38 protein-coding genes and 1 tRNA gene (1 of these 39 running past the window's edge) are annotated in these 57,671 nt (G+C 63.9%); 19 read left to right on the forward strand and 20 right to left on the reverse strand.

Annotated elements, in window-relative coordinates; genetic code table 11:
* From E2583_RS01150 to dnaE, 3 genes are all read right to left on the reverse strand, one after another.
* A partial coding sequence (locus E2583_RS01150) for an AAA family ATPase (protein ID WP_291592403.1) occupies positions 1-1,624 on the reverse strand: 1,624 nt, incomplete at its 3' end.
* Positions 1,625-1,686: 62 nt separating this feature from the next.
* Positions 1,687-2,052 carry an ATP-dependent Clp protease adapter ClpS gene (clpS, locus tag E2583_RS01155; RefSeq protein ID WP_029158698.1) on the reverse strand — a complete coding sequence of 122 codons (366 nt, stop codon included), beginning with the start codon at positions 2,050-2,052 and terminating at the stop codon, positions 1,687-1,689.
* 200 nt (positions 2,053-2,252) lie between these two features.
* A complete protein-coding gene (dnaE, locus tag E2583_RS01160; protein WP_291592409.1) occupies positions 2,253-5,786 on the reverse strand; it encodes a DNA polymerase III subunit alpha in 3,534 nt (1,177 codons plus the stop codon).
* A gap of 237 nt (positions 5,787-6,023) precedes the next feature.
* Between dnaE and E2583_RS01165 the strand changes: the two genes are divergently transcribed.
* Positions 6,024-6,815 carry an outer membrane protein assembly factor BamD gene (locus E2583_RS01165; protein ID WP_291592411.1) on the forward strand — a complete coding sequence of 264 codons (792 nt, stop codon included), beginning with the start codon at positions 6,024-6,026 and terminating at the stop codon, positions 6,813-6,815.
* Positions 6,816-6,870: 55 nt separating this feature from the next.
* Here the strand turns inward: E2583_RS01165 and E2583_RS01170 are convergent, their stop codons facing one another.
* Positions 6,871-8,955, reverse strand: a complete 2,085-nt coding sequence (locus tag E2583_RS01170) for an ATP-dependent DNA helicase (protein ID WP_291592412.1) — start codon at positions 8,953-8,955, stop codon at positions 6,871-6,873.
* Positions 8,956-9,091: 136 nt separating this feature from the next.
* On the opposite strand from E2583_RS01170, the gene E2583_RS01175 reads away from it, so the two are divergent.
* Positions 9,092-9,865 (forward strand): protein phosphatase 2C domain-containing protein, encoded by a 774-nt coding sequence (locus E2583_RS01175; RefSeq protein ID WP_291592414.1) that lies wholly within the window; start codon positions 9,092-9,094, stop codon positions 9,863-9,865.
* 48 nt (positions 9,866-9,913) lie between these two features.
* Here the strand turns inward: E2583_RS01175 and E2583_RS01180 are convergent, their stop codons facing one another.
* From E2583_RS01180 to E2583_RS01200, 5 genes are all read right to left on the reverse strand, one after another.
* The gene (locus E2583_RS01180) at positions 9,914-10,675 is read right to left on the reverse strand and encodes a hypothetical protein (RefSeq protein ID WP_291592416.1); all 762 of its coding nucleotides are present in this window, start codon (positions 10,673-10,675) and stop codon (positions 9,914-9,916) included.
* A gap of 67 nt (positions 10,676-10,742) precedes the next feature.
* The gene (gene zapE / locus E2583_RS01185; RefSeq protein WP_291592609.1) at positions 10,743-11,840 is read right to left on the reverse strand and encodes a cell division protein ZapE; all 1,098 of its coding nucleotides are present in this window, start codon (positions 11,838-11,840) and stop codon (positions 10,743-10,745) included.
* A gap of 152 nt (positions 11,841-11,992) precedes the next feature.
* Positions 11,993-13,420, reverse strand: coding sequence for a dihydrolipoyl dehydrogenase (lpdA, locus tag E2583_RS01190; RefSeq protein ID WP_291592417.1), 1,428 nt, complete (start codon positions 13,418-13,420; stop codon positions 11,993-11,995).
* Positions 13,421-13,501: 81 nt separating this feature from the next.
* The gene (odhB, locus tag E2583_RS01195) at positions 13,502-14,743 is read right to left on the reverse strand and encodes a 2-oxoglutarate dehydrogenase complex dihydrolipoyllysine-residue succinyltransferase (RefSeq protein ID WP_291592419.1); all 1,242 of its coding nucleotides are present in this window, start codon (positions 14,741-14,743) and stop codon (positions 13,502-13,504) included.
* Positions 14,744-14,806: 63 nt separating this feature from the next.
* Positions 14,807-17,686 carry a 2-oxoglutarate dehydrogenase E1 component gene (locus E2583_RS01200; RefSeq protein ID WP_291592421.1) on the reverse strand — a complete coding sequence of 960 codons (2,880 nt, stop codon included), beginning with the start codon at positions 17,684-17,686 and terminating at the stop codon, positions 14,807-14,809.
* 220 nt (positions 17,687-17,906) lie between these two features.
* Here E2583_RS01200 and E2583_RS01205 point away from each other — a divergent pair, with 220 nt between their 5' ends.
* From E2583_RS01205 to E2583_RS01240, 8 genes are all read left to right on the forward strand, one after another.
* Positions 17,907-19,082, forward strand: coding sequence for an AI-2E family transporter (locus tag E2583_RS01205; RefSeq protein WP_291592423.1), 1,176 nt, complete (start codon positions 17,907-17,909; stop codon positions 19,080-19,082).
* A 233-nt stretch (positions 19,083-19,315) separates the two neighbouring features.
* Positions 19,316-22,381: a formate dehydrogenase-N subunit alpha gene (gene fdnG / locus E2583_RS01210; RefSeq protein ID WP_291592425.1), complete on the forward strand. Its 3,066-nt coding sequence runs from the start codon at positions 19,316-19,318 to the stop codon at positions 22,379-22,381.
* A gap of 12 nt (positions 22,382-22,393) precedes the next feature.
* Complete coding sequence (fdxH, locus tag E2583_RS01215; RefSeq protein ID WP_003055535.1) at positions 22,394-23,323, forward strand: formate dehydrogenase subunit beta; 930 nt, start codon at positions 22,394-22,396, stop codon at positions 23,321-23,323.
* Positions 23,320-23,946 (forward strand): formate dehydrogenase subunit gamma, encoded by a 627-nt coding sequence (locus tag E2583_RS01220; RefSeq protein WP_043002964.1) that lies wholly within the window; start codon positions 23,320-23,322, stop codon positions 23,944-23,946. The genes fdxH and E2583_RS01220 overlap by 4 nt, the downstream gene beginning before the upstream one ends.
* Before the next feature lie 101 nt (positions 23,947-24,047).
* Positions 24,048-25,016: a formate dehydrogenase accessory protein FdhE gene (gene fdhE / locus E2583_RS01225; protein WP_291592431.1), complete on the forward strand. Its 969-nt coding sequence runs from the start codon at positions 24,048-24,050 to the stop codon at positions 25,014-25,016.
* A gap of 88 nt (positions 25,017-25,104) precedes the next feature.
* Positions 25,105-26,544 (forward strand): L-seryl-tRNA(Sec) selenium transferase, encoded by a 1,440-nt coding sequence (gene selA, locus E2583_RS01230; protein ID WP_291592433.1) that lies wholly within the window; start codon positions 25,105-25,107, stop codon positions 26,542-26,544.
* 95 nt (positions 26,545-26,639) lie between these two features.
* The gene (gene selB, locus E2583_RS01235; RefSeq protein WP_291592435.1) at positions 26,640-28,565 is read left to right on the forward strand and encodes a selenocysteine-specific translation elongation factor; all 1,926 of its coding nucleotides are present in this window, start codon (positions 26,640-26,642) and stop codon (positions 28,563-28,565) included.
* A 182-nt stretch (positions 28,566-28,747) separates the two neighbouring features.
* Positions 28,748-28,843 (forward strand) — tRNA-Sec (locus E2583_RS01240).
* Between the two features lie 17 nt (positions 28,844-28,860).
* On the opposite strand, the gene E2583_RS01245 is transcribed toward E2583_RS01240, so the two are convergent.
* The gene (locus E2583_RS01245) at positions 28,861-30,549 is read right to left on the reverse strand and encodes a long-chain fatty acid--CoA ligase (protein ID WP_291592437.1); all 1,689 of its coding nucleotides are present in this window, start codon (positions 30,547-30,549) and stop codon (positions 28,861-28,863) included.
* A gap of 172 nt (positions 30,550-30,721) precedes the next feature.
* Here E2583_RS01245 and E2583_RS01250 point away from each other — a divergent pair, with 172 nt between their 5' ends.
* Positions 30,722-31,234 carry a pyridoxamine 5'-phosphate oxidase gene (locus E2583_RS01250; protein WP_291592439.1) on the forward strand — a complete coding sequence of 171 codons (513 nt, stop codon included), beginning with the start codon at positions 30,722-30,724 and terminating at the stop codon, positions 31,232-31,234.
* 30 nt (positions 31,235-31,264) lie between these two features.
* On the opposite strand, the gene E2583_RS01255 is transcribed toward E2583_RS01250, so the two are convergent.
* The 3 genes from E2583_RS01255 to E2583_RS01265 form a co-directional block, all read right to left on the reverse strand.
* Complete coding sequence (locus E2583_RS01255; protein WP_291592440.1) at positions 31,265-31,744, reverse strand: hypothetical protein; 480 nt, start codon at positions 31,742-31,744, stop codon at positions 31,265-31,267.
* 20 nt (positions 31,745-31,764) lie between these two features.
* Positions 31,765-33,222, reverse strand: a complete 1,458-nt coding sequence (locus tag E2583_RS01260) for an MBL fold metallo-hydrolase (RefSeq protein ID WP_291592442.1) — start codon at positions 33,220-33,222, stop codon at positions 31,765-31,767.
* A gap of 262 nt (positions 33,223-33,484) precedes the next feature.
* The gene (locus E2583_RS01265) at positions 33,485-34,348 is read right to left on the reverse strand and encodes a MurR/RpiR family transcriptional regulator (RefSeq protein WP_291592444.1); all 864 of its coding nucleotides are present in this window, start codon (positions 34,346-34,348) and stop codon (positions 33,485-33,487) included.
* Positions 34,349-34,545: 197 nt separating this feature from the next.
* On the opposite strand from E2583_RS01265, the gene E2583_RS01270 reads away from it, so the two are divergent.
* The 3 genes from E2583_RS01270 to E2583_RS01280 all read left to right on the forward strand — a co-directional run bounded on the left by E2583_RS01270 (position 34,546) and on the right by E2583_RS01280 (position 37,548).
* Entirely contained in the window at positions 34,546-35,886 is a 1,341-nt protein-coding gene (locus E2583_RS01270) for an aspartate aminotransferase family protein (protein WP_291592446.1), read from the forward strand.
* 71 nt (positions 35,887-35,957) lie between these two features.
* Positions 35,958-36,824 (forward strand): amino acid ABC transporter substrate-binding protein, encoded by an 867-nt coding sequence (locus E2583_RS01275; RefSeq protein WP_291592610.1) that lies wholly within the window; start codon positions 35,958-35,960, stop codon positions 36,822-36,824.
* 28 nt (positions 36,825-36,852) lie between these two features.
* Positions 36,853-37,548, forward strand: coding sequence for an aspartate/glutamate racemase family protein (locus E2583_RS01280; protein ID WP_291592448.1), 696 nt, complete (start codon positions 36,853-36,855; stop codon positions 37,546-37,548).
* Between the two features lie 158 nt (positions 37,549-37,706).
* Here E2583_RS01280 and E2583_RS01285 read toward each other — a convergent pair whose 3' ends face one another.
* The 4 genes from E2583_RS01285 to E2583_RS01300 form a co-directional block, all read right to left on the reverse strand.
* Positions 37,707-39,170, reverse strand: coding sequence for an efflux transporter outer membrane subunit (locus E2583_RS01285; protein WP_291592449.1), 1,464 nt, complete (start codon positions 39,168-39,170; stop codon positions 37,707-37,709).
* A gap of 13 nt (positions 39,171-39,183) precedes the next feature.
* Positions 39,184-42,414, reverse strand: a complete 3,231-nt coding sequence (locus tag E2583_RS01290) for an efflux RND transporter permease subunit (RefSeq protein ID WP_291592450.1) — start codon at positions 42,412-42,414, stop codon at positions 39,184-39,186.
* Between the two features lie 22 nt (positions 42,415-42,436).
* Positions 42,437-43,669 (reverse strand): efflux RND transporter periplasmic adaptor subunit, encoded by a 1,233-nt coding sequence (locus tag E2583_RS01295; protein ID WP_291592451.1) that lies wholly within the window; start codon positions 43,667-43,669, stop codon positions 42,437-42,439.
* Between the two features lie 180 nt (positions 43,670-43,849).
* Positions 43,850-44,674 carry an alpha/beta hydrolase gene (locus E2583_RS01300; protein WP_291592453.1) on the reverse strand — a complete coding sequence of 275 codons (825 nt, stop codon included), beginning with the start codon at positions 44,672-44,674 and terminating at the stop codon, positions 43,850-43,852.
* A gap of 176 nt (positions 44,675-44,850) precedes the next feature.
* Between E2583_RS01300 and E2583_RS01305 the strand changes: the two genes are divergently transcribed.
* A complete protein-coding gene (locus tag E2583_RS01305; RefSeq protein WP_291592455.1) occupies positions 44,851-45,777 on the forward strand; it encodes a LysR family transcriptional regulator in 927 nt (308 codons plus the stop codon).
* 63 nt (positions 45,778-45,840) lie between these two features.
* Here E2583_RS01305 and hrpA read toward each other — a convergent pair whose 3' ends face one another.
* Complete coding sequence (gene hrpA / locus E2583_RS01310; protein WP_291592457.1) at positions 45,841-49,887, reverse strand: ATP-dependent RNA helicase HrpA; 4,047 nt, start codon at positions 49,885-49,887, stop codon at positions 45,841-45,843.
* 174 nt (positions 49,888-50,061) lie between these two features.
* Between hrpA and E2583_RS01315 the strand changes: the two genes are divergently transcribed.
* The 4 genes from E2583_RS01315 (at position 50,062) to E2583_RS01330 (ending at position 54,868) form a co-directional block, all read left to right on the forward strand.
* Positions 50,062-51,240, forward strand: a complete 1,179-nt coding sequence (locus tag E2583_RS01315; RefSeq protein WP_291592458.1) for a metallophosphoesterase — start codon at positions 50,062-50,064, stop codon at positions 51,238-51,240.
* A 468-nt stretch (positions 51,241-51,708) separates the two neighbouring features.
* Positions 51,709-52,551, forward strand: coding sequence for a zinc-ribbon domain-containing protein (locus E2583_RS01320; protein WP_291592459.1), 843 nt, complete (start codon positions 51,709-51,711; stop codon positions 52,549-52,551).
* A gap of 5 nt (positions 52,552-52,556) precedes the next feature.
* A complete protein-coding gene (locus E2583_RS01325) occupies positions 52,557-53,216 on the forward strand; it encodes a hypothetical protein (protein ID WP_291592460.1) in 660 nt (219 codons plus the stop codon).
* 65 nt (positions 53,217-53,281) lie between these two features.
* Positions 53,282-54,868: a zinc ribbon domain-containing protein gene (locus E2583_RS01330; protein WP_291592461.1), complete on the forward strand. Its 1,587-nt coding sequence runs from the start codon at positions 53,282-53,284 to the stop codon at positions 54,866-54,868.
* A 101-nt stretch (positions 54,869-54,969) separates the two neighbouring features.
* On the opposite strand, the gene E2583_RS01335 is transcribed toward E2583_RS01330, so the two are convergent.
* Together E2583_RS01335 and E2583_RS01340 are read right to left on the reverse strand one after the other, a co-directional pair.
* Positions 54,970-56,751, reverse strand: a complete 1,782-nt coding sequence (locus E2583_RS01335) for an enterochelin esterase domain-containing protein (protein ID WP_291592463.1) — start codon at positions 56,749-56,751, stop codon at positions 54,970-54,972.
* Between the two features lie 88 nt (positions 56,752-56,839).
* Positions 56,840-57,671, reverse strand: partial view of a TonB-dependent siderophore receptor gene (locus tag E2583_RS01340; RefSeq protein WP_291592465.1) — the 3' end only. It continues 1,400 nt past the right edge of the window; only the last 832 of its 2,232 coding nucleotides appear in the window; its start codon lies off the right edge, out of view — the gene reads right to left on this strand; it ends in the stop codon at positions 56,840-56,842.

Raw genomic sequence — 57,671 nt, forward strand, 5'->3', positions numbered from 1 at the left:
CGCCAATCAGTCGGCTGACGGCATGACGCTCCATGTACTCGGACATGTCGAAGCGGATCAGGTCCACGCCCAGGATATAGGCCAGCTGCTTGGCCGCCTCCGTCTTGCCGACGCCCGTGGGGCCGGAAAACAGGAAGGAGCCGATCGGCTTGTCCGGCTTGCCAAGGCCCGAACGCGCCATCTTCACGGCCGAGGCCAGCACTTCCAGCGCCTTGTCCTGGCCGAAGACCACGCTCTTGAGGTCGCGCTCCAGCGTCTGCAGCTTGCTGCGGTCGTCGTTGCTGACATTGGCCGGCGGAATGCGCGCGATCTTGGCCACGATGGCTTCGATTTCTGCCTTGCCGATGCTCTGCTTGCGCAGACCTTCGGGCGCGATGCGCTGGGCAGCTCCTGCCTCGTCGATGACGTCGATGGCCTTGTCGGGCAGATGACGGTCGTTGATGTACTTGGCCGACAGCTCAGCCGCAGCCTGCAGGGCGTCCTGCTCGTAGGTGATGCTGTGGTGCTCCTCGAAGCGCGATTTCAGGCCCTTGAGGATGTCCACGGTTTCGGCCACGGTCGGCTCGACCACGTCCACCTTCTGGAAACGGCGCGACAGGGCCGCGTCTTTTTCGAAGATGCCACGGTATTCCGTGAACGTGGTCGCACCGATGCAGCGCAGCTGGCCGCTGGACAGTGCGGGCTTGAGCAGATTGGACGCATCCAGCGTACCGCCCGAGGCCGCACCGGCGCCGATCAGCGTGTGGATTTCATCGATGAACAGGATGGCGTGCGGCTTGTCCTTGAGCGACTTGAGCACGCCCTTGAGGCGCTGCTCGAAATCGCCGCGGTACTTGGTGCCGGCCAGCAGCGCGCCCATGTCCAGCGAATAGACCACGCCTTCCTTGAGCACCTCGGGCACCGTGCCTTCGGTGATCCGCCAGGCCAGACCCTCGGCAATGGCGGTCTTGCCCACGCCAGCCTCTCCGACCAGCAGCGGATTGTTCTTGCGGCGGCGGCACAGGATCTGGATGGTGCGCTCCACCTCGTACTCTCGCCCGATCAGCGGATCGATCTTGCCGTCCTTGGCCGCCTGGTTCAGGTTCAGCGTGAACTGTTCCAGCGGCGAGGCTTTTTCATTGCGCTCGCCTGCGGCACCTTCTTCGCTTTCCGAGGGAGATTCGGCCTTGGCAGGCTCGGGCGGCTCGCCCTTCTTGATGCCATGGGCGATGTAATTGACCACGTCCAGGCGCGTGACGCCCTGCTGGTGCAGGTAGTACACGGCGTGCGAGTCCTTTTCGCCAAAGATGGCCACGAGCACATTCGCGCCCGTCACCTCTTTCTTGCCATTGCCTGTGGACTGCACATGCATGATGGCGCGCTGAATCACACGCTGGAATCCCAGCGTGGGCTGCGTATCCACCTCTTCGGTGCCGTCCACCTGCGGTGTGTTGTCCTTGATGAAGTTGGACAACGATGAACGCAGGTCGTCGATATTGGCCGCGCATGCGCGCAGCACTTCAGCTGCACTGGGGTTGTCCAGCAGGGCGAGCAGCAAATGTTCCACGGTGATGAACTCGTGACGCTGCTGACGGGCCTCGACAAACGCCATGTGCAAGCTGACTTCCAGTTCTTGAGCGATCATGTGCGACTCCTTTCGGCTTGCTTGGTTGACTCTCTGCTAACTAATCTGAGGGCGGTCGGCGCTTATTCAACAGGCTCGAATGTGGCCTGCAGCGGATGACCCGCTTTCTGGGCCGCCTGCAGCACCTGCTCGACCTTGGTCGCCGCCACGTCCTGGCTGTAGACGCCGCAGACACCGCGGCCGTCCAGGTGAATCTTGAGCATGATCTGCGTGGCCGATTCACGATCCTTGCCGAACAGCTCCTGCAGCACGGCAATCACGAACTCCATGGGCGTGAAGTCGTCGTTGAGCATCACGACCTGGTACATGCGTGGCGGCTGCAGCCGCTGGCGGCGGCGTTCAAGCACCAAGGAATCACCATCGTCAGGCGTTCTGATCGCTGGCGAGACCGGGGGAATTGATGGGGGTTGGGTAGCCATGAAATCCATTCTAGCGAGCCGTTGCAATGTTTTTGCGCTGGCATATGCATAGCATTGTTAGGGATTTCAAGGTCACTGAAAGCAAATTTGAGCAAACCAAGGGAAAGCCATGGGAAACCCTTGACCAGCCAGCGCCCGGCGCTATCAAAAAATCATGGGCTGCCAAGCGGCATGCATCCTCAGGGAATGCCTGCGTCAGCCCAGGACCTTTATTCATAGACCACCTTGACCTGACCCGTGCCGGCCGAACCATACCAGGCTGCCAGCGCGGCGTCCGAAGGATAAAAACGACTGCCCTCTCCCAGCGCCAGCTCGCAGCTGGCCGAGCCGCGCTCATCGCGGCAGATCAGGTCCAGGCGCACTTTCACGCCGCGGCTGATCGTGCCGTTCTCGGTTTCCTCGACCTTGGCCGGGAACTGGCGCAGCAAGGCCGGTACATCGGGCATCTTCTCTCCCACGCTGACCTGCAGGTAGCGCGCAAAACGGCAGCGTGCATCGGCCAGACTCCACATCTGCTGGACCTTCATGCGCAGCCCTCCGCTGAAGCGGTCGGGCTGGAGCCGCCCCGAGACCACGACAAACTCGTCCTCCTTGAGCACGTCGGCGCACGCTGCCATGGTTTTTTCATCGACCGAGGCCTCGATCACTGCCGATTTGTCATCCAGAGTGAAGATGCTGAGCCTGCCGCGCTGGCCGTTGATGGTGCGCAACCCGCCAATGATCCCGGCCATGGTCTGCGGCTCGCGGCTGTCGCGCATCTCGCTGATCGGAGTGCGCACGAAACGGCGCACTTCGGATTCGACCTCGTCGAACAGATGGCCTGTGAGATAGAAGCCGATGGCCGTCTTCTCCAGCGTGAGCTTTTCCTTGACACCCCAGGGCAGCACATCGGCCATGGGCGGCTCCGCCGTGCTCGAGCCCAGCGCATCATCGCCCATCATGTCGAACAGACCGCCCTGGTCGGCATTGGCGATGGATGTGGCCGCAAAGCCGAAGGCGGTATCCAGCGTCGCCATCAGCGACGCGCGGTTCAGATCGATGGAGTCAAAGGCCCCCCCCTTGATCAGCGCCTCCACCGTGCGCTTGTTGATGCGGCTGCGGTCCACGCGCAGGCAGAAGTCGAACAGACTCCTGAACGGCCCTTTTTCGTGGCCGTTGGGGCCCGTGCCCTCACCGTTGCGCGCGGCCACGATGGCCTCGATCGCGGCCTGACCTGTTCCCTTGATGGCACCGAGACCATAACGGATGACCTTGTCCGTCACCGGCTCGAAGCGGTACACGCCACGGTTCACATCGGGCATCTCGAAGGTGATGCCCATCTTGAGTGCGTCCTCGTACAACACCTTGAGCTTGTCGGTGTTGTCCATTTCCACGGTCATATTGCCGCAGTAGAACTCGGCCGTGTAATGCACCTTGAGCCAGCCGGTGTGATAGGCCAGCAGGGAGTAGGCTGCCGCGTGCGACTTGTTGAAGCCGTAGCCCGCGAACTTCTCCATCAGGTCGAAGACCTCGTCGGCCTTTTCCTCGGTCAGTCCATTCTTGGCCGCGCCCTCTCGGAAGATGGCCCGGTGCTTGACCATTTCCTCGACCTTTTTCTTGCCCATGGCACGGCGCAGCAAGTCAGCGCCGCCCAGCGAGTAGCCGCCCAGCACCTGGGCCGTCTGCATCACCTGCTCCTGGTACACCATGATGCCGTAGGTCTCGGCCAGCACCGGCTCGACCAGCGGATGCGGGTACTCCACGACTTCCTGTCCGTGCTTGCGGGCAATGAAGGTGGGAATCAGGTCCATGGGACCGGGTCGATAGAGGGCATTCAGCGCAATCAGGTCTTCCAGGCGTGAGGGCTTGGCCTCCTTGAGCATCTGCTGCATGCCGCGCGATTCAAACTGGAATACGGCTTCTGTCTTGCCGTCGGAGAACAGCTTGTACGTCGGGTAGTCGTCCAGCGGAATGTTCTCGAACTGGAAGTTCTCCTGGCCCTTGTGGCGTTTCATGATGAATTCGCGCGCAATCTCCAGAATCGTCAGCGTGGCCAGGCCCAAGAAGTCGAACTTCACCAGGCCGACGGCTTCCACGTCGTCCTTGTCGTACATGGCCACGGCCGAGGTGCTGCCGGGCTGCTGGTACAGCGGGCAGAAATCGGCCAGCTTGCCCGGCGCGATCACCACGCCACCGGCGTGCATGCCGATGTTGCGGGTCATGCCTTCCAGGCTCTGCGCCATCTCTATCAGGGTCTTGACGTCCTCCTCGCGCTCGATGCGCTCGGCCAGTATCGGCTCCTCCTTGATGGCGTAGGTGTATTTGTCGCCTTCCTTGGGGGGATTGGGCGGGTACTTCAGCGTGACATGCAGGCCGGGCTTGTTCGGGATCAGCTTGGAGATGCCGTCGCAGAAGGTGTAGCTCATGTCCAGCACGCGACCCACATCGCGGATGGCCGCACGCGCGGCCATGGTGCCGAAAGTGGCGATCTGGCTGACGGCATCGCGACCGTAGCGGTCCTTGACATAGTCGATCACGCGGTCCCGGTTCTGCTGGCAGAAGTCCACGTCGAAGTCGGGCATGGACACGCGTTCGGGGTTCAGGAAACGCTCGAACAGCAGGTTGTATTCGAGCGGGTCGAGATCGGTCACCTTGAGCACATAGGCCACCAGCGATCCGGCGCCCGAGCCACGACCCGGCCCCACGGGGCAGCCGTTGGCCTTGGCCCATTTGATAAAGTCCGACACGATGAGGAAATAGCCCGGAAAGCCCATCTTCATGATGGTGCCCAGCTCGAACTCCAGCCGCTCGACATAGCGCGCACGCTGTGCGTCACGCTTGGCGGCATCGGGATAGAGGTGCACCAGGCGCTCCTCAAGACCCTGGAACGACTCGTGGCGGAAGAACTCGTCCATGGTCATGCCGGCGGGCACGGGGAAATTGGGCAGTTGCGGGTTCCCCAGCTCCAGCGTCAGGCTGCAGCGGCGTGCAATTTCCACCGTGTTCTCGATTGCGCTCGGGATGTCGGCGAAGAGCTGCTCCATCTCGGCAGCCGTCTTGAAATACTGGTCGCGGGTGAACTTGCGCACGCGCTTGGCATTGCCCAATATCTCACCCTCGGCGATGCAGACCCGGGCCTCATGTGCCTCGTAGTCCTCGGGCTTGGCATACTGGATCGGGTGCGTCGCGACCACGGGCAGATTCAGCCGGCTGGCCAGTTTCACGGCCGCCAGCACATGTGACTCGTCATCCGCACGCCCCGCTCGCTGCAGCTCGATATAGAAGCGGTGCGGGAACAGTGTGGCCAGTCGCTGCGCAATCTCGGCCGCCCCTTTTTCATCACCGCGGGTCAGGGCAATGCCCACGGGGCCGGCCTGAGCGCCGGAAAGCACGATCAGTCCCTCGCCCAGCTCCTGCAGCCATTCCCATTTGTGCTGCGCCTGGTCGCGCACCACATTGCGCGTCCAGCCGCGTGCCAGCAGCTCGGCAATATTGTGGTAGCCCTGGCGGCTCTGCACCAGAACGATGACCCGCGAGGGCGGCGCATCGCCCAGCCCTTCGAGCACGATCTCGGCGCCCAGCAGGGGCTTGACGCCCTTGCCACGACCTTCGCGGTAGAACTTGATACCGCCGAACAGATTGTTGAAGTCGGTAATGGCCATCGCCACCTGCCCGTCTTCGGCAGCAGCCTTGATCATGGCATTGACGCGGGTGGTTCCGTCAACGACGGAAAATTCGGTGTGCAGGCGCAGATGGACAAACATGGCCGCTATTGTAGAAAGAGCGCTTCGTCCCTGCGGGCTCAATGCCACTCGATTCGCTGCCGCTGCGTAAAGACGCAGTCATCTCGCCGACGCGGTGCAGCGCCCCATTACAATGCGTCGATCCTTTTTCAGGAAGGTCCGGACCAGGTGGTGTATGGTGCAGGTTTTGCGCCTTGCCGCCAGAAGCGACGGGCCAGCCTCCCATCACCGCTAATGATTGTCAGAAAACTGTCCACCATGCCGCGTATTTCCCTGACTCTAGTCCCTGCCGTGTTAATCGCCGCCACGCTGGCGGGATGCTCCAGCACCAAGGACGATCCGACGGCCAAGTGGACACCCGAGCGCATCTACACCGAGGCACGCGACGAATCCTCCTCGGGCGCCTATGACAAGGCCGTGCCGCTGTTTGAAAAGCTGGAAGGCCGTGCCGCCGGTACGCCCCTGGCACAGCAAGCCCAGCTGGAAAAAGCCTACGCCCAGTACAAGGCCGGCGAAAAAGTGCAGGCACTGGCCACGCTGGATCGATTTACCAAGCTTCATCCGGCCAGCCCTGCGATGGATTACGCCCTCTACCTCAAAGGCCTGGTCAACTTCAACGACAACCTGGGCATGTTCGGCTGGCTGACCCGCCAGGACCTGTCCGAGCGCGATCAGAAGGCTGCCAAGGATTCCTTCGAGTCCTTTCGCGAACTGGTGACGCGTTTTCCCGAATCCAAGTACTCAGACGATGCACGCCAGCGCATGCAGTACATCGTGAACTCGCTGGCCCAGTACGAAGTCCATGTCGCCCGTTACTACTTCAGCCGCGGCGCCTATGTCGCAGCCATCGCCCGTGCGCAGACTGCCATCAAGGACTACCAGAACGTTCCCTCGGTGCGCGAAGCGATGGTCATCCTCATCAAGTCCTACGACGCGCTGGGCATGACACAGCTGCGCGACGATGCGCAGCGCGTGCTGGAGCAAAGCTACGGCGCAAATGCCGAGCAAAGCATCGAAAAGAAGAGCGACCCGTGGTGGAAGCTCTGGTAATCAGGCTCCTTTGCACCCTGCAGCAAAAAGGATGTGCCCGAGCGCATCCTTTTTTTCATGCCTGCGTTCGCGGACCCGCGCCGTGCTCCGGCTCGCTTTCACAGCGGTCACCCCGACCCTTCAGTTGCTCCAGCGCCGACAAGAACTCCGGCTGGCCGGTCAGCACACGCATCGGCGGCAGCGCCGACATCAAGGCGGCGCCATAGCCCATGGTGACCAGACGGCTGTCACAAATGACCAGTACACCGCGATCGGTTTCACTGCGAATCAGGCGCCCAGCCCCCTGCTTGAGGGCCAGGGCCGCCTCGGGCAGCATGTAGTCGTGGAAGGCCGTCCGCCCCACGCTCTCCAGCCGCCGGGAACGGGCCTCGACCAGCGGGTCGTCAGGAGGCGGAAACGGCAACTTGTCGATCACGACCAGTTGCAGCACATCGCCGGGAAGGTCCACACCTTCCCAGAACGTGGCGGATGCCACCAGAATCGCCCCGCGCCCGGCCGCAGCTCCGGCCGCCGTGAAGCGCTGGATCAGGGCCAGCTTGGGTGATTCACCCTGAACCAGTACGTCCAGGTCGGCAAACAGTCCCAGATTCGAGCGCAGCGATGCGCTGATCGCATGCAAAGCCTTGATCGTGGTGGTCAGCACCAGGGTACGCCCCCCCAGGCGCTGCGCGGCATCCAGCGCCAGCTGGGCGACCTGCTGGCTGTGCTGCGGGCTGCCCGCTGCGGCAAAGGGCTGCGGAACATAGATACCGGCCTGCCGCTGGTAATCGAAGGGGCTCTCCACCTGCAACACCTGTGCGCCTCGCAGTCCGCAGGACTCGACAAACCAGCTCAGCCCGTCGTCATTGCCCAATGTGGCCGAGGTAAAAATCCAGGCCTTCCTACCGGCCGGATCGAGCCCGTCGCGCTGCCTCGTCCCGGAATCGTCCAGGGAGCGCTGCAGCAACCGCTGCTGCATGATGCGGGCAATCGACAGCGGCGACTCCAGCATGCGCAGAGACTGCGCGCCGACCTCCAGCCAGCGCACGCACTCGTCATCGGCGGCGGCGGCGAAGCGCGCCAGCCTCGCCAGCAACTCTGCGCCGCGCTCGTACAGGCGCTGCAAATCGGCAGCAGCGCCCTCCAGGACGGAGAGCGGCACCAGCAAAGCGCGCAGGCTCTGCCCCAGCCGCAGCAAGGCCGCCCGCCATTTCACTGCATCCAGCCCCTGCGGGGTCACTGCCTGCCAGGCCAGACGTCCGCCAACCGGGGGCTTGCCGGCCTGAAGTCGCAGCTCGCGCATGGCTTGCTCCAGTGTGGCGCAGAGCACCAGCCAGTCGGCCATGCCACGTGCATGCTCCTGGGTCAGCCGCAGGGCATCACGGGCGTAAATCACCACTTGCTGGCTTGAGAGGGCTTCGCCGGCAAACTGCACGCCGATGTCGTTGAGCTGATGGGCTTCGTCAATCACCACCACGCCGGTGTTGGGCAAAAGGTGGGCCATGCCGCTGTCGCGAACATCGAGGTCGGCAAACAGCAGATGGTGGTTGACCACCACCACATCGGCTTGCAGCGCCAGCTGACGAGCCTGATTGACATGGCAGCCCTGCCAGTGCGGACAGTCCGACCCCATGCAGTTGTCCCTGGTGGAGGTCACCAGCGGCAGGGCGGCGGAGCGCTCGTCCAGCGCCGTCAGCTCGGCCAGGTCACCGGAGCGCGTGACTCTGGCCCAGCGCTCCACCTCTGCCACAGCCCGCAGCACCTGCGGATCCTGAGGAGCCGTACGCCCCTGGCGCACGCGCTCCAGCCGCTCCAGGCACAGATAGGAGGAGCGGCCCTTGAGCCTGGCCATCCGCAGCGGCAGGCCCAGACCCTGGACCAGGCGCGGCAGATCACGGGCAAAGAGCTGGTCCTGCAGCGCCTTGGTGGCGGTGGAGACCAGCACCCTCTGGCCGCTGAGCAAGGCAGGCACCAGATAGGCATAGGTCTTGCCCACGCCCGTGCCTGCCTCCACCACCAGCACCTCGCCCCCCTCGATAGCCCGGGCGACCGCCAGTGCCATGCGGGTCTGACCCGGGCGCGGCCTGAACGCAGGCTCCGCCAAAGCGAGCCCGCCCTGCGGCGCAAACACCTGCGCAACTGCCTCCTGCAACTGAGTCAAAACCGTGTCACCTTCTCACAAGCCAGGTCCGTGCGACCTCACATAAGATCGCAGAAATTCGCCGGAGCCAGGCCCCGGGCCGATAAAATGTAACGCAACGTTAAATCTCGCTCTGCGAACGCATTCGCACTCACTCATGTCATCCAGCTACCGCATTCAGGCGGCCACCGGCATTCACCGCGGCGACCGGGAATATCAGCAGGACCAGGTCCTGCTCATGGCACATCCCTATGCCAAGGGCTGCATTCTCGGCGTGGTGGCGGACGGCATGGGCGGGCGCAGCGGGGGACGCAAGGCTTCCGACCAGGTCATGCTGACCGCCCGCCAGCTTTTCGAAGGTTTCGAACCCGCCAAGGAAGACTGCTCGCGCCTGCTGCGCACCATTGTGCAGGATGCCCACACCGTGATTCGCCTGACGGCCATCGCTGCGGAGCAGGAGCCCCACAGCACCATCGCGGTCTTTGTGGTGCTGCCCGACAATCGCTGCCATTTCATGCACTCCGGCGATTCGCGGCTCTACCATTTTCGCGGTGCCAGTCTCATGCACCGCTCGCTCGATCACTCCTATGTGCAGGCTCTGGTCGATCGCGGAGAACTCACCGAGATCCAGGCCCAGCACCACCCCCAGTCCAACATCTTGCTGGGCTGCCTCGGAGCCGAGCCGCCGCCGCCAGTGGCCCACCATGTGATTGAGCAACTGCAGCCCGGAGACAGCCTGATGGCCTGCTCGGACGGGGTATGGCATTACTTCACCACCCAGGAGCTGGGAACCGTTCTCGATGGCCTGTCGCCGCGCGAGGCCTCGCAGTTCCTGATCGAGAAGGCCCGGCGACGTGCCGCAGGCAGCGGGGACAATCTATCGCTGGCCATCCTCAAGCTGGACACTTCGGCCGCAGAATGCGGTGCCTGATGCGTGGATGGAAGCCCCGAGGTTCTGCGCAGTTGATGCAGCCCAAGTTCAGGGGGCTGGAGTTGGCAGCGGCGCCGAGGTCTGACCACGCTCCCGGGCTTGCTGCAATGCCCGGGCTTTGTGCTCGGCCGCTGCCTTGAGCTTGGCATCGTAATCCGCCCGGGCCTTGGCCTCTCGTTCGGCGCGCCCCTGGTCGGCCTGGGCTCGGTTCTGCTCGTGACGGCGTACATAGTCGGCCTGCTTGCTGGCACGCTGCCGGGCCTCGGCCTGGCGCTGCGCCTGCACCGCTTGCTCGTCAACCGCCGGCTTTGCGCCCGTACCGCCGGGCTGCGGCGTGCTCCTGGCATTCTTGTCGCGTTGCTGCGACTTCATGGGCACAGCCGCGTTTTCGGCTTTCTTCTCTTCGATGGCCTTCAGCTTGGCGGCCGCTTTTTCCTTGCGCTCCGCGTCATTGATCTCCAGCTCGCGGGCGCGAAGGGGCGCATCTTTCTCACGCGCAGCCCTGCGGGCCTCGGCCAGACATCCCTCGACGGCAAACTTCTGGTAGCAGAGCTTTTCGTCGGCGATGCGCTGCTGCTCAATGACGGCACGCTTGCTGAGAATCTCGTCGCGTTCGGCCTCGCGCTGCTGATGCAGATGCTGGCGGGCCTTTTCGGCGGCGGCTTTCTGCGCCTGCGGGCCGGTCTGCTGCACCGCCTGCGCCTGCGCATGAACCAGGGCTGGTGCGCCGGCCAGCAAGACGGCGGCCAGAGACGCCAGCGCAAGGCCTGCACTGCGGTGGCGGATCAGCGGGGCAAGGATAGTGGACATCGTCATCAACTCGGAACTCGAAGTACAGGCTGGCATCTTAAATCCGCCGGAGCTTGCACGCCGGCAATCAGGTCAAGCTGGTGTCCACCACGCGGCGCTCAAGCGCCAGGTATTCCTTGGATCGCATCTCGTTGAGGCGCGAGACGGTGCGGGGGAATTCGTGGGACAGCGGACCTTCGGTGTAGATTTTCTCGGGCGCAACGGCCGCCGACAGGATGAGCTTGACATGGCGATCGTAGAGCACGTCCACCAGCAACGTGAAGCGCCGCGCGGCCGAAGCCATGTTCACATGCAGCTCGGGCACGTCGGACACCAGGATGGTGTGGAACTGCGTGGCAATTTCCAGATAGTCGTTCTGCGAACGCGGGCCGCCGCAGAGTTCGCGGAAGTCGAACCACACGACGCCGCCTGCACGGCGCTTGGCCGCGATCCTGCGGGTCTCGATCTGCATCACGGGCTCTTCGTCATGGGCTTCGGCAAGGCGATCGAACGTCTCCTGCATCGCAGCGTCTGCCTCCGGTCCCAGCGGACAGTGATAGAGCTTGGCATCTTCAAGCGTACGGCGGCGGTAGTCGGTGCCATTGTCCACGTTCACCACTTCCATGCGTTCCTTGAGCAACGCGATCGCCGGCAGGATGCGGTCGCGATGCAGCCCCCCGGGGTAAAGACCATCCGGCTCGAAATTGGAGGTCGTCACAAAGCCCACGCCGTTGGCAAACAGCGACTCGAGCAGCTTGTAGAGAATCATGGCGTCGGTGATGTCGGCCACATGGAATTCATCAAAGCAGATCAGCTTGTACTTCTTGGCGATCTTGGCGCCCAGCGCATCGAGCGGGTTCTGCGTACCCTGCATCAGGTGCATCTCGCGGTGCACCTCCCGCATGAATTCGTGGAAGTGCAGCCGCACCTTGCGCTTGAGGGGCACCGCATTGAAGAAGCATTCCATCAGGAAGCTCTTGCCGCGCCCTACGCCACCATACATGTAGACACCCTTGGGCAGATCCGGGTGATTGATCAGTTTCTTGAGAGCATTGGAGCGCTTGCCCTTGTACGCCGTCCACTCGTCGGCGCAGCGCTGCAGCGCCTCGACCGCACGCAGCTGTGCGGGATCGCTTTTGAAACCCTTGGCGGCCAGCTCCGCCTCGTAGGCCTGTCTTACATTCACCGTCATGTCTCCAGATGCTCAAAAAACAATAGCTGCTATCGCTTATTGAATAAGCGCTAGCAGCCATTTTGTTCTGAATTCTAAAAGAAACTCAGCCTGCGTGCGGGCACTTCACAGCCATGTCAAAACCTGCGCGCAAGACTGAAGAAAACTTAGAAGTTCAGAGTACGCTTGTCCACAGCCAGAGCCGCTTCCTTGGTGGATTCGGACAGCGAGGGATGAGCGTGGCAGATACGTGCGATGTCTTCGCTCGATGCCTTGAACTCCATGGCCACCACGGCTTCGGAAATCAGCTCGGACACCATGGGGCCGACCATGTGCACGCCCAGGATTTCGTCCGTCTCGGCATCGGCCAGGAACTTGACCATGCCGGTCGTGTCGCCCAGGGCGCGCGCGCGACCGTTGGCCAGGAAGGGGAAGGAGCCTGCCTTGTACTTGACGCCGTCGGCCTTGAGCTGCTGCTCGGTGCGCCCCACCCATGCGATTTCAGGGCTGGTGTAGATCACCCAGGGGATGGTGGCGAAATTCACATGACCGTGCTGTCCGGCAATGCGCTCGGCCACGGCCACCGCTTCTTCCTCGGCCTTGTGCGCCAGCATGGGGCCACGCACCACGTCGCCCACCGCCCACACGCCAGGCAGATTGGTCTTGCACAGATCGTCCACCACGATGGCGCCGCGCTCATCCAGTGCCAGGCCCACGGCTTCCGCATTCAGACCATTGGTATTGGCGGTGCGGCCGATGGACACGATCAGCTTGTCCACCTCCAGGGTCTGGGATTCGCCCTTGGCATTGGTGTAGGCCACGGTCACGCCCTTCTTGCCGGACTTGACTTCACCGATCTTCACGCCCAGCTCGATCTTCAGACCTTGCTTGTCGAAAGCCTTCTTGGCTTCCTTGGAGATCTGCTCGTCAACCACGGGCAGGAACTTGTCCATGCCTTCGAGCACGGTCACTTCCGTGCCCAGACGGCGCCAGACCGAGCCCATTTCGAGGCCGATCACGCCGGCGCCGATCAGGCCCAGCTTCTTGGGAGTCTTGCCCAGACGCAGAGCGCCATCGTTGGACAGGATGTTCTCTTCGTCGAAGGCCACGCCAGGCAGGGCGCGCGCGTTGGAGCCGGTGGCCACCACGATCTGCTTGCCGGTGATGACTTCCTCGTCCTTGCCGGCAACCTTGATTTCATAGCCGCCTTCGACAGCCTTCACGAACGAGCCGCGGCCGTGGAAGAAGGTGACCTTGTTCTTCTTGAACAGGTACAGGATGCCGTCGTTGTTCTGCTTCACGATGGCGTCCTTGCGGGCGATCATCTGCGCAACGTCCATCTCGACCTTGCCGGTGGAGATGCCATGGTCGGCGAAGTGCAGCTTGGCATGCTCGAAATGCTCGGAGGACTGCAGCAGCGCCTTGGAGGGAATGCAGCCCACGTTGGTGCAGGTGCCGCCAGGAGCAGCGCCGCCAGCGGCGTTCTTCCATTCGTCGATACAGGCGACGTTGAAACCCAGTTGTGCAGCGCGGATGGCAGCGATGTAGCCGCCGGGGCCTGCGCCGATCACGACGACGTCAAATTGCTTGCTCATGATTTGAATCTTTTCTCTGTTTAACTCGAAAAAAGCCCACCGCTTTTGGTGGTGGGCTTTGTAGAAGCTCGATCTGCTGAATTACAGATCAAACAGGAGGCGAGAAGGATCTTCCAGGGCGTCCTTCATGGCCACCAGGCTCAGAACGGCTTCGCGGCCATCGATGATGCGGTGGTCATAGGACATGGCCAGGTAGTTCATGGGGCGGATCACGATCTGACCGTTCTCGACCACGGCACGGTCCTTGGTGGCGTGCACGCCCAGAATGGCCGACTGAGGGGGGTTGATGATGGGGGTGGACATCATCGAGCCGAACGTGCCGCCATTGGAGATGGAGAAGGTACCGCCGGTCATTTCTTCAATGCCCAGCTTGCCTTCCTTGGCCTTCTGACCGAACTCGACAATCTTCTTCTCGATGTCGGCGAAGCTCATCTGGTCCGCATTGCGCAGGATGGGCACCACCAGACCGCGGGGCGAGCTCACAGCGATACCGATGTCGAAGTAGCCATGGTAGACGATGTCGTTGCCGTCGATGGAGGCATTCACGGCGGGGAACTTCTTCAGCGCATGCACAGCAGCCTTGACGAAGAAGGACATGAAGCCCAGCTTCACGCCATGTTCCTTGGTGAACTGGTCCTGGAACTTCTTGCGCAGCTCCATCACGGGTGCCATGTTCACTTCGTTGAACGTGGTCAGGATGGCGTTGGTGGCCTGGGATTGCAGCAGACGCTCGGCAATACGGGCGCGCAGACGTGTCATGGGCACGCGCTGCTCGGGACGATCGCCCAGGTTTTCCTTGGCCACGGGAGCTGCCACCTGAGGCAGAGCGGCCTTGGGAGCACCAGTGGGGATGGCTGCGCCGGCCTTGATGGCACCCAGCGCATCACCCTTGGTCACACGGCCGTCCTTGCCCGTGCCAGCCACATTGGCGGCAGACAGGTTGTTGTCGGCCAGGATCTTGGCAGCAGCAGGCATAGCCACGCCGCTCTTGTCAGCGCCAGCAGGCGCCGCAGCCACGGGGGCGGCAGCAGGCGTAGCTACGGCAGCGGGGGCGGCAGCAGGAGCCGCGGCACCAGCCACGGCTTCGGAGTCGATCTTGGCGATCACTTGCTCGGCAGCCACGGTAGCGCCTTCACCTTGCAGGATTTCGGTGATCACGCCTGCCGAGGGAGCAGGCACTTCCAGCACCACCTTGTCGGTTTCGATCTCGATGAGGATTTCATCGACGGCCACGGCCTCGCCGACCTTTTTCTTCCAGGTCAGCATGGTGGCTTCCGTGATGGACTCGGACAGCTGAGGGACTTTAACTTCAACGATTGCCATTTTGAATTCTTTCCAGAGATGTTTCTTGTGCCCCCCGTCCTCGGACAGGGGGTGTCGCCTGCATTACTTGGTCAGGACAAAGCCCTTGAGCTTGGCGAATGCGCCTTCCACCAGTGCCTTTTGCTGCTCTTGGTGCAGATGCGCGTAGCCGACGGCAGGCGAAGCGGACGCAGCGCGACCGGAATAGCCCAGCTTCTGGCCTTCACGCATGTTCTCGTGAATGTTGTGCTGGATGAAGAACCAGGCGCCCTGGTTCTGAGGCTCATCCTGGCACCACACGATGTCAGTAGCGTTGGCGTACTTCTTCACTTCGGCGGCGAACGCCTTGTGGGGGAAGGGATACAGCTGCTCGACGCGGATGATGGCGACGTCCTTGGATTCCTTCTCGGCACGCTTCTTGACCAGATCGTAGTACACCTTGCCCGAGCAGGCGATGATGCGCTTGACCTTGGCAGCGTTCTTGACGATGGTTTCGTCCTGCTCGGGAATCACGGTCTGGAAGCCACCAGAGGTGAACTCGGACAGGGGCGAGGTGGCGTCCTTGTTGCGCAGCAGCGACTTGGGAGTCATGATGACCAGCGGCTTGCGCAGGCCACGAACCATCTGGCGACGCAGCACGTGGAAGATCTGGCTGGCCGTGGTGGGCTGCACGATCTGCATGTTGGTGTCGGCGGCCAGCTGCATGAAGCGCTCCAGACGTGCCGAGCTGTGCTCGGGGCCCTGGCCTTCATAGCCGTGAGGCAGCATCAGGGTCAGGCCGTTGACACGACCCCACTTCACTTCACCGGATGCAATGAACTGGTCGATCACCACCTGGGCACCGTTGGCGAAGTCGCCGAACTGGGCTTCCCACACCACCAGGGTGTTGGGATCGTTCGATGCATAGCCGTATTCGAAGCCCAGCACCGCCTCTTCGGACAGGATGGAGTCGATGACGACGAACGGGGCCTGGTTCTCGGCAGCGTTCTGCAGGGGAATATAGGTACCTTCGTCCCACTTCTCACGCTTCTGGTCATGGACCACGGCATGGCGGTGGGTGAAGGTGCCGCGACCGGAGTCTTCACCCGACAGGCGCACGGGATAGCCCGACGCGACCAGCGATGCGAAAGCCATGGTCTCGCCCATGCCCCAGTCCACGTTGACATCGCCGCGACCCATGGCGGCACGGTCGTCATACACCTTCTTGACCAGAGCATGAGGATTCACGCTCGCAGGCAGTGTGGTGACCTTCTCGGCCAGACGCTTCCACTCGGTCAAGGGAATGGCGGTGTCGCCGGCGTCGGTCCAGGTCTTGCCCACGAAGGGGCTCCAGTCCACGGCGTACTTGCTCTTGAAGTTGGTCAGCACCACGTCCTGGGTGTGACGGCCTTCGTCCATGGCGGCGCGATAGGCCTTGACCATGTCGTCGCCCAGCGTGTCGCCCAGGCCTTGAGTGGCCAGCTTGTCTGCGTACAGCTTGCGCGTGCCGGGGTGGGCAGCGATCTTCTTGTACATCAGAGGCTGTGTCAGAGCGGGAGTGTCCTGCTCGTTGTGGCCGAGCTTGCGGAAGCAGATGATGTCGACCACCACGTCCTTGGAGAACTCCATGCGGAACTCCAGGGCCAGCTGCATGGCCAGGCACACCGCTTCGGGATCGTCACCATTCACGTGCAGCACGGGCGACTCGATCATCTTGACGATGTCGGTGCAATACAGCGTGGAGCGCAGGTCGCGGGGATCAGAGGTCGTGAAACCGATCTGGTTGTTGATGATGATGTGGACCGTGCCACCGGTGGTGTAGCCACGGGTTTCGGACAGCGCCAGGGTTTCCTGGTTCACGCCCTGACCGGCAAAGGCCGCGTCGCCGTGCACCAGCACCGGCAGCACTTGCTTGCCCTGGGGGTCGTCGCGGCGGTCCATGCGCGAGCGCACCGAACCTTCCACCACGGGGTTGACGATTTCCAGGTGCGAGGGATTGAAGGCCAGCGACAGGTGGACGGGACCGCCCTTGGCAGACACGTCGGAGCTGAAGCCCTGGTGGTACTTCACGTCACCGGCAGGCAGGTCTTCAGGAGCAGTGTGGTCGAACTCGGCGAACAGGTCCTTGGGCATCTTGCCCAGGGTGTTGACCAGCACGTTCAGGCGGCCACGGTGGGCCATGCCGATCACGACCTCCTGAACGCCCTTGGCGCTGGCGGAATTGATCAGCTCGTCCATGGCGGCGATGAAAGACTCGCCGCCTTCCAGGGAAAAGCGTTTCTGGCCCACATACTTGGTGTGCAGATAGCGCTCCAGGCCTTCGGCAGCGGTCAGGCGCTCCAGGATGCGCTTCTTCTGGTCTGCGTTGAAGGCCGGCTTGGAGCGGATCGACTCCAGGCGTTGTTGCCACCAGCGCTTCTGATTCTGATTGGTGGCATACATGTACTCGGCGCCCAGGGTGCCGCAGTAGGTTTCGCGCAGAGCGTTCATCAGCTCGCGCAGCGTCATGGTTTCCTTGCCGAAGAAAGTGTTGCTGGTGTTGAACACCACTTCCTGGTCCGCATCGGTGAAGCCGTAGAAGGAAGGCTCCAGCTCGGGAATTTCGGGGCGCTCGGTGCGCTTCAGGGGGTCCAGATCGGCCCAGCGCTGACCGACATTGCGGTAGGCGGCAATCAGTTGCTGCACGGCCGTGCGCTTGCGACCCAGCTCGGAGTCGGCGCCGGAAGCCACCACCACCTTGGTGCCGCCCTGCTTTGCGCGCTCGGCAAAGGCATTGATCACGGGCAGGTGAGGAACGTCTTTGTTGTCGGTGCCATCCACTGCAGGCACGTGCTGCAGGGCATCAAAGTATTCACGCCAGGAATCGGGGACGCTACCAGGATTGGCCAGATAGTTCTCGTACATCTCTTCGACATAGGGCGCATTGCCGCCGAACAGATAGGTGTTGCCTTGATAGGCTTGATAGATCGTTGACTGATCGCTCATATTTCGCTGACCTCCGCTTTCCTTCGGAAAGCATTAGCTGGTTTGTGGAACCTCCCGCGACACGGCTGTACCGATTGGCGGATGCGACTGTGGCTGGGGAAGGGCCTTGAGTTGCGGCAGCCATTGTGCCACTGTTCAAAGTCTTGGTCTTATAAAAGACAAGATGTTTACACCCCTGGGACTCGCTTACATTGCAGGAACTCCGTAAACAAGGATTCGCATGCCGCCTTTGCCGCTTCACAAACGTGCATTCATTCTTCTTTTGATAGCAGTAACTGCCGGATTCGGCTTGGTTCTTCAGGAATATGTCGTCGCCATCTTCTGGGGTGTGGTGTTTGCCATCGTCTTCGCCCCCCTGCACCGAAAGCTGTTGATGCGCATGCCCAACAGGCCCACGCTGGCCGCACTGGCAACCTTGCTAATTAGTCTGGTAATGGTCATTTTGCCGCTGTCTCTGATAGGGCTGTCGCTCATCAAGGAAACCGCTGCCATCTATGACCAGGTGAACAGCGGAAACCTGTCCGCAGGCAATTATGTGGAGCAGGTCTTCAATGCCCTGCCCTCCTGGCTGACGCCGTGGATGGAAAAGCTCCACCTGGGCACGCTGGAGGAAATCCAGACCAAGCTCTCCAACATCGCCCTGCAGGCCAGCAAGCTCGCAGCCACCAAGGCGGTGGGACTGGGTCAGAACACGCTGGGCTTTGTGGTGGGATTCGGCGTGATGCTCTATCTCATCTTCTTTCTGCTTCGCGATGGCAAGGAGCTGGTGGCACGCATCTGGGCCGCCACCCCCCTGGCTGCCGAACACAAGCGCGAACTGGCCATCAAGTTCATCACCGTCATCCGGGCCACCGTCAAGGGCAATCTGGCCGTCGCTGCTGCCCAGGGGGCTCTGGGCGGGCTGATCTTCTGGATCCTGGGCATTCAGGGCGCAATACTCTGGGCCGTGGTCATGGCTTTTCTGTCGCTGCTGCCCGCAGTGGGAGCCGGCCTGGTCTGGGGGCCGGTCGCGATCTACTTCCTGGCAACGGGTGCCATCACCAAGGGCCTGGTCCTGGCCACCTATGGCGTGCTCGTCATCGGACTGGTGGACAATGTGCTGCGCCCGCTGCTGGTCGGCAAAGACACCAAGATGCCGGACTATGTGGTGCTGATCTCCACCCTGGGAGGCATGGCCTTGTTCGGGCTCTCGGGCTTTGTGCTGGGCCCGGCGATTGCGGCCCTCTTCATGGCGGCCTGGGAGCTGTTTGCGACCATGCAGGCTCAGGAGGAGGAGTTGCTGGACCGGGAAATCGCGCAAAAGCGCACGACGGCCGACAGCCCCCAGCCTGCGCGGCTCCCGCCTGACCACGGTGCGCAGCCTCCCGCCGAAACACCAAAAAGCGACACAGACTAGGAATTTTCTGTGCAATTCGGCCTGCCGGCTGATGGTATTTCGCGCCGGAAATGGGTACCTTTCAAAGCGCAGGCCGACCACTATGGCAGCGATGAAGAAATACAAAAACGAAAAACAAGGAGCAAAACCGCTCGGGACTACTCAAGAATTAAGGGTTTGTAACTGCTATCAAAAATGAGGGGGGTCGTAAAATTTGCTTTCACATAAGCGTTCATACGAAAAGGTACCCCACAATGGTCCAATTCTCCAGACGCCAGTTCATGAAAGTGACTGGTTCGACTCTGGCGGGTTCCAGCTTGGCGCTGATGGGTTTCTCACCCACAGCTGCGCTTGCTGAGGTGCGACAGTACAAGCTGTCCGCCACCACCGTCACCCGCCAAACCTGCACCTACTGTTCCGTAGGCTGCGGCATCCTGATGTATTCCCTGGGCGACGGCGGCAAGAACAGCCGCCTGTCCGTGATGCACGTGGAAGGCGATCCGGATCATCCGGTCAATCGCGGCACGCTGTGTCCCAAGGGTGCATCGCTGCTGGACTTCGTGCACAGCCCCAGCCGTCTCAAATACCCCGAGTACCGCGCTCCCGGCTCCTCCGAATGGAAGCGCATGTCCTGGGACGAAGCGCTGGACCGCATCGCCAAGCTGCTCAAGGAAGACCGCGACGCCAATTTCGTTGAGACCAACGAAAAGGGCCAGAAGGTCAACCGCTGGCTCACCACCGGCATGCTGGCCGCTTCGGCCTCCAGCAACGAAGCCGGCTATATCACGCACAAAGTGGCCCGCTCCTGGGGCCTTCTTGCACTCGACAACCAAGCACGTGTCTGACACGGCCCGACGGTGGCAGGTCTTGCCCCGACGTTTGGCCGTGGAGCGATGACGAACCATTGGGTCGACATCAAGAACGCGGACGTTATTTTGATCATGGGCGGCAATGCCGCCGAAGCACACCCCTGCGGCTTCAAGTGGGTGACCGAAGCGAAGGAGCACAACAAGGCTCACTTCATGGTGGTCGACCCGCGTTTCAACCGCTCGGCATCCGTGGCTGACTTCTATGCGCCGATCCGCTCCGGCTCGGACATCGTCTTCCTCGGCGGCGTGATCAACTACCTGCTGACCAACGACAGGATTCACCACGAGTATGTGAAGAACTACACGGACTTCTCATTCATCGTGCGCGAGGACTTTGCGTTCGACGAAGGTATTTTCTCGGGCTACAACCCCGAAAAGCGCACCTACGACAAGGCATCCTGGGACTATGAGCTCGGTGACGACGGCTTTGTGAAGGTCGATCCCACGCTGGAGCACCCTCGCTGCGTCTATCAATGGCTCAAGAAGCACTACGCCGGCTACACCCCTGAGAAGGTGGAGTCCGTCTGCGGCACGCCCAAGGAAAAGTTCCTGCACGTGTGCGAGAAGCTGGCATCTACCGCCGAAGCCGGCCGTGTTGCCACCATCATGTACGCCCTGGGCTGGACCCAGCACACCACGGGCGCGCAGATTCTGCGCACCGGCGCCATGATCCAGCTGCTGCTGGGCAATATCGGCATCGCCGGAGGCGGCATGAACGCGCTGCGTGGCCACTCCAACATCCAGGGCCTGACCGACCTGGGCATTCTGTCTGCTTCGCTTCCCGGGTACCTGACGCTGCCGAACGAAGCCGAGCAGGACTACAACCAGTACATCGCCTCGCGTACGCCCAAGCTGTTGCGTCCAGGCCAGATGAACTACTGGTCGAACACGCCCAAGTTCCATGTCAGCCTGATGAAGGCCTGGTGGGGGCCGGCGGCCACTGCCGAGAACAACTGGGCTTTTGACTATCTGCCCAAGCTGGACAAGCAGTACGACATGCTGCAGATCTTCGAGATGATGACCCAGGGCAAGGTCAACGGCTACATCGCCCAGGGCTTCAACCCCCTGGCGGCCCTGGCCAACAGCAACAGCGTGCGAGAAGGCCTCAAGAAGCTGAAGTTCCTGGTCATCATGGATCCGCTGGTGACCGAGACTTCGGAGTTCTGGAAGAACCACGGTGAGTTCAACGACGTGGACTCCGCGTCCATACAGACCGAGGTGTTCCGCCTGCCCACCACCTGCTTCGCCGAAGAAGACGGTGCCGTGGTCAGCTCCTCGCGCGTGCTGCAGTGGCACTGGAAGGCGGCCGAACCTCCGGGAGAAGCCAAGACCGACATTGCCATCATGTCCGGCCTGCACCTGCGCCTGAAAGCGCTCTATCAGAAGGAAGGCGGCAAGTTCTCCGAGCCCATCACCAATCTGTACTGGCCTTACGCCGAGGCCGAACACCCCTCCTCCGAGGAAGTGGCCAAGGAGTACAACGGTCGTGCGCTGGTGGACCTGTTCGATCCGAAGGACCCCACCAAGCTCATCCGCAAGGCGGGCGAGCAGCTGGGGGGCTTCGGAGAGATGCGCGACGACGGCAGCACCCTGGGCGGCTGCTGGATCTGGGCTGGCAGCTGGGCATCTTCCGGCAACCAGATGGCGCGCCGCGACAACAGCGACCCCACAGGCATAGGCAACACGCTGAACTGGGCCTGGGCCTGGCCCGCCAACCGCCGTGTGCTGTACAACCGCGCATCCTGCGACCGCCAGGGCAACCCCTTCAATCCCAAGCGCGTGCTGATCAAGTGGAACGGCAAGCAATGGGGCGGTGCGGACGTGCCCGACGTGGCGGTAGGACTGGATCCCGAGGTCATCAACCCCTTCATCATGAACCCCGAAGGGGTGGCCCGCTTCTTCGCCCGCAAGGGCATGGCAGAAGGTCCGTTCCCCACGCACTACGAGGCGTTTGACAACCCGCTGGGCTACAACCCCATGTATCCCGACAACAAGCAGGCCGTCATCAGCCCCGTGATGCGCATCCTGGCGACCGCCAAGGACACGCAGGGAGACCCCAAGGACTACCCGCACGTGGGCACGACCTATCGCCTGACCGAGCATTTCCACTACTGGACCAAGCATGTTCAGCTGAACAACATCGTCCAGCCCGAACAGTTCGTGGAAATCGGCGAGGCACTGGGCAAGGAGCTGGGCATCGAAACCGGCCACCAGGTCAAGGTTTCGTCCAAGCGTGGCTTCGTCAAGGCAGTGGCAGTGGTGACCAAGCGCATCAAGCCCATGAAGATCGATGGCAAAACCATCCATCACGTGGGCGTGCCGATTCACTGGGGCTTCTCCACGACGGGACGCAAGGGCTATCTGGCGAACAACCTGACAGCCTCCGTGGGTGACGGTAACAGCTTGACCCCTGAATCCAAGACCTTCCTCGTGAAGGTGGAAAAGATCTAAGGAGCCACGCTGATGTCCTCTACCATGTCTCTCGATATCAAGCGCCGTTCGGCGACGACGACACCCGCACCCAGCGCACGCGGTGCGCATGCGGGTGAAGTCGCCAAGCTGATCGACGTCTCCAAATGCATTGGCTGCAAGGCTTGCCAGACAGCATGCATGGAGTGGAACGACCTTCGCGACGAAATCGGCACAGTGGCCGCTGGCGTCTACGACAACCCGACGGATCTGACGTCGGAATCGTGGACCGTGATGCGCTTTGCCGAGTACGAAAACGAAGCCACCGGCAACCTGGAGTGGCTGATCCGCAAGGACGGCTGCATGCACTGCGAAGACCCGGGCTGCCTCAAGGCCTGTCCATCGCCTGGCGCCATCGTCCAATATGCCAACGGCATCGTGGACTTCCAGCAGGACCAGTGCGTGGGCTGCGGCTACTGCGTCACGGGCTGCCCGTTCAACATTCCGCGCATCTCCAAGAAGGATCACAAGGCGTACAAGTGCACCTTGTGTTCGGACCGCGTGGCCGTCGGCCAGGAACCCGCCTGCGTCAAGACCTGCCCGACCGGAGCCATCCAGTTCGGCACCAAGGAAGCCATGCAGGAGCAGGCCTCCCGCCGTGTCGTGGACCTCAAGGAACGCGGCTACGAAAAAGCAGGTCTCTACGACCCGCAGGGCGTGGGCGGAACACACGTGATGTATGTGCTGCACCATGCGGACAAGCCTTCGCTGTACAAGGGCCTGCCGGACGACCCCAAGATCAGCCCGATGGTGTCCCTGTGGAAGGGCGTGGCCAAGCCCCTGGCCATGGCCGCCCTGGGTGCAGCGGCTGTCGGCAGCCTGTTCCACTACATCACCAAGGGTCCGAACGACGTGTCCAAGGACCTGGAAGATGAGATGGAGCGCAAGGACGCCGAAGCGCAGAACAAGGAGAACGGCCAATGAAACGCAACCCTCGCGACCTCGTGCGCTACAACGCATCGGAGCGCGCCAACCACTGGGTGGTGGGCATTTGCTTCATTTTGCTGGCCCTCTCCGGTCTGGCGTTCTTCCATCCCGCCTTCTTTCCGCTGACCCAGCTGTTCGGTGGTGGCCCCTGGACGCGCATTCTGCACCCCTATATCGGGGTGGTGATGGCCTTGTTCTTCGTCATCATGGCCTGCCGTTTTGCCAAGCTCAACATCGTGGAGCCCCGCGATATCGACTGGCTCAAGAACGTCAACAAGATGATCGACGGCGACGACCACGACATGCCCGAACAAGGCAAGTACAACGGTGGCCAGAAGCTCCTGTTCTGGGGTCTGGTGATCGGCATGGCGCTGATCACGGTCACCGGCGTGCTGATGTGGCGCGCCTGGTGGACGCTGCCCGTGGGCGTGGTGCGTGCCGCTTCGGTGGTGCATGCCATCGCTGCGGTATGGATGATCGGCCTGATCATCATGCACGTCTATGCGGCTATTTGGACCCGCGGCACCATCCGCGCCATGTTGTATGGCACAGTGACCCGAGCCTGGGCCAAGCAGCACCATCGCGGCTGGTATCGCAAGATGACTGGAGACAACGACTGATCCATCAGTCCTTGGACAACGTCACCTAGACACGTGTTGATTGCCGCCGGACGCCCTCCTCTGGGCGTGCCGGCGGCTTCCGTTTCGAGATCCCTATTTCTATGCAACAACGCATTCTTCAACCCGGCGAAATCGAAGCGCTGGACAAGACCAGCTTCCCCCGCATCCTGCTGCCTCAGGTTGCCAGCCTGTTTGCCGATCGCGCTGCGCGCCTGCGCCAGCTGTCGCAAGGCAACCCGATCGCGGATTACCTGCACTTTGCCGCCAAGATCGTGGACGCCCAGCATGTGGCAACGTCCAGGGTGGAGCTTGAGCCGCTGGACCGCAGCAGCATCGAGCGTGCGCAGCAGCATTCCATGCCTCTGCTGCCCGCAGCGGACCACATCGATCCGGCCTGGCATGCCGTACTGGACGCCATGCTGGACACCCTGGGCGGCGACCAGGGCCTGCCGGCGCCGCTGCAGCCGCTGATCAGCTCCTTGCGCGGCCTCAGCCTGCAGGAGCGCGACGAGATCGCCCGGCGCCTGCTGCAAAAGGAAGTCGCTGCCCGCCATATCGGCATGGCACCCTTCATCATGGCCGCGCTGCAGGTGGTCTTTGCCAAGCGTGCAGCAGCCCTGCAAGTGCAGGACGTGCCCTATACCGAACCCGCCACCATCTGCCCCGTGTGCGCCAGCGAACCGGTGGCAAGCGTCATCCGCATCGGCGCCAAGGTTGCCGGACACCGCTACGCCCATTGCGGCACTTGCGCCTGCGAATGGCATATGGTGCGCGTCAAGTGCACACACTGCGAATCGACCAAGGGCATCCACTACCAGGGCATCGACGGGGCCGGAGAGGAGGTTCTGGCCGAAACCTGCGATGAATGCGGCAGCTACCGCAAGGTCGTCAACCAGGAGAAAAACCCCATGGTCGAGCCTCTGGCCGACGATTTGGCAAGCCTGATGCTGGACTTGCTGATGAGCGAAACCGGGTTCCAGCGCGCCAGCGCCAATCCTCTGCTGTATGTGGCCGTGGCTGAAGAAAAGCAGGACGGGGCCGATCACCCGCTGGTGGACCCCGCTGAGTGACCCTGCCGGCGCCCAGCACCACCATAATGAGGGCGGCAGGACTTCCTGCCGCCTTTTCCATTTCCCGAAGACCCGAACTAGCCAGGCCATGAGCAATATCGCAGCGACTGCCCCCGAAATCTCGCACCCCTCCCAGCTTCCCGCCGTGGACAAGGTCTTGCTCGCGGTCGAGATGCAGGCATTGCGTCAATCCTATGGACTGGACGCCTGCACCAAAGCCGTCCGGGACGTGCTGACAGGGCTGCGCCAGCAGCTTCTGGGTGCTGGCGATCAGCCCGGGCAGACCGTGCAGGCCGACACCGGCAGCATCGTCCGGACCGTGCAGCGCCAGCTTCAGGCCCGGTTCGCGCCACGCCTGCGGCCTGTCTTCAATCTCACCGGCACGGTGCTGCATACGAATCTGGGCCGCGCACTGCTGCCCCAGGCTGCCATCGACGCCGTGGTACAGGCCATGAGCGCCCCCGCCAATCTGGAATATGACCTCGACGACGGCGGCCGCGGCGATCGCGACGACCTGGTCGAGTCCCTGATCTGCGAGCTGACCGGCGCCGAGGCTGCCACCATCGTCAACAACAATGCCGCTGCCGTGCTGCTGGTGCTGTCCACCATGGCCTCGGGCAGGGAAGTCGTGGTATCGCGCGGCGAACTGGTGGAAATCGGCGGCGCCTTCCGCATTCCCGATGTCATGACCCGCGCCGGTGCCCGGCTGATCGAAGTCGGCACCACCAACCGCACCCACGAGAAAGACTATGCAGAGGCCATCGGCGAGAACACGGCCGCGCTCATGAAAGTGCACTGCAGCAACTACGCCATCACCGGCTTCACCAAGGCGGTGAGCGACGCTGATGTTGCCCGTATTGCGCACGACAGCAGCCTGCCCATGATCGTCGACCTGGGCAGCGGCACGCTGATCGACATGCGCGACTGGGGCCTGCCCCATGAGGTCACGGTGCGCGAGACGGTCGAGTCCGGCGCCGACATCGTCACCTTCAGCGGCGACAAGCTCCTCGGAGGCCCGCAGGCCGGCATCATCGTCGGCAAGCGGGAGCTGATTGCCCAGATCAAGAAGAACCCGCTCAAGCGCGCGCTGCGCGTGGGCAAGATCACGCTGGCGGCGCTGGAGCCCACGCTGCGCCTGTACCTGAACCCCGAAAAGCTGGCCCAGGAGCTGACCACACTGCGCCTGTTCACGCGCCAGGCCGCCGACATGCAGACTCAGGCAGAGCAGCTGCAGCCTCTGCTGCAGCAGGCACTGGGCCAGGACTATGTGGTGGAGGCCGCAGCCATGAACAGCCAGATCGGCAGCGGCGCCCTGCCCGTGGAAAACCTGCCCAGCTTCGGCCTCAGGATTTACCCGGCCAGCGGCAAACAGGCAGGTCGCCAGCTGACCCGGCTCGAAGCGCGCTTTCGTGCCTTGCCCCGGCCCGTGATCGGGCGCCTGCATGACGACGCCCTGTGGCTGGATCTGCGCTGTCTGGAAATCCCGGCGCAGGCCCTGTTTGCCGCGCAGCTGCCGCTGCTGGCCTGAGCCAGTCCCATGACTGCGCCCCGTAAATCTATATAAAAACACCTTGCATCGCTTGATACACAAGCGCCAGCAGCTATCAAAACCATAAGCAAACCATGATCATCGGAACCGCAGGCCATATCGACCACGGCAAAACCACGCTGGTGCGTGCGCTCACGGGCGTGGAAACCGATCGCCTCAAGGAAGAGAAAGCCCGCGGCATCTCCATAGAGCTCGGTTATGCCTACAGCCCGCTGCCCAATGGCGATGTGCTGGGCATCATCGACGTGCCGGGCCACGAGAAGTTCGTCCACACCATGGCCGCCGGTGCCGTGGGCGTTGACCACGCCCTGCTGGTCGTGGCTGCCGACGACGGCGTCATGCCCCAGACCATAGAGCATCTGGAGATTCTGCAGCTGCTGGGTGTCAGGCGCGGCAGCGTGGCGCTGACCAAGGTCGATCGCGTGCTGCCGCAGCGCATTGTCGACGTGCACCGGGAAATCAACGCCATTCTCGGCGTCACTGCGCTGGCGGGCAGTCCCATCTTCGAGACCAATGCCGCAGAACCCGGCAATGCCGGCGTAAAGGCCCTGCGCGAACACCTGCAGGTGCAGGCCCAGATGATGCAGGCGCGCCCCCGGGACGGCCTGTTCCGGCTCGCCGTGGACCGTGTCTTCACGCTGCCAGGCCAGGGCACGGTGGTCACGGGCACGGTCTTCAATGGCCAGGTACGAGTGGGCGACACGCTGGCACACTCGGCCAGCGGCCGGACCGTGCGCGTGCGCAGCATTCATGCCCAGAACCAGAGCAGCGACAGCGGCGTCGCCGGCCAGCGCTGCGCACTGAATCTGGCAGGCATAGGCAAGGACGAAATCGAACGCGGCGACTGGATCATGGACCCGCGCCTGCAGCAGGCCACGGACCGCCTCGACATTCATCTGCACCTGCTCAGCGAAGCGCCCTCGCTGGCTCAGTGGACGCCCGTCCATGTACACCTGGGCACCAGGCGTACCACCGGCCATGTGGCCCTGCTGCAGGACGAGGCCATAGAGCCCGGCACCGAAGCCCGCGTGCAGCTGGTGCTGGATGCGCCGGTCTTCGCCCTGCCTGGCGACCGGCTGATTCTGCGCAACGCCCAGGCCAGCCGCACCATCGCCGGCGGCATGGTGCTCGACCCCTATGCACCTAGCCGCAAGCGCCGCAGCGCAGAGCGCATGGCCTACCTCGACGCCATGGAGCAGCTCATAGCCCGCAGTGACTTCAGGCCGCTGATCGCACAGGCCCCGCACGGCATTGCGCGCTCGCAGCTGGTGCGTCTGAGCGGCCATGCCTTCCCCGAGGCCAGCCTGGCCGACACCATCCAGTTGCCCATTGCCGGCGGCGATGCCCTGGTGCTTGGCAGCGAGCGCTGGCAGTTGCTGCAGACCCAGCTCATCGACAGCCTGGCGCGCTTTCACGAAAAATCGCCCGACGAGCCCGGCGTCAACGCGGCCCGGCTGAGGCGCATGGCCTTGCCCGGCCTGCAGCAAAGCAGCTACGACGCGCTCTATCAAGGCCTGATCGATGCACTGCTCGGCAGCCAGCAACTGGCCAGCACCGGCGCCTGGCTGCATTTGCCGCAGCACAGCGTGCAACTGAGCAATGCCGAGCAGACGCTGGCCGAAAAGCTGCTGCCCGCCATCACGGCAGGCCGCTATGACCCACCCTGGGTGCGTGATCTGGCGCGCGACCATGCCGCAGGCGAAGAGCTGGTGCGCCAGCTGCTCAAAAAGCTCTCGCGCCAGGGCCAGCTGTTCCAGGTCGTCAAGGACTTGTTCTATGCACCGGCGCGCATGGATGAACTCGCGGCCCTGGTTGCCGACATCGCCGGCCGTCACGCCAGGGGCGAGGTGGAAGCCAGCGTATTCCGCGACGCCACCGGTCTGGGCCGCAAGCGCGCCATCCAGATTCTCGAATTCTTCGACCGCACCGGCTACACGCGCCGCGTGCGCGACGTCCATCTGCTGCGCCCCGATGTGCATTGGAATAGCACGCCGCGCTGATCCTGCAAGGAAAGCAGATAGCAATCAGCCCAGGTTCCTTATGCAACCTGCGCAACAAGCTATCAAATCAGAATAGCGGGGCATGAGGCCTTGTCGTGCGGTTTGTCATCAGGTGACAGATTGCTGGCTACAATCGCAGTCCTATCTTCTACAAGAGTGACTGTTGCCACTCTTGGCTCAAAGGAAGGCAATCGTGCCCGGTGGCGCGGCCGGGCTTCAAACCCGGTGGGGGGCGTCAGCCGCTCCCGGGTTGGTTCGACTCCAGCTGCTTTCCGCCACTCCCCTTCTCAGGTATTCAAACTGCAGCTTCCTGCTCCTGCAGCATTCGCCACATCACCTTGCCGCTGCCGCTCTTGGGCAAAGCCGTCACGAACTGCACCAGACGCGGTGCCTTGTAGACCGCCATATTGTCATGGCACCACTGGATGATCTGCTCTGCCGTCGTAGCCTCATGGCCGGCACGCAGCACGACTACGGCCTTGACGGTTTCCCCGCGATAGGCATCCTTGGCGGAGATCACGCAGGCCTCCTGAATGCCGGGGTGACGGAACATCAGCGACTCCACCTCGGCCGGCCACACCTTGAAGCCGCTGGCGTTGATCATGCGCTTGAGCCGGTCGGTGATGAAGAAATAGCCCTCCTCATCCACGCGCCCCAGATCCCCGGTGCGGAAAAAGCGTTTGCCATCCAGCTCCATAAAGCTCTGCTCGGTTGCTTCGGGGCGCTGCCAGTAGCCTTCGAAGACCTCGGGGCCGTTGACCACGATTTCGCCCTGTTCGCCCTGGGCCACCTCCTGCAGCGTATCGGGGTTGATCACGCGCGCATCGGTGCTCATGAAGGGGATGCCCAGGCATTGCTGCTTGGGATGGTCAGGCGGATTGCTATGCGTGGGTGCTGCAGTTTCGGTCAGGCCATAACCTTCGCAAAAGCGCAGCCCATATTGTTCCAGCAACCGCTGGGCCACGGCCTGGGGCATGGCCGCGCCGCCGCCCCCGATGTACTTGAGGCTGGACAGATCGAAAGACGCAAAGTTGGGACTGGCCAGCAGGTCTATGACCATGGTCGGGATATTGGTCCAGCTCGTGACCTGGTAGTGCGAGATCAGGCGCCCCGCCAGTTCACGCTCCCAGCGCGGCATGATGATCAGCGTCGCCCCCATGTAGATGGCGCTGTGCAGCACGGACACCATGCCGGTGATGTGAAACATGGGCACGACACCGAGCACCACGCTTTCGCTGGTGCCAGAACCCCAGATCGCACCGGAGATGGCGTTGTGATTGATGCTGCGATGCAGGTGCATGCACCCCTTGGGCTGGCCGGTGGTGCCGCTGGTGTAGGGCAGCACCGCCAGATCGTCGCGGCCCGCCGTGTGTGTCGGCGCCGGGTTGCGGCAGTCCAGAGCCTGCGTCCAGGCATGCACCTGGCCATGGACCAGTCTTGCGGCTTCGCGTTCGCCCAGCAGCCAGTTGCGCCAGGCTTCGGGCGGTGCATCCGGCCCCTGCACATCGGCATCAAAGCCATCGGTAAACCGGGTGACCAGCAGGTGCTGCAGTGCATCGGAAGGCTCCAGGGCATTGCTGGCCTTGGCCAGCTCCGGTGCCAGATCGGCCGTGGTGATGGCCACCTTCGCGCCCGAGTCGGTGATGTAGTGCTTGAGCTCCTCCGCCGTATTCATGGGATTGACCGGCACCACTACCGCATTGGCGCGAAAGATGGCGTAATGCGCCAGCACCAGCTGCGAGCTGTTTTGCATCAGCACGACGACGCGATCGCCTTTCTGCACGCCCAGGCCATGCAGATAGGCGGCCATGCGCTCGGTCCCTTCGCACAGCTGCCTGTAGGTCGTGGTGCGGCCCAGAAACACCAGCGCGGCCTTGTCCGGATAGCGTCTGGCATTGACGGCCAGATTCTCCCAGACGCTGGTTGCTGGAACGGTGATGGAATGTGGCAGCCGATTGGGCCAAAAATGGTGATGCGCGGGCATGAGTCAGGCAATCAGAAAGTCGGTTAAATCGTCCGGCTGGACTAATCAGTTCGCAAGACTAGGCCGGCCGACCCGGACCGGCATCCGGGATGCCCCCAGGAGCCGGTCACTCAGGTGACGGCCAGTGCAGCTCGCCCTGAGCCGGCATCACACCCTGGCTTACCATGCGCAAATGCCTCATGAATCCCGTCTGCAGCAGTCGCTGCGCCAGCTACTCGCCAGCCAGCGCACCGCCGCCCTGGCCGTTCAGCCACAGGCCGACTCGTCAGTGCCCGGGTATCTGCCGGCCCCGGGGCTGTCCCTGGTGCCATGGGCCTGGGATGGCGAATTCAGCTGCCTTGTGCTGCATGTCAGCGCTTTGGCCCATCACACACGGGCCATGGAACAGCATCCTGCCGTCAGCCTGCTGATCAGCAGGCCCGAGCCGGCCGGGCAAGCCGTGCATGCGCTGGAGCGCATCAGCATCCAGGGGGTGGCATCCACACCTCCACGCGACAGCGCCCTGTGGCAAGGTGCGCGTGCCAGCTATCTGGCACGCTTTCCCGAAGTGGAGCCCATGACGGCGCTGGGCGATTTTCGTTTTGTGTGCATCACGCTGCAAGGCGGCAGGCATGTCGCCGGCTTTGGCGCGGCGCGCGATGTGGACGCACACGACCTGACGGCCGCCCTGAACCCGGCAACCTAGCCTGCGCAGGCACGGCCAGCTTCGGCCAGATCAGGCCTGTCGCACATGCTTCGCGATCAGCGCCATGCAGGCCAGCGGCCGGCCCTGCACCAGGGCCTGCACATGGTCCTGCCAGATCTGTCCCTGCTGCTCCACGCCTGCCTCCACAAAGCGCTGCAGCATCTGCTGCGGATCCGCACAGACCTGATAGTCGTAGGGATTGCGCCGCAGACATGCCGCACGCAGATGCAGGCCCAGGGCCTCCCGAGTCACTGCCCTGCCCTGCAGCCGCTGCCACTGATGCAGCAGCTCATGGGCGAAAACGCCGGCCACCCCAGGATCGGCAAGCCGCAGCGGCTGATGCGGATCCTGCTGTTCAAAAAAGCTGCGCGGCAGATAGACGCGCCCGCCCCCCAGGGACAGCGCACGCCGGCGATCACCCAGGCGCCGCATATGCAAGCGCATGCCGGGCAGCAGCTCATCGAGCGCAGTGCCGAAAAGCCGCTGCACGAATCCGGTCTCGACCGGCATCAGGCTTCGCCGCCAGAACATCATGCGACAGGCCGCGCGCCAGTCGGATTCGGCATCCCCGGGACTTCCGGCACGCTCGGGAACTCGAAAACCTGGGCCGGCTTCGGAACCTGTACCGGGAAATGCAGGCGTTCGTGCAGCAGCGTGGCCAAGGCTTGGGCGGCATGGGGCTCGCCATGCACGACAAAGGTCTGCTGGGGTGGGCGGCTGAACGAGGCCGCCCACTCCAGCAGGGCCTTCTGGTCTGCATGGGCCGAAAAGCCGCCCAGGGTATGGATACCGGCACGAACCTCGACTTCTTCGCCCAGCAGGCGGACATGCCTGGCGCCATCGACGAGCCTGCGACCCAGCGAGCCGTCGGCCTGAAAGCCGCAGATCACCACTGCACACTCGGGCCTGGAGAGATTGTTCTTCAGATGATGCAGCACCCGCCCTGCGTCGCACATGCCGCTGGCCGAGATGATGACCGCGCCGCTCTTGATGCGGTTGAGCTTGATGGAGTCTTCCACATCGCTGATGAAATGGATGTGCGGCGACTCCTTGAGTCTGCGCACGCTGCCCAGCAGCTGCCTGGCCTCCTCGTCGAAGACACTGAAGTGCCGCAGCGTGATATCGGTGGCTGCAACGGCCATCGGCGAATCCACAAAAATCTCGACCGGCGGCAGGCGCTTCATCTGGATTAGCTGCAGAAAATGATAGAGCAGCTCCTGCGTGCGTCCCACGGCAAACGCCGGGATCACCACATTGCCATGACCGACCGTGCGCGAGACCACATCGACCAACTCCTCCAGGGTATCGCCGGTACTCTTGTGCATCCGGTCACCATAGGTGGACTCGATGAGCAGCAGGTCGGCGTCCGGGATCGGAGTGGGATCGCGCAGAATCACGCGCCCTGGCTGGCCCAGATCGCCGCTGGCCACCAGCTTTAGCGTACCGCCCAGGCCGTCTGCCAGCCAGAGCTCCGCTATGGCCGAGCCCAGAATATGCCCGGCATCCTGAAAACACACGGTCACCGCAGGATGTGCCTCGAAGCGCTGCCCGTAGGCAATGGCATGAACCTGCTCCAGCGTGCTCGCCACATGGGCCAGCGAATACAGCGGCGCAGTCAGCTCGCGCTCGCGCCCCTTGCCCTCACGCTGACGCCGCGCCGCACGCTCGGCGTCCACCATCTGGATATGGGCACTGTCCTTGAGCAAAACCTCGAGCAGGTCCTTGGTGGCCAGCGTGGCATAGATTGCCCCCTTGAAGCCCCGGGCCACGAGCTTGGGAAGCAGACCGCTGTGGTCGATATGCGCATGGGTCAGAACGACGAAATCCAGACTCGCAGGGTCGAACGCAAAAGCTTTCTGATTGTGCTGGTCGGCCTCACGCCCCCCCTGGGCCATGCCGCAATCGATCAGAAACCGGCAGCCATGGGCCTGGACCAGAAAGCAGGAGCCCGTGACAGACTGCGCGGCACCGTGAAAAGTGATGTTCATGAAGCATCCATTGACGATCCACATGGACCGCCAATCAATCTAGCACCACTGGCGCCTGCGCCGCCAGAACCGAAAGTCCTGCCTTGATCTCCATCAGCTCAATCACAGCCACCCGTGCAGGCATCGCGTCAGTTGCAGCTCGCCGCCGGCCCGCTGCCGCTCCCTGCTTCTCCGGGACACCCCTGCGGCCGCCGCTGCGTCATGGCAGGCAAAGGGCCTTGCCGCGTCACGCAGAACCGGGCAGCCCACCTGCGCGACAGCGCTAGCGGCCTCTCCTGGATGCATCCACATAGGCACCTGACTCGAAAAGGTGTGCCTCCGCGCTCTCGATGCGGTCAATGACGGGCTGGCCCGCACGGCTGACCAGCAGTTCCAGCAACGACTCCGTCAATGCCATGCCGGAAGTGATCGACGGGAAGAATGAAGGACTCTGCGTCGAGAAAAGAAGTGTCGCATCTGCCTGAAGCGACAGCGGCGAGGCATCGCTGTCGGTGACGGCGATCACCTTGCAGCCGGCACGCTTTCCGGCTTCCACCACCTGCAGCACCTCCCTGGAATAAGGCGCGAAGCTGACGACCAGGAGTGCATCCCCTTCTGTCATGGACCGCGTCTGCATCTCTAGAGAGCCGCCCTGGCCGTCGATGAGATGCACGGAGTTCCTGAAGAGCCGATAGACATAGACAAAGGAAAATGCGATGGGAAAGCAGGCGCGGAATCCCGCCGCATGAACGTTGGCCGCAGTCTCCAGCAAGGCGGCCGCGTCCTGCAACGCACGCCTGCTGTGTCTCTCGGTGAACTCGAGGTTCGCCTTGTGAACCTGAAATATCTCACCCGCCAGGCCCTGGTCAGCGGCGCGCTCCAGCAAGGAGCGGGCCCTCTCGCCGTACGCTTCGCGGCCCAGGCCCATTTCCTGTGCCATCGCCTGCTTGAGTTCGGGCCAGCCGGCAAATCCCAGCTGCTGCGCAAATCGCACCAGTGTTGCCGGACGCGCGTCCGCGCTGATACCCACGGTGCGCATCGAACTGGTGACCACTTCGTTGGGGTGGTCCAGCACGTATTTTGCAATCTGCTGAAGAGCGGGGCTCAGTGAGTTGAAGCGGGCTCGCAGCTCGTCTTTGACTGTCATGGTTGAGGACTCGATCGAAAGCGGTCCTCGCCAGGCGGTTGGCTCGAACGCTGATGGAACAAATGTTCCCAAAGCATACAACCCGACAAAACACCTCTTGACGAAACATTTGTTCCACACAATACTTTTTACAGAACATTAGTTCCAACCCAAGGCGAAACCGCCAGGCACCCGTATCAGTTTTCGGAATCTTCCCCATGACACATGTTTTTCACCGCCATCTGCGAACCGCTCCACCCGTTGCCGTATCGGCTAGCGGGATGCGAATACAGGACGCCGGCGGGCGCAGCTATCTGGATGCCTCCGGGGGGGCAGCCGTGTCCTCACTGGGGCACGGGCATCCTGACGTGATTGCGGCAATGCATGCCCAGATCGACGAACTCGCATATGCACACACCAGCTTCTTCAGCTCTCGGGCTGCAGAGGAACTCGCAGACGAACTGATCCGGACAGCGCCAGAGGGCATGAGCCATGTCTATCTGGTCAGCGGTGGTTCCGAGGCGGTGGAATCCGCCTTGAAGATGGCACGACAGTACTTTGTGGAAATCGGACAGCCTGAACGCACCCATTTCATTGCCCGGCGACAGAGCTACCACGGCAACACCCTGGGCGCCCTGGCCGTCGGGGGCAACGAGTGGCGCCGCGCCCCTTTCGCCCCCATCCTGGTGCCTGCCACGCATGTGGCGCCCTGCTACCCTTACCGCGAGCAGCATACCGAGGAAACCCCCGAGCAATATGGACAGCGGCTGGCGCAGGAGCTGGACATGGCCATCCTCGCCCAAGGTCCGGGGCGTGTCATCGCCTTCGTGGCGGAGACGGTGGGAGGAGCAACTGCAGGGGTGCTGACTCCGGTACCAGGTTACTTCAAGGCCGTGCGCGAAGTCTGCGACCGCCATGGCGTGTTGCTCATCCTCGATGAAGTGATGTGCGGCATGGGACGAACCGGGACGCTGCATGCCTGCGAGCAGGAAGGCATCAGCCCGGACCTGATGACCGTCGCCAAGGGGCTTGGAGGCGGCTATCAGGCCATCGGCGCAGTTCTTGCGAAAAAACACATCGTCGACGCCATGTCCCGCGGCAGCGGCTTCTTCCAGCACGGGCACACCTACCTCGGGCATCCCGTCGCCTGTGCTGCAGCACTTGCCGTCCAGCGCGTCATCCACCGCGACGGCCTGCTCGCCAAGGTGCGCAAAGACGGCGAATTCTTCGGCGCGCTGCTGCGCGAGACCTTCGCCGACCACCCTCACGTCGGGGACGTACGCGGTCGTGGCTTCTTCTGGGGCGTTGAACTGGTGGCAGACAAGGCCGGGAAACAGCCGTTCGACCCAGCGTTCAGGGTCCATGCCATGCTCAAGAAAGACGCCATGACAAGGGGCCTGCTGTGCTATCCGTTCGGCGGCACCGTCGATGGTGTCAACGGCGACCATGTGCTGCTTGCACCGCCCTATATCGCGAGCCGCGATGAGCTCGGGACCATTGCCCGCCTGCTGGCGGAGTCCGTGGATGCCATCACCGGACATGCCGCGATCGCGGCCTGAAGACCTCCCTCTCCACTCTCTGAATCAGGAATACCATGCGCTTCCATCTTCGAAACGTCGCGACTGCCGCCATGCTGGCCACAGCCCTTGTTCCCGCTCTGGATGTGCTCGCACAGGAGTCTCCGACCCTGAAAAAGATCAGGGAGAGCGGAGCCATCACCTTGGGGCACCGCGAGGCCTCGTTCGGATTCTCCTACATCTCCGATACCGCAACTCCCGTCGGCTACAGCATCGACATCTGCATGAAGATCGTGGAAGCCATCAAGGCCGAGTTGAAACAACCCAAGATCGATATCAGGTACCAGGTCGTGACCTCGCAGAACCGGATCCCGCTTGTGACGAACGGTACGGTCGACATCGAGTGCGGCTCCACCACCAACCTGGTGGAACGTCAGAAGGACGTCGCATTTTCGCCGGACATCTTCCGCTACAACGTGCGCATGGCCGTCAAGGCCAGCTCGGGTATCAGGAGCATTGCAGACCTTCAGGGCAAGGCGGTTGTCACCACCGCAGGAACGACGTCGTTCCGGCTCCTGCGTGAAGCCAACCGCGGCAAGGTGCTGGAGGTCACACAACTGTCCGGGAAAGACCATCTCGACTCCTTCCTGCTGCTGAATTCGGGGCGTGCAGCCGCCTTCGTTCTCGACGACATCCTGCTGGCGGGCCTGATCGCGAACACCCAGAACCCGAAGGAATTCATCATCACGGGCGAAAGCCTGCGCACCGAGAATCAGTCGCTGATGCTGCGCAAGGACGACCCGCAGTTCAAGGCGCTGGTAGACCGCGTGGTGGTCGGGATGATGAAATCAGGCGAAATGGAGACGCTCTACAAGAAGTGGTTCATGTCGCCTATTCCTCCGAAAGGCACCAACATCAACTACCCGCTCAACGCAGAGACCCGGGAAGGCTTCGAGAATCCTTCCTCCAAGGGCATCTGACCACCCTCAACATCCAGGCCCCCCGCACATGACACGGATTGCCCTCATTCACGCCCTGAGCCACTCGGTCGGGCCCATCAACGACGCATTCGAGCGCGACTGGCCACAAGCCGTGCGCATGAACCTGCTGGACGACAGCCTGTCGGCAGACCTGGCAAGAAGCGGCCACGGGCTGGACGCAGCCATGCACAGGCGCTTCGAGGTCCTGGCCGACTATGCCGTGGGCACGGGTGCCCAGGCTATTCTCTTCACCTGCTCGGCATTCGGCCCCTGCATCGGTGCGGTCGCGGCGCGGCATGCCGGCATCCCCGTGCTGCGGCCCAACGAGGCCATGGTGGCTGAAGCGCTGCAACAGCCCGGAAAGATCGGACTCATCGCGACTTTTGCCCCCACGCTGAAGTCGATGCCGCCCGAGTTCGGCCCGGATGCAGACCTCGTCACGACGCTGGCCGAAGGCGCTTTGCAGGCCATGAATGCGGGAGACCTGGCCCGCCACGATACGCTGATTGCAGCCCAGGCCCGTCGCTTGCGAGACCAGGGATGTGCCCGCATCGCGCTGGCGCAGTTCAGCATGGCAAGAGCACGAACCGTCTGCGAGCAAGCCTCGGGGCTGCCCGTACTCACCACGGTAGATAGCGCAGTGCGCGCACTGAAGAATGCGCTGTGCGGCCCCATCGCTGCGTGTGCTTCACAGGTCCAGAGCCACCGGTTTCGTGCCGCCTGAAGACTCCGCCATCGATGGCGAACCTGGTGATCCGGTGCCGAAAGGCATGACATGCCGAGGCCTGCCATCGGCAGACGCGGGCCACGAGCAAGCCGCGCCCGGGCTCGGATCAGGACAGGCCCGGATCCGAGTGATGTGGCCGCACCGAGTGCCCGGCCTCAGCTGCGGCTCGGCACGGGCTCGCCGCCATCCCAGCCCCCACCCAGCGCACGAATCAGTGCCACCGTGACCGTGTACTGCGCGGTTCGCACCTGCAGGGCCTGTCGCCGGTTGCGCAGCTCGTTGCGGCGGGCATCCAGCAGCTCCAGCTGACTCACCAGACCGTTGCGATAGCGCACATCCGAGAGGTGGGTGGCCCGCTCGGAAGACTGCACGGCCTGCCCCAGCACACGGGCCTGGTCCGAGAGCAGGCGCAATGCGCTGAGCTGATCTTCCACATCCCGAAAGGCCGCGAGCACCTGGCCGCGCTGGGCAGCCACGGCGGCCTCCAGACGCGCGCGGGCACCCTCTTCCTGCGCGGCGCGCTGGCCGCCATCGAAGATGGGCAGAGACAGCAAGGCGCCTATGCCCCAGGAGCGAGCCGACCACTTGAACAAATCTCCCAGCTCCGGCGAAGCATAGCCGCCGTTGCCCGTCAGGGTGATGGCCGGAAACCATGCGGCCTGTGCCACACCCAGGCGCGCCTGGGCGGCCAGCACCGACGCCTGGGCCGCCGACACATCGGGGCGGCGCGCCAGCACCGTCGCGGGCACGCCCGCCGGAATCATGGGCAGCGTCGCTGACTGCGCCTGCGCAGCCAGCGCAAAGCCGCTGGCCACATCCCCGACCAGTACGGCCAGCGCATGCGTGAGCGCCGCCTGCTGGCGCTCCAGCGCCAGCGTCTCGGCCTCGGTGGCCGAAACCTCGGTCTGCATGCGCGCCACGTCCAGCTCGGCCGCATCGCCGGCCCGGTAGCGCTTGTCGATCAGCGTCAGAGTCTCGCGATGGGCCGCCAGGCTCTGCTCGACCAGTTGGCGCTCGGTCTGCAGCGAACGCAGCTGCAGATAGGTCTGCGCCACATCGGCCTGCACCATCAGGCGGGTGCTCTGCAGCAAGGCCTGACGTGCATTGGCATCCTCGCGCGCCGCTTCGCTGGCGCGCGACAGGCGGCCGAACAGGTCCGCCTCGTAGGAGAAGTTCAAGCCGGCGGTGACCAGGGTTGCAGGCTGCATGCCGCTCGCGGCGTTCGCACCGGCCTGGCGCGCCGCACCGCCTGCGGCCGCGATCTGCGGCTGGCGCTGCGCATCGGCCGAGCGCAGCAGCGCACGGGCTTCGGCCAGACGCGCCGCAGCGGCCTGCACATCGGTGTTGGCATCACCCGCCCGCTCCACCAGAGCGCTGAGTTCCGCGTCGGCAAACACCCGCCACCAGGCACCGCGCGGCTGGGCCTCCGCCGGGGCGGCCTGCGTCCAGCCTGCGGCAGTGGCCGGGGCGCTGAAACTGGCGGGAACGGCAACGCCGGCGTGCTGCGCCACCTTGGGTGGTGCGCTGGCGCAACCCGCCAGCACCAGGGCCGCCGTCAGTGCGCTCAGGGACGGCATCAGGGATCGAATGACTTGTATCGTGTTCATATCGGAGTCCATGGTTGATCGGGGCTCATTCGTCATGGCCGCGCGGCGCAGCATGCATGGGCTGGGCCGAAGCGCCATGACCCGGCTCGCTGATGGGCGCCACATGGCTGCCATGCTGCTGCAGCGGGCGGTTGCCGGCCAGTCGGCGCAACACCACATAGAACACCGGCGTGAGGAACAGGCCGAAAGCCGTCACGCCGATCATGCCGGCGAACACCGCCACGCCCATGGCGCTGCGCATCTCGGCGCCCGCGCCCGTGGACAGCACCAGCGGCAGCACGCCCATCACAAAGGCCAGCGAGGTCATGAGGATGGGGCGCAGACGCAGGCGACTGGCCTCGATGGCGGCGTGCACGGGCGTGCGGCCGGCAAATTCCAGCTCGCGGGCGAACTCCACGATCAGGATGGCGTTCTTGGCCGACAAGCCCACAAGGACGATGAGCCCGATCTGCGTGAACACATTGTTGTCGCCGCCGCTCAGCCACACGCCCGTCATGGCAGCCAGAAGGCCCATGGGCACGATCAGGATGATGGCTATCGGCAGGGTCAGACTTTCGTACTGCGCCGCCAGCACCAGGAAGACCAGCAGAATGGCGATGGGGAACACCAGCACGGCGGAATTGCCAGCCAGGATCTCCTGGTAGGTCAGCTCGGTCCACTCGAAGCCGATTCCGGGCGGCAGGGTTTCGGCGGCGATGCGCTCGACGGCGGCCTGGGCCTGGCCCGAGGAAAAGCCGGGAGCGGGCCCGCCATTCACGTCGGCGGCCAGAAAGCCGTTGTAGCGCATGGCGCGTTCGGGCCCGAAGCTGGGTTCGAGCTTCATCAGCGCCGACAGCGGCACCATCTCGCCCGTGGTGGAACGCACCTTGAGCAGGCCCACGTCTTCGGCACGCGCCCGGTAGGCGGCATCGGCCTGGACGCGCACGCTGTAGGTGCGGCCGAACTGATTGAAGTCGTTCGCATACAGGCTGCCCAGGTAGATCTGCAGCGTCTCGAAGATGTCCGTCACGGGCACGCCGAGCTGGCGCGCCTTGGTGCGGTCGATGGCGGCATAGAGCTGAGGCACGTTGACCTGCCAGCTGGTGAACAGGCCGGCCAGCTCGGGCGTCTGGTAGGCCTTGGCCATGAAGGCCTTCACGGCCGCATCCATGGCGTCATAGCCCAGCGAGGCGCGGTCTTCGATCTGCAGCTTGAAGCCGCCGGTCGTTCCGAGGCCGGCCACGGGCGGCGGCGGGAACATCGCGATAAAGGCTTCCTGGATGCTGCCAAAGGCCTGGTTGAGCTGGCCCGCCACGGCACCGCCGCTCTGGTCGGCATGCGTGCGCTCGGCAAAGGGCTTGAGGGTGACAAAGACGATGCCCGAATTGGAGCTGTTGGTGAAGCCGTTGATGGACAGCCCGGGGAAGGCGATGGCGTCTTCCACGTTGGGATTGTTCTTGACGATCTCGCCCATGCGGCGGATCACGTCCTCCGTACGGTCCAGCGTGGCGCCATCGGGCAGCTGGGCAAAGCCGACCAGGTACTGCTTGTCCTGGGCCGGCACGAAACCGCCGGGCACCAGCTTGAACAGACCCCAGGTCGCACCCACCAGCACGGCGTAGATCACCAGCATCAGCGCCTTGCGGCCGATGACGCGTTGCACGCCGCCGCTATAGGCATCGGAGCCGCGACGAAACAAGGTGTTGAAGCGGCGAAAGAACCCGCCCAGCACCCGCTCCATACCACGCGTCAGTGCGTCCTTGGGAGCGTCGTGGCCGCGCAGCAGCAGCGCGGAAAGCGCAGGCGACAGGGTCAGCGAGTTGATGGCCGAGATCACCGTCGAGATGGCGATGGTCACCGCGAACTGGCGATAGAACTGGCCCGTCAGGCCGCTGATGAAGGCCAGCGGCACAAACACGGCCACCAGCACCAGGGCGATGGCGATGATGGGCCCGCTCACCTCCTGCATGGCGCGGTAGGTGGCCTGGCGCGGCGACAGCCCGGCCTCGATGTTGCGCTCCACGTTCTCCACCACCACGATGGCGTCGTCCACCACGATGCCGATGGCCAGCACCAGGCCGAACAGGCTCAGCGCATTGATGGAAAAGCCCAGCAGGTGCAGCACGGCGAAGGTGCCCACCACCGAGACCGGGACGGCCAGCAGGGGAATGATGGAAGCGCGCCAGGTCTGCAGGAACAGGATCACCACCACCACCACCAGGGCCACGGCCTCCAGCAGGGTCTGGATCACGGACTTGATGGAGGCCCGCACGAACTGCGTGGGATCGTAGGCAATGCGGAACTCCACGCCTTCAGGCATATGCTTTTGCAGCTCGGCCATGGTCGAGCGCACATTGGCCGAGATCTCCAGGGCATTCGAGCCCGGGGCCTGGAACACGCCCATGCCCACGGCGGGGTCGTTGTTGAGCAGCGAGCGCAGCGAATAGTCGGCCGCGCCCAGCTCCAGCCTCGCCACGTCGCGCAGGCGCGTCACGGCGCCGTCGGCACCGGTCTTGACGATGATGTCGCCGAACTCCTCCTCGGTCTGGAGACGACCCTGGGCATTGATGGACAGCTGCATGTCCACTCCGGGCAGGCCGGGCGAGGCACCGACCACACCGGCCGCAGCCTGCACGTTCTGGCCTCGGATGGCTGCCACCACATCGGCGGCCGAGAGACCGCGCTGCGCCACCTTCTGCGGGTCCAGCCAGGCACGCATGGAATAGTCGCCACCACCGAAGATCTGCACCTGACCCACGCCCTGGATGCGGGCGAGGCGATCCTTCACATTGAGCACGGCATAGTTGCGCAGGTAGTCGATGTCATAGCGTCCGTTGGGCGAGACCATGTGCACGACCATGGTCAGGTCGGGCGCGCTCTTGACCGTGGTGATGCCCAGGCGGCGCACTTCCTCGGGCAGGCGCGGCTCGGCCTGGGAGACGCGGTTCTGCACCAGCTGCTGAGCCTTGTCGGGATCGGTGCCCAGCGCGAAGGTCACGGTCAGAGTCATCACGCCGTCCGTCGTGGCCTGGCTGCCCATGTAGAGCATGCCTTCCACGCCGTTGATGGATTCCTCCAGCGGGGTAGCCACGGTTTCGGCAATCACCTTGGGATTGGCACCCGGGTACTGGGCACGCACCACCACCGAGGGCGGAGCGACCTCGGGATATTCCGAGATCGGCAGCGTTCGCATGGCGATCAGGCCTGCGAGAAAAATGAGCACCGACAGCACACCCGCGAAGATCGGGCGGTCGATGAAAAATCGGGACAGGTTCATGGTGTCGGGAAATGAAGGGTTCTCAGACCGTGGGTTGCTTGGCAGCACTGCGGCCCTCGGCCAGCTCGGCCTTGGCATCCATGGGCACGTCCTGAGGCGCGACCACCACGCCGGGGCGCACGCGCTGCAGGCCGTTGACGACGATGCGCTCGCCCGCCTTGAGACCTGAAGTGACCATGCGCAGGCCATCCACCGGCGCGCCCAGCTGCACCTCCCGGTACTCTGCCTTGTTGCCTTCGCCAATCACCAGCACGAATTTCTTGCTCTGGTCCGTGCCGACGGCGCGCTCGTTGATGAGCACGGCCTGGGTGGTCTGGGGCTGACCCATGCGGATGCGCGCGAACTGGCCGGCCATCAGCGTGCCGTCCACATTGCCGAACACCGCGCGCACGCGCACCGTGCCGCTCTTGGCATCGACCTGGTTGTCGATGAGCTGCAGATGTCCGGCATAGGGCGTACCGCCGCTGGTGCCCACGCCCATCTGCACGGGAATGCTCTCGATCACCGCGCGCGTGCCTCGTCCCTGGCTCAGGCCTTGCAGCGCCTGAGCCACGACCTGCTCGTCCGCGTCAAAACTGGCGTACATGGGGTCCACTGAAACCAGGGTGGTCAGCACCGGCGCTCCGGCCCCCGAACTCACGAGATTGCCCACGGTGACCTCGATGCGGCCAACGCGCCCGCTCACCGGAGCCCTGACCTGGGTGTAGCCCAGGTTCAGCCTGGCGGTCTGCAGCGCAGCCTGGGCGGCGCGCAGATTGGCCTCGGCCTCGCGCCGGGCATTCACCCGCTCGTCATATTCCTTTTGCGCGATCGCCCGTTCGTCCCACAGGCGCGTGGCGCGCTCGGACTCGCTCTGGGTGTAGGCCATGCGGGCCTTGGCGGCAACCACCTGGGCCTCGGCGCGGTCGACTTCTGCCGCGTAGGGAGCCGGGTCTACGGTGAACAGCAGGTCACCGGCCTTGACCAGCGCGCCCTCCTTGAAATGCACGGACTGAACCGCGCCCGAAACGCGCGGCTGAACGTCCACACGCTGCACGGCTTCGAGGCGACCGGAGAACTCATTCCACAGGGTCACGTCCTGCTGCAGGACCTGGGCAGCCGAGACCGGCACGCCTGCCGGGGCTGCTTGCGCAGCCGGCGCTTCGGCATGCGATGACTGCAGACCCAGCATGGCGGCGGTGGTTGCGATCACGGCGGCGGCAACGCCGACCGCGGCCCATCCGCGGCGGTGGGAGAGTTTGAAGTGCTCGTTCATGACAATGTCTTTGGTTCAAGGGTTGAAAGCGGCAGCAGCCCATCAGGCGGCAGGCAAGCCTCATCCCTTCCGGCGCCTTGGCCAGGAATCGAAGGGAAGAAGCGTGAAAAAGGCGCAGAGGCGTCCGGCCCGCCCCGGTGGACGGTTCCAGCTTGGCAGCCTCAGCGCAGCGTTGTCAGGTCAGAGCCGACATCGCGTGGTCTCGAAAAACGTGCGCAGTTGCCCTTCGCAGGGACAAATCTCGGGTGGCGGCTCCATCAGCGCCTGCGGCCACTGCCCGACTTCGGGAAACAGATGCAGGAAGACCGTCAATCCGGCAGCCTGCAGGCGTTCGGCGTAGTTCTGCGCCTCGTCGCGCATGGGATCCTCCTGCCCCGCCAGGATCAGCGTGGGCGGAAGCCCTGCCAGACGGCGGGCCCGCGCAGGCACCGCATACGGGTGCTCCGCATCGTGTGGACTGCTCAGGTACTGGCACCAGCCCGAAGCCCATTTGCACTCGACGGATTCACCCTGGGCAGCGCGCTGCGACGGAGTGGCTGCGCAGGGGTCCAGCATGGGCGAGATCAGGATCTGGCCTGCCAACGGAGGCTGCTGCTGGTCTCGCGCCATCATGCACACGCCGGCCGCCAGATTGGCACCGGCCTCCTCGCCGGCCAGATAGAGCGGAGCCCCCTTTCCTGCCAGCTTGGTGCGCTGCCTGTAGGCCCACAGCAGCACCTCGTAGCCCAGCTCCAGCGGACGCGGAAACGGATTCTCGGGGGCCAGCGGGTAGGCCAGCGACACCACACAGGCACCGGCAGTCGCCAGCGCGCTGCCGACGGTGCAACCGTTGTCCAGATCGCCAGCCACAAAGGCCCCGCCATGGAAATGCAGCACCAGGGGGACGACTTCACCGCGCCGCTTGCCGCCATACAGGCGCACATGGGCCTGCACACCGTCGCCCACGGAAATGGTGGTGTCGGTACGAGGAATCGGCTGCGATGCGGTGGCGGAGGTGTTTGACATGGATTTTCCGGACAGAACCGGGTGATGGAACAGAAATGTAGCAACCGCAATTGCCGGTATAAACCCCGCAAACGCGGCCACACTGTTTCCAATTCTCGAACAATGAGGGGCTGGCCTGTGTGTGAGAATCCCGCATCCTCGGCGAGTCCGGGTTTTCGCGAGGACAAGGAGATCCCATGGATCAGATACAGGCCATGCGTATTTTCGCGCGGGTCGTGGAAGCAGGCACTTTCACGCGTGCAGCCGATTCGCTGCAAATGCCAAAAGCCAGTGTGACCAAGAACGTGCAGGCGCTGGAAGAGCGACTGCGCGTGAAGCTGCTCAACCGAACCACGCGCCGCGTCACCGTGACCGCCGACGGTGCGGCCTACTACGACCGCGCCGTGCGCCTGCTCGCCGACTTCGACGATCTCGAGGCCAGCGTCAGTCAGGCCCGCACCACGCCGCGCGGTCGCCTGCGGGTGGACGTGGGAACCACGGTGGCGCGTCTGCTCATCATTCCCCATCTGAGCGAGTTCCAGTCCCGCTACCCCGAGATACACATCGATCTGGGCGTGAGCGACCGTACGGTGGACCTGATCAGCGACAACGTGGACTGCGTGATCCGCGGCGGCGAGCTGGCCGACCAGTCGCTGGTGGCCCGCCGCATCGGCAATCTGGAATTCATCACGGTTGCCGCCCCTGAATATCTGCAGCGGCACGGCGTGCCCCGGCATCCTCGCGACCTGGAGTCCGGCCATCGCAACGTGATCTATTTCTCCCCGGTCTCGGCGCGGCGCTATCCGCTGGAGTTCCACAAGGGCGGCGAAGTGATAGAGATCGCCAGTCCCGCCCATCTGGGCATCAACGAAGGCAACGCCTACATCAGCGCCATCCTTGCGGGCCAGGGCATAGGGCAGCTCAGCCGCTTCCAGATTCACAAGTACCTGGAAAACGGCCAGCTGCAACGCGTGCTCGAAGACTGGAAGCACCCTCTGCTGCCGATCTACGTGGTCTATCCGCCCAACTCCCACCTCAGCGCCAAGGTGCGCGCCTTTGTGGACTGGGTGGTGGAGCTGTTTTCGCGCAACCCGCTGCTGCAGGGCGAAAGCCGGCCCGCCTAGACAGGCAGTGCCGCGCTCACCAGGCGCCAGGCTCGGCGCTGCGCACAGCGCATCAAGCCTGCATCACTGCTGCAGCTGCGCCCAGACCTTGTCCAGCCGCTTGGCGCTGACCGGATACGGCGTGCGCAGCTCCTGGGCAAAAAAGCTCACGCGCAGCTCCTCCAGCATCCAGCGGTACTCCTGCATGCGGGCATCGATCTGCCCCTTGCGCTCGGCCACCAGCCGCCAGTAGCGCTGCTCCAGCGGCAGCAGCTCCTTGAGCTTGGCGGCATCGCGCGCCGGGTCGGCCCGGTACTTGTCCAGGCGCGAGGTGATGGCCTTGAGGTAGCGCGCGTAATGACCGAGCTGCGCCCAGGGGGCCACGGCGATGAAGTTTTTGGGCATCAGCTTTTGCAGCTGCTCGCTCGCGTCCTTGGTGGCCTCTGGCGCGTTCTTGGTGTCCTTGATCTTGCGCGCGGCGGCCGCATACTCGGCAAGGATGACGGCCGACATGCGAGCCACCTCGTTGGCAATCAGCGTCAGGCGGCCGCGGCCGTCCTGCACGCGCTGCCTGAAGTCGACCTCGTTACTCGGCAGCGGCTCCTGCAGGAAGGCGCGGTCTATGGCCACGTCGATGATCTGGCCGCGCAGCTCCTCCTGCGTGCCCAGCGGCATATAAGCCACGGCCATCTTCTGCAGATCGGGAATGTTCTTTTCCAGATACTTGAGTGCATCGCGAATCTGCAGCGCGAACAGGCGGCGCAGGCCCACACGGTGCTTTGCGGCGGCGGCCTCCGGTTCGTCGAAGACCTCGATGCCGACGGCGTCGCCATGGTCGATCAGGGCCGGAAAGCCGATCAGCGTGGTGCCGCCCTTCTTGATCTCCATGAGTTCGGGCAACTCGCCAAAGCTCCAGTCCTTGTAGCGCGCATCATGGGACTGGGCCGGCCTGTCCGCAGCAGCCATGTCTTTTCTGGAGGCGTCTTGCGCCTTGCCCTTCTCACTTTCAGGTGCCTTCTTCTCTGAACTGGCCGGCTCACCCGCCCCTGCAGCTACCTTTAATGAAGCAAGCGCCTGAAAAGCACCGCGAGCCTTGGCACCCCACTCGGCCTTGAGCGCACCCAGATTGCGGCCCTGGCCCAGCTGGCGGCCATGCTCGTCCGTGATGCGGAAGTTCATGAACAGATGCGGGCTCAGCATGTCCAGCTTGAAGTCGCCGCGCTTCACATCCAGAGAAGTCTCGTCGCGCACCTGCTTGAGCAAGGCATCGATCAGTCCGCCCTGGGCCCAGCGCTCGCTCTGCGTGAACAGCTCGGCCAGCCGCGCCGCGCTCTCGGGCAGCGGCACGAAACGGCTGCGCGGGCGCTGAGGCAGGCTTTTCAGCAGCGCCTGGATCTTGTCCTTGAGCATGCCCGGCACCAGCCACTCGGCACGCTCCTCCGACACCTGGTTGAGCACGAACAGCGGCACGGTGACCGTGATGCCGTCGCGCGCGTCGCCAGGGCTGTGCAGATAGCTGGCGCTGCAATCGGCACCGCCCAGCTTCACGGTCTTGGGGAATTTGTCCGTGGTGATGCCTGCGGCCTCATGCCGCATCAGCTCGTCCCTGGACAGGCGCAGCAGCTCTGGCTGGTTACGGCTCTCGGCACGGAACCACTTATCGAAGGTCGCGCCGCTGTACACATCCCTGGGCAAATGCTGATCGTAGAAGGCAAAGATCAGCTCGTCGTCGACCAGTACATCCTGGCGACGGCTCTTGTGCTCCAGCTCCTCGACCTTGCGCATGAGCTTGAGGTTGGCGGGCAGGAAATGCCATTGGGTTTCCCACTCGCCCTCCACCAGCGCCTGACGGATGAAAAGATTGCGTGCCTCGTGCGGATCGACGCGGCCATAGCTGACGCGGCGGCCGTTGTAGACCACCAGGCCATAGAGCGTGGCGCGCTCCAGCGCCACCACATCGGCCTGTTTCTTGCTCCAGTGCGGATCCAGCAGCTGCTTCTTGAGCAGGTGGCCGCCCACCTCCTCCAGCCACTGCGGCTCTATGGCCGCAATGCCACGGCCGTAGAGGCGCGAGGTCTCGACCTGCTCGGCCGCCACGATCCAGCGACCGGGCTTCTTGCTCAGGTGAGCGCCGGGATGCGGGTGGAACTTGATGCCGTGCGCGCCCAGATAGCTCTCGCTTTCCTCGGCTTTGTAGCCAATATTGCCGAGCAGGCCCGACAGCATCGACAGGTGCACGGCCTCGTAGCCCGCCGCCTCGTTGTTGAGCAGCCATTTCTGCTCCTTGACCACGGTAAGCAGCTGAGAGTGGATGTCACGCCATTCGCGCACGCGGCGGATATTGATGAAGTTCTGGCGCAGCAACTGCTCCCACTGGCGGTTGCTGATCTTGTGCGTGGCCTCGTCGGCCTGCTCGGCGGGGTTGAACAGCGCCAGTCGCTCTTCCACCGTGCCTTCGACCTGCGCGCCGCTGGCACGCTGGCTGACAGGCAGGAAGGCCTGGTTGCGTGCATTGGGCCTGGCCGCAGGCGCGTGCTGGGCCGCCATTTCCTTGCGGCTCTTGGCAACGACCTTGCCGCCGCGCGCATCCGACAGCCACTTCCACAGACGCAGATAGCCACTGAATTCGCTTTTCTCGTCGTCGAACTTGGCATGGGCCTGGTCGGCCTGCTGCTGCGCCTCCAGGGGCCGGTCGCGCACATCCTGCACGCTCAGAGCCGAGGCGATGATCAGCACCTCGGCCAGGGCGCGGCGCTCGCGCGCTTCCAGAATCATGCGGCCCACGCGCGGGTCCAGCGGCAGGCGCGACAGCTCCTTGCCCATGGGCAGCAGATGGCCGTGATCGTCCACCGCCCCCAGCTCGGCCAGCAGCTGATAGCCGTCGGCGATGGCGCGACCCGAAGGGGCCTCGAGGAAGGGGAAGTGCACCACATCGCCCAGGCCCAGCGACTTCATGCGCAGGATCACGCCGGCCAGGGAGGAGCGCAGGATTTCGGGGTCGGTGAAGCGGTCGCGGCTGACAAAGCTCTCTTCGTCATACAGGCGAATGCAGATGCCGTTGGCCACACGGCCGCAACGGCCCGCGCGCTGGTTGGCCGCGGCCTGCGAGATCGGCTCGACCAGCAGCTGCTCCACCTTGCTGCGGAAGGAATAGCGCTTCACGCGTGCCGTACCGGCGTCGATCACATAGCGAATGCCCGGAACCGTGAGCGAGGTTTCGGCCACATTGGTGGCCAGCACGATGCGCCGTCCTGTATGGCCGTCAAAGATACGGTCCTGCTCGGCCTGCGACAGGCGCGAGAACAGCGGCAGCACCTCGGCGCTGCGCAGCGTGGGCGAGTGCTGCAAATGCTTGCGCAGATGGTCGGCGGCTTCGCGAATCTCGCGCTCGCCGGGCAGGAAGATCAGGATATCGCCGCCCTTGCCGCCGGCCCAGAGCTCATCGACGCCATCGGCAATGGCGTCGTTCAGATCCTTGTCCTTTTCACCCTCGAACGGGCGATAGCGCATCTCCACCGGATAGGTACGACCCGAGACCATGATCACGGGCGCAGGACCGTTCTTCGATTCGAAGTGCTTGGCAAAGCGGTCGGCATCGATGGTCGCCGACGTCACCACCACCTTCAGATCGGGGCGCCTGGGCAGGATCTGCTTGAGGTAGCCCAGCAGAAAGTCGATGTTCAGGCTGCGCTCGTGCGCCTCGTCGATGATCAGCGTGTCATAGGCCTTGAGCAGCGGATCGGTCTGAGTCTCGGCCAGCAGGATGCCGTCGGTCATCAGCTTGACGGAGGCGTTCTTCTGCAACGTGTCCTGAAAACGCACCTTGTAGCCCACCACTTCGCCCAGTGGCGTGTTCAGCTCCTCGGCAATGCGCTTGGCCACCGAGCTGGCCGCAATGCGGCGCGGCTGGGTGTGGCCGATCAGATGGCCACGCACCTGGCCGTTGGCATCGGGGACGGCATTGAGCCTGCCCCGGCCCAGCGCCAGTGCGATCTTGGGCAGCTGCGTGGTCTTGCCCGAGCCGGTCTCGCCACAGACGATGATGACCTGATGGCGATCCATGGCCTCCATGATTTCCTGGCGACGGCTGGATACGGGGAGCGACTCGGGGAAGTGGATCTTCAAAGACATAAGGGCTGGGATTATCCCCGTCCTTGGCCACTCTTGCGCGGTGATGGCAAAAGCAGCCGTGCCGCGCGGTATTCACCGTCCCGCGCTGCGCCTGCGGCGGTCGCTGCGGCCGCGTTCATCGCGGGAGCCGCGACGCTTGCTATGCTCGCGGCAATCTTGGCTCATCCGCTCCCCATGGTTTCGACTGCTGCTCTCGTCATCCCGCTCCTGGCTCTGTGGCTCTGGTGGCCCGTCTCCGGCCTCAACGGCACCTCCCGTCTGACCCGCATGCTGGCCGTGCTGATCACGGCCTTGCCGGGCATCGCTCCCGCCCTGCTGCTCAAGGCCGTGCAGACCCACGCCCTGCCCTATGCCGTGGTGGCGCAGCTGCAGGTCCCGGGCGGCTGGATTCTGGCCACGCTGCTGATGCTGGCGCTGTTCGCGCTGCTGCGCGATCTGCTGTGGCTCATCGCCCGGCTCATGGGTCGTACCGGCCTGGCGCAGCTGCTGCACCTTCCTGCGCTGACCATGGCAGCCGTGGTGGCCGCCGGCTGCCTGAGCGCCATCGGCGTCTTCAACGCCCTGCAGCCGCCCAGGGTGCATGAGCAGCAGATCGCGGTCCGGAACCTGCCCGAGGCACTGCAGGGCTTGCGCATTGCCGTGCTGGCCGATATCCATGCCAGCCCGGTCAATGATGCACGTTATGTGCAGACCATCGTGCAGCGCACCCTGGCCACCACGCCGGACCTGATCGTGCTGCCCGGTGACATGGTGGACGGCGATGTCGCCACCAGCCGCGCCCATGTGGCTCCGCTGGCCGGCCTGAGTGCACGCTACGGTGTCTGGGCGGCGCCGGGCAACCACGAGTACTACAGTGGCTACAACGCCTGGATGGCCGAGTTCCGCCGCCTGGGTCTGAAGCTGCTGGAAAACCGCACGCAGATGCTGAACATCAGGGGCAGCAGGCTGGCCCTGTCCGGCATCGGCGACCCGGTGTTCGGCCGCACCTCGCCCCACAACGCCAACCCCGAACAGGCCGAGGGCGTCCCACCCGATGTGGATGCAGTGGCCGCCCAGGCCCGCAAGGCCGGTGCAGCATTCCATATCCTGCTGGCACACCAGCCCAGGTTCGCGCGCGACAACGCGGACAAGGGCGTGAATCTGCAGATCTCGGGCCATACCCATGGCGGGTTGATCCTGGGCATGGACCGCTGGCTGGTGGCCCCCGTCAACAACGGCTTCGTGCGCGGCGAATATGACGTCGGCAACATGAAGCTGCTGGTCAGCAGCGGCGCAGGCCTGTGGGCCGGTTTTGCCGTACGCCTTGGCGTGGCGCCGCGAATCGAGTTGCTGACGCTGGTTGCGCAGCACTGATCACAGGCCTTGCTGACTACCGGATTCTGCACGGCCTGTATTTCGTTGATTTTTTACCGCGAATCACACTCTCAACGATTTGATGCATTTGCAAAAATCAAACAGATTCCCGGATTCAGACAAGCCGTGATAATCACCGGGTCCCTCCATACGGGTTTATATCGCCCTCTTTTCAAATCAGCCACTTAGCGACCCGAACCCCGTCAAACTGTGCCTGTGACTCGATTGAGCGCAATCAGATTCGTGCCCGTCTTTGCCTGACAAAAAGCTGTCAAAACTTCGCATGCAGGCATTCCCACAAAGCGATCCCTCAGGCCCCAGCCAATGCGCCGCTAAGATACAAATCATTTTTCAGAGTCCGTCCCGGTTCAGGCTACGGCGCAGAAACCGGAACATATTCCGGCCATTGCCGAAACCGCAATCCCGCGCAGAAACCATTGCCGCGGACTCGTTCATCGATCGCAGACCATGAATTGTTCCCAATGTGGCAATCCGCTCGCTCCGAATGCCAAGTTCTGCAGGAACTGCGGTGCCCGCCAAGCGCCGGAATCGGCAGGCACTGCTGCTGAAAAAACCTGCCGCCAATGCCAGGCCATCTGCAAACCCGACGCCCGTTTCTGCACGCGCTGCGGCATGGTTTTCGAGAGCCGCGCCGACGCCGATGTGCTGGCGGCCTCGCCTCAGATGCCTTCGGGCGCTGCGCAGGCCATCGACGAAGCCAGTCTGGCTCCACCTCTGATCGAGCCCATGGACCAGCCCGCGCCAAGGCCGCCGTTGCCCGAGCCTGCAGCCAACCCTGCGCCGCGCAACCACCTTCCGCCGGCCTTTCCTCAGGAGCCGGTGCGCGGCAGCAATGCCTGGATCAAATGGGCAGTGCTGGCACTGCTGATCGCCGCCATTGCGGGCGGTGTGATGATGGCCAGCAATATGAAGGGCCTGACCGGCACGGGCAGTAGCTCCAATAGCGCATCGGGTGCGACCCAGGCCGGCAAGGATGCGATTTCAGCCGAGGACAAGGCCAAGGCCGATGCCCTGGTCGGCCCGCTGGGCGGCAATACGGCCGCGCAGGCAACGCCTGCCGAAAGTGCCACTATCAGCGCCCCGAGTGCCGGCAGCGTCGACACTGTGCCCTCCACCGCAGTCGCCCCCGTGGTGGTGAGCCCAGACACCGTCAGCGCGGCGCCCGCACAAGCGGCCAGCCCGCAGCTGCCCGCAGCCCCGGCATCCGGCAAACCGCCCGTGCCGGCCCCTGCAAGAACACCTCCAGTCAAGAAGAGCACCGCGCCATCGCTGGATGACCTGCTGGATTGAAAGCCATGAAAAAACTCCAACTCACTGTGCTCGCCTGTGCCGCAACCCTGCTCGGCGGCTGCGCCAGTCTGCAAGAGGCCTCCTCATCGCTGAGCTGCATGCTCTCCCGCGCCACGAATTCCGCAGACCCCGGTTGCGGCCCTGGCGGCGGTCCGGCCACTGCGGTCTCTGGCAGTCAGAACGAGCGCTTTGCGCGTCTGCAGGCCGCTCTGGATCAGGAAACCCAGCAGGCGCAGAACATGCAGGCCCAGGCCGTGCAGGCCATGCAGAAGCTGCCGGCCAAACAACGCGCCGTGGCCGGGCCGGTACAGACCAGGACCGTCAGCATCGCCGACGGGCAGTCGGGACAGGCACACCAGATGCGCAGTTTCTCCGCTCTGACCGTGGAGATGCCGCTGGCCGCCAAGGGTCGCAAGGAATACACCCAGGCCATGACAGTGCTCAAGGAACTGGCCAATGAACTGGCCGACAACCGCGGCTCGTCGAGCATCGTGGTCGATCAGTCCGACGAGGATGTCAGGGCCGGGCGTGTGAATACCGCCACTGGCACCACCCAGTCCAAGGGCGGCAAACCCGTGACTGTCATCAAGAAGATCGATACTGGTCTGCCCGCCGGTGTGGAGCGCTACACCATCGAAGCCGGCGAGATACGCGGCAAGCTTTGACACCCGGCCAGCCAGCGGCTCACCGTGCCGGACCAGCCAGCCTCAACCACAAGACAGGACGAAAAATGAGAGAGCAACCCCTGGGAGAAATACGTTTTGCCACCCTTGCCCGAGCCGCCGAAGGGCTGACCCAGTGGCGACCGCTGCTGCTGTGCTTTCTGACGCTGCTGGTCTGCGGCGCGCTGATCGCAGGCGCAGCCTGGATGCTGGTCAAGGCAGGCTTTTTCATGTACCTGATCTTCATGCTGGCGTCCGTGATCGCGCTGCTGGCCGGCTCTTCCGGCGTGGGGATCATGCTCATGGACAAGGCGAGGAACGAGCCCGTGCGATCCTTCTCGGCAGCGGCTTCGGCCGGTCTGCTGTGCCTGCCCAAATTCCTGCTGGTCGGACTGGCGGTACTGGCTGCCACGCTGGCCTACTACCTGCTGGCTGCCGTCATCTACTTCATCTGCAAGATTCCGGTACTGGGCGGCATTCTGGCCTTTGTGGCCCACCCGATTCTGGTGCTGGTCGCCGCGGCTTTGCTGATTGCCATGATCTGGGTCGTCGGCCCCTTGATGGGTCCTGCGCTGTGGAGCGGCCTGTCCGTCAAGGCCGCGCTGGCCAATGTGCTGAGCATCGCGCGCAAGCGACTGGTGGAAGTGGTGCTGATGGAGGTCGTGCTCTACGTCATTCTGGGACTGGTCTGCTTCATGCTGTTCGCCGGACTGGTGCCCGCCACGGTTTCGCTGACCGGAATGGCCATGAGCATTACCGGAGATGCCAGCTCCATGGCCGGCATGTTCATGGGCGGCGGCTACGGCCGGGGCTATGGCGGCGGCTTCAGCCCCATGGGCATGATGGGTGGCGGCAGCACCGGCCTCATCGCCGGCCTCGGCGTGCTCTACTGCGTGGTCGGAGCCCTGCTGGCCCAGGTGGCCATCATGGGCATGAACCTGATCTATCTGCAGGCCCGTGAAAGCGTGGACCCGGCCGAGGCCGAGGGCGCACTGGACAGCCTGATCGGCGATGTGCGCAGAAAAGCCGAGGAAGCCAAGGCCCAGACCATGGCCGCCGCAGAACGCACCAGGGCTGCGGCCGAGCGTGCCAAACAGGCGGCCAGCGAGCGCCTGCAGGAAGCCACGGCCAGGCCCGCCGCACCCGACACCGACGGCAATGCCGCCACCGCTGCGACCGCCGCAGGCCTGACTGCCGCCGCAGCCGCGTCCACCGAACAGGCGTTTGCCGAACAGCTGGAGCGCGAACGCGCCCAAGAGCAGGTGCGCCGCGAGGGCGAGGCCGCCCGCCTGAAGGCCGAGACCGAGGCCGCCGAGCAGGCAGCGCGGGAACGTGCTGCAGCCGAAGCCCAGGAACAGGCCAGCCGCCAGCGGGCCGAAGCCCAGGCCGCCGAGCGCGCGGCACAGCAAAGGGCTGCAGAGGAACGCGCCGCAGCCCAGGCTGCCGAACAATCACGTCAGCAAGCCGAGGCCCTGCGTCTGAAGGCACAGGCCGAGCAGCAGGCCGCCGAGCGTGAGGCAGCCCGGGTTCGCGCCGAAGCAGAGGCGGCCGAGAAAGCCCGCCAGAACCAGGCAGCGCCAAGCTGCCCCGCCTGCAGCGCCCCCGTGGCTTTGAATGACCTGTTCTGCGGCGAATGCGGCAACAAGCTCAAGTAAGGTAAGGGCTTCAATCGAAAACCTGCAGCGCTTCACCGACAAGCGCCGCAGGCGCAAAGCAAAAAAAGGGGCTTCAAGCCCCTTTTTCCTACCTGCCGGACTCAGAGCCCGCAAGCCTGTGCGACCTGCTCACTGAGCCTCTCGGTCGGTGGCTCGTGCCCTATCAGCGCCAGCAGCCCGCAGGCCAGCGAACCCTGCCAGTGCACATAGTCATGGCCGGTGCTGTGCACGCGCTGCGCGACCTTGTTGCCCTTGGCACGCAGCACATCGCCCAGCTCCTGGCTGGTCTCGCGTATGCCTGCCTGCCCGCCACGGGCCCCCTCGTAGATGCCGGCATCCAGATAAAAGCGTATCGGCAGCTGCGGCGATTGCTGATACTGGCGGGCCATCCAGTTGGGCGGCTCGCCCTTGGGAGCCCACCAGTAGGAGCCCGAAAGGCTGAGCACGTTGCCAAACCACTGCGGATGGCGCAGCGCCACATAGCTTGAGGCCAGGCCGCCATAGCTCGATCCTGCAATCACCGCGCGCTCGGACCCTGCCGCTATGCCCTGCGCCTTGAGCCAGGGCATGAGCTGCAGGCCCATGAAGTCGGCAAATACCGGATTGGGCGGCAACTCGCGGCTGCGCGCGTCGCCTGCCCCATTGGCCACCAGCACAACGGCGGTTGCAGGCAGCAGCCCATCGGCCATCAGGTTGTCGACGATGGCGGACGTGGGAACCTGGCGCAGGTAGGCCTGGGCGTCGAACAGCACCAGCAGGGAGCGCCGGGCCGCGTCGGCCTGCTGCCAGCCCAGGGGCTTGTAGATCCAGATATCGCGCCCGTTGCCCAGCGCCTGGCTGGGCAACCAGTGACGCTGCAACTGGCCCGCAGCCACGCCGGCGCGAGGCTCGCTCCAGGGTTGGGGCGGCGCCTTGGACAGTGTCAGCACGGAGCGACCGTCGAAGCGATCCTGCACCGCCTGCAGATCCGCAGACCGCCCCCAGCTCCGGCGATTGAGAGGATCGCGCTGCAAGGTGGACAGAATGGCGCGGCGCTGAACCATGGCATCGGCCGAGACCACAGGCACATCGGGCGCAAAGCCATAGCTGAGGCGTGCATCCCTGGGCATGACGAAACTGGCCCACCAGACATCGCTGCTTCCGAGGCGCTGCAGCGGCTCATGATTGCCCGAGGGACTGCCGAACAGCCGCACGGACTGCCCTGCGCCGCGCCAGACAAAGCTCACCAGCTCGTGCTCCGCATCCCAGGGCTCGATCAGCGGCGTACCCTCGCGTTCCATCTCCTGCCAGAAGCTGCGGCTGTCTCCGCCCTGTGCGAGCCTTGCCTGCAAGGCCTTGAGCCTGGGGCTGCGCAGCGGCTCGGGTTCGATCTCTGCCGCAGGCCCATGGCCAGCCGCCAACGGCGCCAGCACCTGGGTGATCGTCAGCTCGTAGGCGCCAGGACTGGGCGCGGCATGGGTCAGTGCATCGCTGTGCCCGCCCTGCGCCACCGGCATGCTGTTTGCTGTCGATGCATAAGGCGGGACGTTCTCTGCACGCAGCACCAGACGCTCCTTCGCCTTGCCACGGCTTAGCCAGGTGAATGCGTGATCGACGCCTTCGCCCTGGCTCAGCCGCCGCAGATGGCGCCCGTCAGGTGTCTGCACATCGAGCACCACGCCCAGCGCCTGCAGATTGCCGCGCACCACGGCACCGGCCGGTGCCTCCAGCTGCAGGCTCAGCACCTGTCCCGGTGACAGCCGACCTGAGAGCGGCTCGCGCACCGCCAGCGACGATGCCGCCTTGGCCACGCTCTGAGTGGTGTCGGCGGGCAAAGGTCTGGCCGCACCGGCCATGCTGGCGACGCCGACGCTGGCCGCTGCCAGCAGGCCAGGAACAAGCACGGAACGCAGTCTCCTGCCCGATGGCCTGTGGCGCGTCACCGGCGAAAACAAATCTTGATGATCTTCATGCATTGATGTTTACTCCGCCTCAGAAGTCCACGGCAGCGCTGATGCGCACGGTGCGCGGCGCGCCCACGGTCAGGAAGTTGTCGGCGAAGGCTCCCGCCCAGTAATTGCGGCCGAAGACGTTGTCCACCGTGCCGCGCAAGACCACTTTCTTGTCGGCAATGCGCGTGGCGTAGCGCGCGCCGACATCAAAGCGCGTCCAGCTCGGTGCGCGCAAGGTATTGGCCGAGTTGACCCACTGCTTGCCCGTATGCACCAGGCGTGCGTTCAGCGCCAGACCGGCCACACCCGGCACATCCCAGTCTGCCGCCAGATTGGCCGCCCAGCGTGCTGCTCCGAACGCGTCATGGCCGTCGTTGGCGCCGACCTGGGTGCTGGTTAGCTTGGGCTGCAGGTACGTGATGCCGCCCAGTACGCGCAGGCGGGAGTTCACGGCACCAAAGGTATTCCACTCCACACCGCGGTTGCGCTGCTCGCCATTGAGCTTGAGGGTATTGGCCGCCGTATCGATGGTGGTCGAAGGCTTCTCGATCTGGAACAGGGACAGCGTATTCGTCCAGCCTGCGCGGCGCCACTTCACGCCCGCCTCCATCTGTCTGGATTTGTAGGGCGCGAATGTCTCGCCGGCATTGGCGTAGGTGGAGCCGACCTCGAGGCCCGGACTCAGTCCTTCGATGTAGTTGGCGTAGAAGGACAGATCCTCGCCCCAGGGCTTGGCCACCAGGCCCAGCATGGGAGTGACGGCGCTCTCGTCGTAGCCCTTCATCTTCTGATGCACGCGCTGGTGACGTGCGCCCAGCGTCAGCTGCAGCCTGTCCTGCAGCAGGCTCAGGGTATCGGCCACGGCGAAACTG

This window comes from Comamonas sp. (assembly GCF_009360615.1).
Taxonomy (GTDB): domain Bacteria; phylum Pseudomonadota; class Gammaproteobacteria; order Burkholderiales; family Burkholderiaceae_C; genus Comamonas.

Excerpts from the sequence above, each read along its gene's own strand:
- clpS (WP_029158698.1), bottom strand. The coding sequence starts at position 2,052 with ATGGATTTCATGGCTACCCAACCCCCATCAATTCCCCCGGTCTCGCCA.
- dnaE (WP_291592409.1), bottom strand. The coding sequence starts at position 5,786 with ATGTTTGTCCATCTGCGCCTGCACACCGAATTTTCCGTCGTTGACGGA.
- E2583_RS01165 (WP_291592411.1), top strand. The coding sequence starts at position 6,024 with ATGCCGCGTATTTCCCTGACTCTAGTCCCTGCCGTGTTAATCGCCGCC.
- E2583_RS01175 (WP_291592414.1), top strand. The coding sequence starts at position 9,092 with ATGTCATCCAGCTACCGCATTCAGGCGGCCACCGGCATTCACCGCGGC.
- E2583_RS01180 (WP_291592416.1), bottom strand. The coding sequence starts at position 10,675 with ATGTCCACTATCCTTGCCCCGCTGATCCGCCACCGCAGTGCAGGCCTT.
- lpdA (WP_291592417.1), bottom strand. The coding sequence starts at position 13,420 with ATGAGCAAGCAATTTGACGTCGTCGTGATCGGCGCAGGCCCCGGCGGC.
- odhB (WP_291592419.1), bottom strand. The coding sequence starts at position 14,743 with ATGGCAATCGTTGAAGTTAAAGTCCCTCAGCTGTCCGAGTCCATCACG.
- E2583_RS01200 (WP_291592421.1), bottom strand. The coding sequence starts at position 17,686 with ATGAGCGATCAGTCAACGATCTATCAAGCCTATCAAGGCAACACCTAT.
- E2583_RS01205 (WP_291592423.1), top strand. The coding sequence starts at position 17,907 with ATGCCGCCTTTGCCGCTTCACAAACGTGCATTCATTCTTCTTTTGATA.
- fdxH (WP_003055535.1), top strand. The coding sequence starts at position 22,394 with ATGTCCTCTACCATGTCTCTCGATATCAAGCGCCGTTCGGCGACGACG.
- E2583_RS01220 (WP_043002964.1), top strand. The coding sequence starts at position 23,320 with ATGAAACGCAACCCTCGCGACCTCGTGCGCTACAACGCATCGGAGCGC.
- fdhE (WP_291592431.1), top strand. The coding sequence starts at position 24,048 with ATGCAACAACGCATTCTTCAACCCGGCGAAATCGAAGCGCTGGACAAG.
- selA (WP_291592433.1), top strand. The coding sequence starts at position 25,105 with ATGAGCAATATCGCAGCGACTGCCCCCGAAATCTCGCACCCCTCCCAG.
- selB (WP_291592435.1), top strand. The coding sequence starts at position 26,640 with ATGATCATCGGAACCGCAGGCCATATCGACCACGGCAAAACCACGCTG.
- E2583_RS01245 (WP_291592437.1), bottom strand. The coding sequence starts at position 30,549 with ATGCCCGCGCATCACCATTTTTGGCCCAATCGGCTGCCACATTCCATC.
- E2583_RS01250 (WP_291592439.1), top strand. The coding sequence starts at position 30,722 with ATGCCTCATGAATCCCGTCTGCAGCAGTCGCTGCGCCAGCTACTCGCC.
- E2583_RS01255 (WP_291592440.1), bottom strand. The coding sequence starts at position 31,744 with ATGCCGGTCGAGACCGGATTCGTGCAGCGGCTTTTCGGCACTGCGCTC.
- E2583_RS01260 (WP_291592442.1), bottom strand. The coding sequence starts at position 33,222 with ATGAACATCACTTTTCACGGTGCCGCGCAGTCTGTCACGGGCTCCTGC.
- E2583_RS01265 (WP_291592444.1), bottom strand. The coding sequence starts at position 34,348 with ATGACAGTCAAAGACGAGCTGCGAGCCCGCTTCAACTCACTGAGCCCC.
- E2583_RS01270 (WP_291592446.1), top strand. The coding sequence starts at position 34,546 with ATGACACATGTTTTTCACCGCCATCTGCGAACCGCTCCACCCGTTGCC.
- E2583_RS01275 (WP_291592610.1), top strand. The coding sequence starts at position 35,958 with ATGCTGGCCACAGCCCTTGTTCCCGCTCTGGATGTGCTCGCACAGGAG.
- E2583_RS01280 (WP_291592448.1), top strand. The coding sequence starts at position 36,853 with ATGACACGGATTGCCCTCATTCACGCCCTGAGCCACTCGGTCGGGCCC.
- E2583_RS01285 (WP_291592449.1), bottom strand. The coding sequence starts at position 39,170 with ATGGACTCCGATATGAACACGATACAAGTCATTCGATCCCTGATGCCG.
- E2583_RS01290 (WP_291592450.1), bottom strand. The coding sequence starts at position 42,414 with ATGAACCTGTCCCGATTTTTCATCGACCGCCCGATCTTCGCGGGTGTG.
- E2583_RS01295 (WP_291592451.1), bottom strand. The coding sequence starts at position 43,669 with ATGAACGAGCACTTCAAACTCTCCCACCGCCGCGGATGGGCCGCGGTC.
- E2583_RS01300 (WP_291592453.1), bottom strand. The coding sequence starts at position 44,674 with ATGTCAAACACCTCCGCCACCGCATCGCAGCCGATTCCTCGTACCGAC.
- E2583_RS01305 (WP_291592455.1), top strand. The coding sequence starts at position 44,851 with ATGGATCAGATACAGGCCATGCGTATTTTCGCGCGGGTCGTGGAAGCA.
- hrpA (WP_291592457.1), bottom strand. The coding sequence starts at position 49,887 with ATGTCTTTGAAGATCCACTTCCCCGAGTCGCTCCCCGTATCCAGCCGT.
- E2583_RS01315 (WP_291592458.1), top strand. The coding sequence starts at position 50,062 with ATGGTTTCGACTGCTGCTCTCGTCATCCCGCTCCTGGCTCTGTGGCTC.
- E2583_RS01320 (WP_291592459.1), top strand. The coding sequence starts at position 51,709 with ATGAATTGTTCCCAATGTGGCAATCCGCTCGCTCCGAATGCCAAGTTC.
- E2583_RS01325 (WP_291592460.1), top strand. The coding sequence starts at position 52,557 with ATGAAAAAACTCCAACTCACTGTGCTCGCCTGTGCCGCAACCCTGCTC.
- E2583_RS01330 (WP_291592461.1), top strand. The coding sequence starts at position 53,282 with ATGAGAGAGCAACCCCTGGGAGAAATACGTTTTGCCACCCTTGCCCGA.